Below are 55708 nucleotides of genomic sequence, written 5' to 3'. Positions count from 1 at the left end.
AGGACCTCAAGCTCGAGATCAACGGTGCCGCGCGCGCCGGCGGCTATGCCGCGCAGATGACGGGCAAGTCGCTGCTCGATAACCCGCTGACGATAACCAACCGCGCGGGCGAGCCGGTCTCGGCCATGCTGACGACGGTCGCGGCACCGGCCGATCCGCTGCCGGCCGGCGGCGACGGCTTTACCATCGAGCGCGCCTATTACACGCTCGACGGCGAGGAAGCCAACATCACGGAAGCCAGGCAGAACGAGCGCTACGTCGTGGTGCTGAAGGTGACGGAGCACAATGACTGGCCGTCGCGCATCATCATCACGGATCTCTTGCCGGCCGGCTTCGAGATCGACAATCCGAGCCTCGTCGACAGCGCGAAGCTTTCGAACTTCGACTGGCTCGGCGAGACCGAGGCGGCGCATACGGAATTCCGCTACGACCGTTTCGTGGCGGCCTTCAACCGCAGCGCGGGCGACAACCGCGACGTGATGCTCGCCTATGTCGTGCGCGCCGTGACCCCCGGCACCTACGACCTGCCGGCCGCGCAGGTGGAGGATATGTACCGTCCGCAATATTCCGCCCGCACCGCGACCGGCCGCATGCAGGTCGTCAAGGCGGAATAGGGCGGACCCGCGATGGCGCTCCGGCGCAAGCTCCTCATCGGCTCCCTGGGCGGGGCGGCGGCGATCGCCGCCCTCGCCGCCGGGCTCGACCGTGCGGACCGCGCCTTCCCGCCGCCGGTCGAGATCGCCGATACCGTCTCGAAGGAAGTGCTCGACCGCAACGGCCGCCTGCTGCGCGCTTTCGCGACGCCGGAAGGGCACTGGCGGCTGAAGACCACGGCCGCCGACGTCGACCCGCAGTTCATCCGCATGCTCATCGCCTATGAGGACCGGCGCTTCCACGAGCATTCCGGCATCGATCCCCTTGCCCTGCTGCGCGCCGCCGGCCAGTTCGTCACCAACGGCCGCATCGTCTCCGGCGCCTCCACGCTTTCCATGCAGGTCGCCCGGCTGATCGAGCCGCGCGAGAACCGCTCGATACTGGCGAAGCTGCGCCAGATGGCGCGCGCCGTCCAGCTCGAGCGGCGGCTGTCCAAGGCCGAGATCCTCGATCTCTACCTGACGCTCGCTCCCTATGGGGGCAACCTGGAAGGCGTGCGCGCGGCAAGCCTTGCCTGGTTCGGCAAGGAGCCGAAGCGCCTTACTGTCGCGGAAGCCGCACTCCTCGTCGCCCTGCCGCAGCTTCCGGAAAAGCGCCGCCCGGACCGGCACCGCGACGCGGCCGAAAAGGCCCGCGAACGCGTGCTGACCCGCATGGCCGTCTCCGACATCATCGGCGAGGGCGAGGCCGGACGCGCCGGCGCCGAGGCCGTACCCGACCGCCGCCGCCAGCTTCCTTCCTACGCCGCCCATCTTTCGGAGCTTGCGCTGCGCAAGGACCCGAAGGCGACCGAGCGCGCAACGACGCTCGACCGCACGGTGCAGGACGGCCTCGAAACCGTCGCCCGCGAGGCGGCCGAGCGTCTCGGCCCGAAGGTCTCCATTGCCATGGTGATGGCCGACGCCCGCACCGGCGAAATCCTCGGCGAGGTCGGCTCGGCGGATTATTTCGACGGCAGCCGCGCCGGCTGGATCGACATGACGCGCATCCGCCGCTCGCCGGGCTCCGCGCTGAAGCCCTTCATCTACGGCCTCGCCTTCGAGGAGGGGCTGGTCGCGCAGGAGACGATCGTCGAGGACCGGCCGGCCGACTTTTCCGGCTACCGGCCGCGCAATTTCGACATGACCTACCAGGGCGACGTCAGCGTGCGCAAGGCGCTGCAGCTGTCGCTCAACGTGCCCGCCGTACGCCTGCTCGAAGCCGTCGGCCCGACGCGGATGATGGTGCGCTTCCGCCGCGCCGACGTGCGGCCCGAGCTGCCGCCGGGCGAGACGCCGGGCCTTGCCATCGGGCTCGGCGGCGTCGGCATCACGCTGCGCGACCTCACCCAGCTCTACGCGGCGCTCGCCAACCGCGGCATGCCGGTCAGGCTCGGCAACGGCGTCACGAACGACGCGGCGGTGATCGAGGGCGATCCGCTGCTCGACCCCGTTGCCGTCTGGCACGTTTCGGACGTGCTTTCCGGCGTCATCCCGCCGGCCGGCAGCCGCCGCTTCGGCATCGCCTACAAGACCGGCACGAGCTACGGCTACCGCGATGCCTGGTCGGTGGGCTACGACGGCCGCCACGTGCTCGGCGTGTGGGTCGGCCGCGCCGACAACGGCGCCGTGCCGGGCCTGACCGGCTACGGCGCGGCCGCGCCCATCCTGTTCGAGGCGTTTTCGCGCTCCGGCGTCGCCATCACCGCATTGCCCCGGGCCCCCGCTGGCGCGGTGCGCATCGCCCAGTCCGAGCTCCCCGCAAGCCTGCGCCGGTTCTCGACCACCGCAAACGGCCTCGTCGCCACGGCGGCGCGCGAGCCGGCGCCGGAAATCGTCTATCCGCCGGAAGGCGCCCATGTGGAGCTCGGCGCCGCGTCGGGTGCGGACATCTCCCCGCTCGTCCTGAAGCTGCAGGGCGGCCGCGCGCCTTTCCGCTGGCTCGCCAACGGCAAGGTGCTGCCGGATGCCTCCCGCCGGCGCACGACCGAGTGGACGCCGGAGGGCGCCGGCTTCTCGACGCTGACGGTGATCGACGCCGCAGGCCGCGCGGCAAGCGTGCGGGTGTTCATCGAGTAGCGAACGCGGAATCACTGCCCCTCATCCGGCCTGCCGGCGACCTTCTCCTTGGCGGCGGGGCGAAGATTAGGGTGAGCGGCAAATCCTACCTGGCCGTATCCTCCACCACCCACCCCGCCTTCCGCTTTTCCAGGAAAGCCGCGATGCCCTCGGCGGCTTCCGGCGTCTCCCAGGTGTCGGCAAGGCGCGTCAGCGTCGTCTCGATGAGCTTCTCGTCGATCGGCGGCGCGAGCGCGTGGGCAAGCGCCTTCGCCGCCGCGACTGCCTTCGGAGACGTCGCGAAATAGGGGGCGATCTCCGCCTCGATCTCCTCGTCCAGCGCGTCCGCCGCAACTACGGCGCTCAGAAGGCCGATGTCGCGGGCGGCGGGCGCATCGAACAGGCGCGCGGAGGTGGCAAAGCGCAGGAAGGCCGCAGGTCCGATGCGGGCGGCGACATAGGGGCTGATCGTCGCCGGGATGAGGCCGAGGCGGGTTTCCGTCAGGCCGAAGCGGGCGCCTTCCACCGCTATCGCCGCATCGCAGACGCTGATGAGGCCGACGCCGCCGCCATAGGCCTGGCCGTTGACACGGGCGACCAGCGGCTTCGGCAGGTCGCGCAGCGCCTTCAGCATCAGGGCGAGCCGGCGGGCCTCGGCGATGCGTTCGTCGCGGGTGGCGGCGATCTGCTCCTTCATCCAGTTGAGATCGCCGCCGGCGCAAAAACTCTCGCCCTCGCCCGTCAGCACGACGAGGCGCACCGCCTTGTCCTCGCCGAGGAGGCCGGCGACGGCGGTCAGTTCGCGGATCATCAGGCCGGAGAGCGCATTGTGCTGCGCGTGACGGCGAAGCGTGAGCGCGGCCACGCCGCGCCGGTCCACGGATACGGAAATCGTCTCGAAGTTCATGACTGCACCTCCTTCTGCGCAGCGCCGGGCGCAAAACCGTCACGCACTCTTGCTGACCTCGCCCTTGCCGGCGATGCCGCGGGCGAAGGCCGCGGCTGCCGCCAGCTTCCCGCGGTCGAGCCCGGTCTCGTAGCCTGCCGCCGCCAGCATGTCGGCGAGGGCGAGCGTATCCACATTGCCCCGCGCGCCCGGTGCATAGGGGCAGCCGCCGAGGCCGCCGACCGAGGCATCGAAGACAGACAGGCCATGATCGAGCGCGACACGGATATTGTCGAGCGCCAATCCGTTCGTGTCGTGGAAATGGCCGGCAAGGTTTTCCGGGAAGGCGACGGCGAGCACGACGTCGAGCATGGCCGCCACCTCGTTCGGCCGCGCACGGCCGATCGTGTCGCCGAGGCTCACCTCGTGGCATCCGAGCCTCAGAAGCTGGTTCGTGACGCGCGCCACCGCGCAGGGCTCGACCGGGCCGTCATAAGGGCATTGCACGACGCAGCTGACATAGCCGCGCAGGGGAATGCCGTCCGCCTTCGCCGCTTCAGCGACAGGGCGGACGCGCTCGATGCTTTCGGCAATCGAGCAGTTGAGGTTGGCACGCGAGAACCCCTCGGAGGCCGATAGGAAGACGGCGACTTCGTCGGCACCGGCCGCCTTGGCTGCGTCGTAGCCCTTCATGTTGGGCACCAGAGCCGCATAGGAAATGCCGGGCCGGCGCCTGATGCCGGCCATCACCTGCGCGCCGTCCGCCAGTTGCGGCACCCATTTGGGGCTGACGAAGCTCGTCGCCTCGATGCGCGAGAAGCCGCAATCCGACAGGAGGTCGATCAGAGCGATCTTGTCGGCGGCGGGAATGATCGCCTTCTCGTTCTGCAAGCCATCGCGGGCCGCCATCTCGACGATTTCGATGCGCCGGCTCATACCGCCTCCTCGGGCTCCAGCGAAAGGAGCAGCGCGCCCTCCGCCACCTGGTCGCCCACGGCCACGGGCACGGCGGCCACCACGCCGTCGCGCGGCGCGGCCAGCACCAGTTCCATCTTCATCGCCTCCATGGTGACGAGCGCCTCGCCCTTCGCCACGCGCGCACCGGGCTCGGCCTTGACGATGCGCACGAGACCCGGCATCGGCGCCGAAAGCCGGTCCCCGCCCGCCGCCGCCTCTCCATGGTGGCCGGCCTCCCCGGTGATGGCGAAGGCATGGCTGTGGCCGCCGAAGAAGACGGTGATCGCCGCACCGTCGCGGTGCACGGACGCGGCAAGCGCATGGCCGTCGACATCCATCCGGACAGACCGGCCATCGGCCGGTTGCAGGCGCATTTCCGTCGCGATGCCATCGTGCTCGATGCGGAAGCGTTCCCCGCCGGGCACGGTCACGCGCAGCGCATGCTCCGCGCCGGCGTGATCGAGAAAGACCGTCTTCGCCGCCTCGCCCCACAGGCGGAAGCCGCGGAGCCGGTCCCAGGGATCAGGTCCGGCCGGCGCATCGAGAAAACCGAGCGCGGAAAGGGCGGCAAGCGCAAAGGCTTCTTCCGAGGGACCGGGATCGGCCAGGAGGCCCTCGCCCGCCCGGCCGATGAGGCCCGTATCGACATCACCCGCCGCGAAAGCCGGCAGGCGGCAGAGGCGGGCGAGGAAGCCGGCATTGGTCGTCAGGCCGCCGACGCGGCATCGCTCCAGCGCCCCTTCCAGCTTCGCCAGCGCGTCCGCACGGCTGCGGCCATGCGTGATCACCTTGGCGATCATCGGGTCGTAATAGGGGGTGATGGTGTCTCCGGCGCGCACGCCGGAATCGATGCGGACGCCGTCCGGCAGGTCGAAGACGCTAAGGCGGCCGGTGGCGGGCAGGAAGTCGCGCGCCGGGTTTTCCGCGTAAAGCCGTGCCTCGAAGGCCCAGCCGTCGATGGCAAGCTCCTCCTGCCGCTTCGGCAGCGGCTCGCCGGCTGCCACCCGGAGCTGCCATTCGACGAGGTCGAGGCCCGTGATCGCTTCCGTCACCGGATGCTCGACCTGCAGGCGCGTGTTCATCTCCATGAAGTAGAAGCGGTCCTGCCGCAATCCTTCCGAAACGTCGGCGATGAACTCGACGGTTCCCGCCCCGCTGTAGCCGATCGCCGCCGCCGCGCGCACCGCGGCCGCGCCCATCGCCGCCCGCATCTCCGCCGTCATGCCGGGAGCCGGCGCCTCCTCGATCACCTTCTGATGCCGGCGCTGGAGCGAGCAGTCGCGCTCGAAGAGGTGCACGACATTGCCATGCCCGTCGCCGAAGACCTGCACCTCGATATGGCGGGGCTTGGCCATGTATTTCTCGACGAGCACGCGGCCGTCGCCGAAGGCGCTTTCCGCCTCGCGCCGGGCGCTTTCCAGGGCCGCTGCAAAATCGGCGGGCCGATCCACCCGGCGCATGCCCTTGCCGCCGCCACCGGCCCGCGCCTTGATCAGCACCGGATAGCCGATGGCATCCGCCTCGCCGCCGAGGAAGGCATCGTCCTGCCTTTCGCCATGATAGCCGGGCACCACCGGCACGCCCGCCTTTTCCATCAACGCCTTGGCGGCGTCCTTGAGGCCCATGGCGCGGATGGCGTTCGCGGAGGGGCCGATGAAGACGAGGCCGGCCGCCTCCACCGCCTCGACGAAGTCCGGATTCTCCGACAGGAAGCCATAGCCGGGATGCACCGCCTCCGCGCCGCTCGCCCTGGCCGCGGCGACGATCGCCGGAATGTTCAGGTAGCTTTTCGCCGCCTCGGCGGGACCGATGCGGACCGCTTCGTCGGCCATCCCGACATGCAGCGCATCCCTGTCCGCATCGGAATGGACGGCGACCGTCGCGATACCCATGCGGCGTGCGGTGCGGACGACGCGGCAGGCGATTTCGCCGCGGTTGGCGATGAGGATCTTTCGGAACATCGAAGGCCCGGCTTTCTATTGTGCGGCGATGGCTTCGACCTCGAGCAGCCACTTGTCGTCGAAGATCGATGAGACGACGACGGTGAGCGCCGGAGCGAGCGAACCCAGATATTCGTTGCGGATCTCACGATTGGCGGTCGCGTACTGGCGGTCCGAGAGGTACATGGTGACCTTCACCAGATCGCCCTTAGACATGCCGGCGGCCTTCAACTGCGCGTCGATGTTGCGCCAGACGAGCCGGGCCTGCGCCTCGAAGCCCTCCGGCACCTTGTCATCGTTGGAAACGGGGATCTGGCCGCTGACGAACAGGATCTTCTTGAAATCCTCGATCTTCACGGCCTGCGAATAGCCGCCGTGCGGGTCGGGTGCATTCTTCGCATTGAACGATTCGCTTTTCATGACTTTCCCTCCTCTACATCCTGAAGACGCCGAAACGGGTGGGCTCGACCGGTGCGTTGAGCGCCGCCGAAAGCGAGAGCGCCAAGACGTCGCGCGTCTTGCGCGGATCGACGATGCCGTCGTCCCACAGCCGCGCCGAGGCATAGAGCGGGTGGCTCTGACGGGCGAACATGTCGATGGTCGGCTGCTTGAAGGCGGCCTCCTCCTGCGCGCTCCAGCTGCCGCCCGCCCGCTCTATGCCTTCGCGCCTGACGGTCGCGAGCACGCCTGCCGCCTGCTCGCCGCCCATCACCGCGATGCGGCTGTTCGGCCAGGTCCACAGGAAGCGCGGCGAATAGGCCCGCCCGCACATGCCGTAATTGCCGGCACCGTAGGAGCCGCCGATCAGCACCGTGATCTTCGGCACCCTGGCCGTCGCCACGGCGGTGACGAGCTTGGCACCGTGCTTGGCGATGCCCTCCGCCTCGTACTTCCGGCCGACCATGAAGCCGGTGATGTTCTGCAGGAAGACGAGAGGAATGGAACGCTGGGCGCAGAGCTCGATGAAATGCGCGCCCTTCAGCGCCGCCTCGGAGAAGAGCACGCCGTTGTTGGCGAGGATGCCGACGGGAAGGCCGTGGAGGGCCGCGAAGCCGCAGACGAGCGTGGCGCCGAAACGGGCCTTGAACTCGTCGAAGCGCGAGCCGTCGACGATGCGGGCGATCACCTCGCGCACGTCGTAGGGCGTACGCGTATCGGCGGGCACGATGCCGAGCAGTTCCTCCGGATCGTAGAGCGGCGCGTCGCCTTCTCCGATCCTCGCAACCTCCGGCTTGCGCGTATTGAGGTTGGCGGCGATCCGCCGGGCGATCTCCAGCGCGTGGCGGTCGTCGCGCGCCAGATGGTCGGCGACGCCGGAAAGGCGCGTATGGACGCCGCCGCCGCCGAGGTCCTCCGCGCTCACCACCTCGCCCGTCGCGGCCTTCACCAGCGGCGGGCCGGCAAGGAAGATGGTGCCCTGGTTCTCGACGATCACCGTCTCGTCGCTCATCGCCGGCACGTAGGCGCCGCCCGCCGTGCAGCTTCCCATGACGACGGCGACCTGCGGAATGCCGGCGGCCGACATCTGCGCCTGGTTGTAGAAGATGCGGCCGAAATGGTCGCGGTCGGGGAACACCTCGTCCTGGTTCGGCAGGTTGGCGCCGCCGGAATCGACGAGGTAGATGCATGGCAGACGGTTCTCCGCGGCGATCTCCTGCGCGCGCAGGTGCTTCTTCACGGTGATGGGGTAATAGGTGCCGCCCTTCACCGTCGCGTCGTTGCAGACGATCATGCATTCGCGGCCGGAGACGCGGCCGATGCCGGCGATCATGCCGCCCGAGGGCGAGGCGCCGTCATAAAGGCCATGGCCGGCGGTAAGCCCGATCTCGAGGAAGGGCGAACCGGGATCGAGGAGTTGCGCCACGCGCTCGCGCGGCAGCAGCTTTCCGCGGGCGACATGGCGCTCGCGCGCCTTCGGCCCGCCGCCGTCCATGGCGAGGTTCGCCGCCTCCTCCACCAGCGCCAGTGCGTCGAGCATGGCCTTGCGGTTCGCCTCGAAGGTCTCGCTGCGCGTGTTCACGGCCGAGGGGATGACCGGCATCACAGCGTCTCCTGGAAGATTTCGCGGCCGATGAGCATGCGGCGGATCTCCGAGGTGCCGGCGCCGATCTCGTAGAGTTTCGCGTCGCGCAGCAGGCGGCCTGTCGGGTAGTCGTTGATATAGCCGTTGCCGCCGAGCGCCTGGATGGCTTCGAGGGCGAGCTTCGTGGCGTTCTCGGCGGCAAAGAGGATGCAGCCGGCGGCATCCTTGCGCGCCGTCTCGCCCCGGTCGCAGGCCGCCGCGACGGCATAGACATAGGCGCGGGCCGCGTTGAAGGCGACATACATGTCGGCGACCTTGCCCTGCATGAGCTGGAACTCGCCGATCGGCTGGCCGAACTGTTTTCGCTCGTGGAGGTAGGGCACGACCGCATCCAGGCAGGCCGCCATGATGCCGAGCGGGCCGCCGGAGAGCACGACGCGCTCGTAGTCGAGGCCGGACATCAGCACGTTGACGCCGCGCCCCACCGTGCCCATCACGTTCTCCTCCGGCACCTCGCAATCGGTGAAGACCAACTCGCAGGTGTTGGAGCCGCGCATGCCGAGCTTGTCGAGCTTCTGCGCGGTCGAGAAGCCCTTGAAGCCCTTCTCGATGAGGAAGGCCGTGATGCCGCGCGGGCCGGCCTCCGGGTCGGTCTTGGCATAGACCACCAGCACGTCCGCGTCCGGCCCGTTGGTGATCCACATCTTGCTGCCGTTCAGCACATAGCGGTCGCCGCGCTTTTCCGCGCGCAGCTTCATCGAGACGACGTCGGAGCCCGCCCCCGGCTCGGACATGGCGAGCGCGCCGACATGTTCGCCGGAGATCAGCTTCGGAAGATATTTCTCCCGCTGGGCCTGGCTGGCGTTGCGGACGATCTGGTTGACGCAGAGGTTGGAATGCGCGCCATAGCTGAGGCCGATAGAGGCCGAGGCGCGGCTGATCTCCTCCATCGCCACGCAATGGGCGAGGTAGCCCATGCCCGAACCGCCATAGGATTCCGGCGCGGTGATGCCGAGCAGGCCGAGGTCGCCGAGCTCCCGCCAGAGCGGCATGGGGAAGTTGTTGCTGCGGTCGATCTCCGCCGCCTGCGGCGCGATGCGATCGGCCGCAAAACGCCGCACGCTCTCGCGCAGCGCCTCGATGTCTTCCCCGAGCCCGAAGCCCATTCCAGCATCATACATATCCGTCCTCCCCTCGCAGTCCTATGCAACTGCCTTTTCCCGCCCAGCCCTGTCGAAAGCCGCGCGCATCTCGGCCTCGCGGGCTCTTGCCCGTTTCGCCGCATCCTCCTTCACCGGCCCGTAACCGCGAATCTCGCCGTAAAGCGAAAGAAGCGCAACGGCGGCGTCGAGGCTCTCGCGGCGAAGGTCCCGAAGCACACGGTCGACCAGCGCTTCGTAATCGGCGATGAGCTGGCGCTCCATGCGGCGCTCCGCCGTGCGGCCGAACGGGTCGAAGGCGGTGCCGCGCAGGCCCTTCAGGCGGGCCAGCACCCCGAACACCGGCAGCACCCAGCGACCGAAGCGCCGCTTGCGCGGCCGGCCGTCGGCGTCCTCCCCCTTGAGGAAGGGCGGCGCGAGATTGAAGGCGATGCGGTACCTGCCTTCGAACTGCTCGGAAAGACCCGCCTTGAAGGCGGGATCGGTGAAGAGGCGCGCCACCTCGTATTCGTCCTTGTAGGCCAGGAGCTGGGCGTAGACATGCGCGACGGCGCGCGCCAGCCGGTCGTCGGGACCGAGCGCCTTTTCGGCCCTGCGCACGCGGTCCACCAATGCCTTGTAGCGGGCGGCGAGGGCGGCGTCCTGGTAGGCCGTCAGGTGTCGAATGCGATGGGCGATCAGGTCTTCGGTCGCCATCGTCTCCAACGTGGCGACCGGCTTGCCGGGGTGCAGCAACCGCTCGGCGCGGGCCGGATCGGCGGCGATCAGCCGGCCCCAGCCGAAGGCCGAGAGTGTCGCATCGACCGCAACCCCGTTCAAGGCGATCGCCTGCTCGATCGACTGGCGGGTGAGCGGGATGAGCCCCTTCTGCCAGGCAAAGCCGGTCATCAGGATGTTCGTCGCCATGGCATTGCCGGCAACCCTTTCGGCGATCGTCGTGAAGTCGAGGAAGTGCGAGGGCTCGCTGAGCGCGGCACGCACCGTGCCCTCCACATCGCGGCGGCGGAAGTCGAAGTCGCGCTTGCGCACGAAATCGGCGACCGGCGTCAGCCGCGTGTTGACCACGCCCGTCGTGCGGTGGTGGTCGCAGAGCGTCACCGCATCCCTGGAAGCGGCCACGACGTCGTCGGCGGCGATCAGGAGGTCCGCGCCGCCGGTGATGATGCGCGGCGAGGAGACGTCCTGGTCATGAAGGCCGATGCGCAGGTGGCTCATCACCGCGCCGCCCTTCTGGGCGAGGCCGGCCATGTCGAGGATCATCGGCGACTTGCCGTCGAGATGGGCGGCCATGCCGAGGATGGCGCTGATCGTCAGGATGCCCGTGCCGCCGATGCCGGCGATGGCGATGTTGTAGGCGCGGTCGCCGATCTTCACGACCTCCGGTTCCGGAATGCCCGTCATGTCCGGGTTCGAGCGCGCCGCCTTGCGCAGCCGTCCGCCCTCGACCGTCACGAAGGACGGACAGAAGCCCTTGAGGCAGGAATAGTCCTTGTTGCAGGTCGACTGGTTGATCCTGCGCTTGCGGCCGAGCTCGGTATCGAGCGGCTCGACGGAGACACAGTTCGACTGGGTGGAACAGTCGCCGCAGCCCTCGCAGACGGCCGGGTTGATCATCAGGCGGACCGGCGGGTCCTCCATCAGGCCGCGCGAGCGCCGGCGGCGCTTTTCCGCCGCGCAGGTCTGGACGTAGACGATGGCCGAACAGCCGGGCGCCTCGCGAATGTCGCGCATCACCCGGTCCATCTCGTCGCGGTGGCGCACGATGACGCCGGGCGCAAGCGTGGAGGGCGAATAGGCTTCCGGATGGTCGGAGACGAGGTAGATCGGCTCGACGCCCTCGTCGTAGAGCTGGTGCGTCACCGCCTCGGGGCTGAGCGGCCCGTCGACGGGCTGCCCGCCGGTCATCGCCACCGCGTCGTTGTAGAGAAGCTTGTAGGTGATGTTGACGCCGGCCGCGACCGACTGGCGGATCGCCAGGATGCCGGAATGGTAATAGGTGCCGTCGCCGAGATTGACGAAGATGTGCTTCTCGTCGGTGAAGGGCGCGATGCCGGACCACGGCACGCCCTCGGCGCCCATATGGGTGAAGGTCGTGGTGTTCCGGTCCATCCACTGCACCATGTAGTGGCAGCCGATGCCGGCCGTCGCGCGGCTTCCTTCGGGCACCTTGGTGGAGGTGTTGTGCGGACAGCCCGAGCAGTAATAGGGCACGCGCTCGATGGGGGCGGTGTGCGACTTGCGGATCTTCTCGCGCTCCAGGAGATAGGCGAGCTCGTCGGCGATCACCTTCTTGAGGCCTGCGTCGAACTCGAAATGCAGGAGCCGGTTGGCGATCGCGCGCGCGACCATGCCGACCGTGAGCGCCTGCGAGAGCGGCAGAAACGGATGGTCCTCGTGGTCGAACTTGCCGATGATGCGCGGCCGTTCGCCGTGGTGCCAGTTGAAGAGCTGCTGCTTGATCTGGTTCTCGATGATCTCGCGGCGCTCCTCGACGACGAGCACCTCCTCCAGCCCCTGCGAGAACCGCCGCACGCCCTCCGGCTCCAGCGGCCAGGGCATGCGGACCTTGTAGATGCGCATGCCGATCTCGGCCATCTCGGCAGGACCGAGCGAAAGCTCCTTCAGCGCCTGGAGCACGTCCTCGTAGGCTTTTCCCGAAGCGATGATGCCGAAGCGGGCGCGCGGCACGTCGTGCGTCACCTCGTCCACCCGGTTGGCGCGGGCAAACGCGATGGCCGCATAGCCCTTGTAGGTCTGCAGCCGCTCGTCCTGCGGCAGCGGCGGATCGGGCCAGCGCAGGTTCAGCCCGTCCGGCGGCAGCTCGAAATCCTCCGGGATGACGAACCGGCGCCGCTCGCCGGCAAGATCGACGGACGCGGTCGTCTCGACCGTGTCGGAAATGAACTTCATGCCGACCCAGCAGCCGGAATAGCGGGACATGGCCGTGCCGAGCAGGCCGTATTCGACGAATTCGTGGATCGACGAGGGATAGAGCACCGGGATGAGCGCCGACATGAAGGCGTGGTCGGACTGGTGCGGAATGGACGACGATTTGGCCGAATGGTCGTCGCCGGCGAAACAGAGCACGCCGCCGTGCTTCGAGGTGCCGGCGGCATTGGCATGCTTGAAGACGTCGCCGCAGCGGTCGACGCCCGGCCCCTTGCCGTACCAGTAGCCGGCGACGCCGTCATAGCGGGCGCCCGGCGAGAGATGGAGCTGCTGCGTGCCCCAGACGGCGGTGGCCGCCAGGTCCTCGTTGACGCCCGGCCGGAACACGACGTCGTGCGCCGCCAGGTGCCTGGCCGCCTTGGCAAGCTGCTGGTCGTAGCCGCCGAGCGGCGATCCGCGATAACCCGAGATGAATGCGGCGGTGTTCAGCCCCGCGGCGCGGTCGCGCCGCATCTGGACGATCGGCAGGCGCACGAGCGCCTGGATGCCGGAAAGGAAGATTCTGCCTTCCTCCGCCGTATACTTGTCCTCGAGAGAAAAGCTCTGCTTCAGCATGACTTCCTCCTCGATGGCCCTCCTCCACGAAAGCCATCCTCCTAATGTAGGAGCTTACGCAGAGATTGGGAGGAGCGCGTCCTTATTTTCGGGCTGGCGGATCATGCTTTTAGGATGGCGTCCGCAAAGAGGGCCGCCCGGCGCAAAGCCATCCTATTTCACCGTCAGAGCGGCACACGGTGCGTGTTCTTCAATTCGTCGAGCGCGAAGCTGGAATTGACGAAGCCGACGCCCGGCAGTTTCAGGAGCGCCTTCTTCAGGATCTCCTCGTACTGGCGCACGCTGCTCGTCAGCACGCGCAGCACGTAGTCGTGCTCGCCGGTCATCGAGTAACACTGCACGACTTCGGGCATGTTCTTGACCGCCCTCTCAAACTCCAGAAGGGTCTCCTCGTCGTGCTGCTTCAGCCGCACGAAGCAGAAGACCGAGACCTCGAGGCCGACGAGCTTTGGATCGATGGCGACGATGCGGCCGCGGATGATGCCCAGCCGCTCCATCTCCTTGATGCGCCGCCAGCACGGCGTGTGGCTGAGGCCGACCCGCTCGCCGATCTCGGCGACCGTCAGTTCCGGCTCGCTTTGCAGGAGCCGCAGGATCTTGCGGCTCGTCTCGTCCATCGCGCCCTCGCCCATGGCTTCATAGAAGCCCGCGGGAGGAGAGGTTGCGCATCAGCGCGGCGATGCCGAAGGTCCAGGGCGGGCATTCGGTGGAGAGGCGGACGATGTTGGCGAGCGCGCCCAGTTCCGCATTCGAGATCGTCACCCGGTCGCCGGTCTTGTGGGTAAAGCCCTGCCCCGGCGCGTCGCGGTCCTCGACGGGCGCGAAGAGCGTGCCCATGAACAGCATGAAGCCGTCGGGATATTGATGGTGCCGGCCGATCGTCTGGGAGACGAGGTCGAGCGGGTCGCGGCTGATCTCGCGCATGGTGCTGCGGCCCTTGAGCACGAATCCGTCCTCGCCCTCGATCAGGAGGTCGAGGTCGGCCCTGCGCACGTCGTCGATCGAATAGGTCTCGTCGAACAGGCGGATGAACGGGCCGATGGCGGAGGAGGCGTTATTGTCCTTCGCCTTGCCGAGCAGCAGGGCCGAGCGGCCCTCGACGTCGCGCAGGTTCACGTCGTTGCCGAGCGTCGCCCCCTTGACGCGCCCACCGCTGTCGACGGCGAGCACGATTTCCGGCTCCGGGTTGTTCCACTTCGAGACCGGATGCAGCCCGACCGAGGCGCCCCAGCCGACGGAAGAGAGCACCGGCGCCTTGGTGAAGACCTCCGCGTCCGGCCCGATGCCGACCTCCAGATACTGCGACCAGACGCCTTCCTCGATCAGCGCCGCCTTGACCCTCGCCGCCGCGTCCGAACCGGCCTTGAGGTCGCGCAGGCTGTCGCCGATGATGGCCGTGACGCGGCCGCGCACCTTTTCCGCCAGCGCCGGATTGCCCGCCGCCTTCTCCTCGATCACGCGCTCGATCATCGAGCGGGCGAAGGTGACGCCGCAGGCCTTCACCGCCTGGAGATCGCAGGGCGCCAGCAGATGCATCCGGGAAAAATTGCCGGCGCCTTCGACGGAGGCCTCCAGCACGGCATCGAGCGTGCCGAGCGCTTCGCAGGGCGCGGCGCGGGCGATCGCAACCGGGTCGTCCGCCTCCAGCAGGTCCCGCATGGTGGGTATGGTCTTGGACGTGATGTCACAGAGCTTGCCGTCCCGCAGCACCACGACCGCCGGCCCCTGCACATCCGGCCGCCAGACGCGCCCGACAAAGGTTCCCCGCGAAAAATCTCCTGCCGTCATCGTCACGCGCAGCTCCTCCCGAATTGCTCGCCTGGAGTTCTAGACCGAAAATGGCGGCCGCGAACAGGGCGAAGAAGAGGACTTGCGGTGAAATGCAGGATGAAAGGGACGGCGGGCCGGTGCACCGCCGTCCGACGCATGGTTCATGCCGGGCGGGTGCGCACCGCCGAGACGATGGTGAGCGCGGCAAGGAAGAGCACGGCGCCGCTGGCGACGAAGACGCTCGTCACGCCGCTGGTATCGAACATCGCCCCGCCTGCTGCCGCGCCCGTTGCGATGGCGAAGTTGATCGCCGCCACGAAGAGGCCGCCGGCGCTTTCGGCCTCGTCCGGCACCGCGCGGGTGATCCATGTGGACCACGCGACCGGCACGGCGCCGAAGGCCAGGCCCCAGAGCGCGACCATGGCCGCGTCGCCGGCGAGGTTGCCGCCGAAGGCGGAGAGCGAGAGCGCCAGCGCGCCCATCACCACCGGCATGATCGAGAGCGTGAAGCGCATGGAGCGTTCGAGCAGCACCGCGCCGAGATAGTTGCCGAAGAAGGTGGCGACGCCGAAGCCGAGCAGCACGCCCGAGACGCCTTCGACGCCGACGCCCGTCACCGTCTCGAGGAAGGGGCGGATATAGGTGAAGAAGGCGAAATGGCCGGTGAAGACGAGCAGGATCGCGAACATGGCGAACCCGACGCCCGGCCGGGCCAGCACCTCGACCAGCGTGCCGAAGCGGGAATGGCCGTGCGGCGGGAGCGAGGGAAGCGTCGCGAGCTGCACGAGAAGCGCCAGCGCGCCGAGCACGGCCGCCCCGAGGAAGACGTTCCGCCAGCCGATGATGTCGCCGACATAGCTTCCCACCGGCGCGGCGAAGACCGTGGCGGCGGAAACCCCGAGGAACATCACCGAGAGGGCCTTGGCCACATAGGCTTCCGGCACCAGCCGCATCATGGTCGCCGCCGACAGCGTCCAGAAGCCGCCGAGGGCTATGCCGAGCAGCACGCGGCCGACGAGCAGCATGGCAAGGTTCGAGGCCATGGCGACCAGGAGGTTCGAAAAGATCAGGAGGACCGACAACCCGAGCAACACCAGCCGCCGGTCGAGCCTGCGCGTCGCCACCGTGACCACGAGGCTGGTCACCAGCGCGACCGCCGCGGTCGCGGTCACCGCCTGGCCGGCCATGCCTTCGGAAATCCTCAAGTCCGCCGCCATCGGCGTCAAAAGGCTCGCGGGCAGGAACTCCGCACCCACGAGCCCGAACACGCCGAACGTCATCGAGAGCACGGCCCCCCAGGCCGGGCGCGCGTCCGCTTCGCTTTCCGGCGCCGCGATTGTTGCATCCGTCATCTGCCATCCCTTTCCTATTGCAGTGCGTGCTCCAACAGGTGGGTTGCAACTTGAGACGCACAATGCCATTTTATCCGCAATGTTTGATCAATCGTCCGACCCTTCGAAAAATGCCCACGATCCCGTCAGCGAGCTGCTGATGGGCATGCGCCTGCGCGGGGCGAGCTACGGCCGGCTCCAGCTCACGCCCCCCTTCGGCATCCGTTTTCCGGCGGGGCCGGAAGCCCGCTTCCACTTCGTCGCGCGCGGCAATGTCCTCCTGCGCGCGCCGGGCGAGGCGACGCGCGAGCTCGGCTGTGGCGATGCCGTGCTCCTGCCGAGCGGCGAGGTGCACGAGATCGTCACCGGCCCGAATGTCCAGATCCGCGAATACGAGAGCTACGCGCGAAAGCCGCTCTGCTCGGAGGTGGCGGCGGTGGAGGCCTGCATCAAGTCCGCGGACCGGGAGAACGACGCGCTGATCTTCACCGGCCGCATGGAATTCGAGCTCGACACGCTGCATCCTTTGGTCGGCCTCATGCCGCAGGTCATGTCGGTCGGCGCGCTGATCGGCCGCCAGCCGGAGCTGATGCCGCTGCTCGACGCGATGGAGCGGGAGATGGCGCAGGAGCGCGTCGGCTCGGCCGGCATCCTCGCGCGCCTTGCCGACGTGATCGCCGCCTCCATCGTGCGCGGCTGGGTGGAATGCGGCTGCGGCGATGCGACGGGCTGGATCGAGGCGCTGCGCGATCCGCGCCTCGGCCGCGTCATCGCCGCCCTCCACCGCGAGCCCGGCCGCAATTGGACGCTCGCCGACATGGCGCGCGAGATGGGCAGTTCCCGCTCGGTCTTCGCCAAGCGCTTCGTCGAGGTGACGGGCGTGACGCCGCAGCGCTACGTGCTGGCGCTGCGCATGCGCCTTGCGGAACAATGGTTCCGCCGCGACAAGCTCGCCATCGACACCGCCGCCCGCCGCCTCGGCTTCGGCTCCCAGGCCGCCTTCGCCCGTGCCTTCAAGCGCGTCGTCGGCGAGCCGCCGGGAAGGACGCGCAAGAAGGCGGCTGCCAACGACGCGCAAAACGGAACGATAGGGGGAAGGAATGGTGCTGCTAGAGAGATTTGAACTCTCGGCCTCTCCCTTACCAAGGGAGTGACAAAACCGCGAACGCCTGAAAACCAGCACGTTCCGCAAGGGATCGAGACAGAAACTTCACGATATGTTCTCACGTATCTGTCAGGTTTCTGTCAGGCTCCGGCCTTGTCGTTTGCCAACTTGGCGCAAGGTTCGAATGGCATTCTTCCACCCGTGGCTTGGGGAGAAAGAGGTAAACGTGAATGCTGACTACGCTATCTTTTCGTCATCGGCGGAACGCGCTGCATGGCGAATCGCAACCCGTAATCTTTCCCGCGGACAGCGCGATCCAGTCAGGATGATAGCCGAAGCGATAGAGGAAGAACGGGCGCGTTGCATGGACCTTATCGAGGCCGCCGGCTTTTCCAGTGACGACCTTTCGCCCTTCATCGCCGATCCCAATGCCGACTGGTAGGAACCTTCGCGTATGAGGGGCGTTGTGCGCATGTGATCGCAACCTCCTCCAGCGATCGCGCAGGGACCCGGTCGAGCGAACGAGGGCGCTCCCGGGTCCTTTTCTTTGAACAAGCAGGCCGACCGGCATCTGACTGCTCCGGGCCAAAACGCTCGCAGGAGCCGTCAGCGCCCCGCAGCCGCGCTGCTTCCGTTCATGGCGGAGCCCCTGCCGGGTTCTGCCGTTGGGTTGCAGGAGCCTTATAGTCCAGCGTTGAATTCACAGACGTTTCCGCACAGAATTAGCCTCAACAAATGGGCATACCCACGGGCGTCGTCGATTGCACGATGGCTATGGTCATGGCCTCCGAACCAGGCCGCCGGATAGTTTTGTCGGTTGCAATGCTGATACCCCCAACCGGTTTTTGCCATTATGAGAGACGGGATATCTACGCCTGCACCATAAGTCAGGCCCGGGACACGAGGGCGGTAGAAGAGACGACGTCCCGTAAACTTTTGCAGGTACCAGTCGACCCAGGCCCCGTCAAATGAGAGAGGATGAGCCGCAAATACGGGGGTGCCGGGTCTTTTCGCGACCCAATCTGCCCAGGCGTGGATGGCGGCTTCCGGTCGCAGTTGGTCCCTCGTTGCCTCGTGCCAGGCAGATGGATGCGTTCGCCACCACCTCATTGTGTCGGCATCCTGCACGGCTTCCGGTAGAGGCTTGAGATTGACGGTGAACTCTCCCTGATCCTCACCGCTCTCACTTTGGGCGACCGAAGCAAGGCTCAGCATGGAATGGCGCCCTGGATCAGGGCCATCCGCTTCGATGTCCGTCACGATAAAACTAAGTCCCTGCTTCATTGTGTTACCTGCTCGTTTGACGCCGAGCCTCCGATACGGACAAGAACATCTGCAAGCAAGCCTCTTACGGGAACACCGGCAATCCGCTTGGGCGTAGCAAGCGCTGTCGGCCGAGGTTGCTGGATGGGAGCCTGTGTCGAGCGCATTCGCCTCGAACTTGTCCGTCGTCGATATTGACTCTGACCAGATCGAGAACATATTGAGAACAAGCCGGCGATGCGGACGCCAAATCTGAAACCAAGGGGATGATGCCTGCTGTGGCATGAGACACAGGAGAACGATGACGTGCGCCCGCTTGAAAAACACGATGAGAACCGAACCGAGATCGATGACGCGCTGGCCTGGCACGACGGGAACGCGCGGGCAGCGATCGCCACGCTGCTCGCGGACTGCGCCTATCTGCGCTGGCAGCTGGAGCTTGCAGGGCGGGCGATGAGCACCGGGTTCACCCGAGGCTGGCGACCCAAGGCAGACCGTGAATGACGCCGTCGACCGAGATAGGCGCATGCAATACGCTCCAACACCACGGCCTCCCGCCAAGGGGCTCGACGGCGAAGACAACTATCAGATACTGGTCTTCGACCGCGAGGGCGGAAACTTCCTGGGCTGCGCGCTCAAGACGGCCATGAATGGGATCACCGCCCAGGGATGGAAGGACGCCATCCAGAAATATCCCGGACGCTATCTGATCGAGGTGAACGGTCCGTACGTGCTGCGAGCCGCGACGGCACCCGTCGAAGCCCCGGATGGCCGTCTTAACGGAGCTGGCCAAATCTGCCTTTCGGACCTACCGCAATGGTACGGCCTCAGAGGGGAATGCGCCTGCGGCAAGCGCGCGGAAATCGACCGATATCACCCTAAAATCCAGAAATGGAAGGGCTACCCGCTCGACAAGATCGGCGAAAAGCTGAACTGCACAGCATGCGAAAATGCGGGCCGACCGAGAGGACAAATCAAAATCGAACCCTACAAGCTGCCGAGGTGACACGATGTCGAGACTCGCCTACACGGACCACATGGCTACAGACGATAAAGCAGACACCAACCAGCACGTCCCCGAAGAGCACTATTGCGAAGAGCCCGGCTGCGCCGAATGGGGCGGCTTCGGGCTCGCGCGCAGCAAGGGCGAGCCGGTGCGATGGTGGTGCTGGGAGCACTACCCGTACAAGGAACCCGGGTCGACGCGCTCGAGCGGCACCTTGCAGGCTTAGCAGACCCGCCCTATCTTCCGGTCCGCGACCATGAGGAGACAGCCTTGATGCCTGACCTTGCATTCATCGTTACGACTGGCCTTGTCGCGTTATCGGCCGCAGCCAGCGTTGTCATCTCCATTGCCCGTCCGTTCGTCGATCTCTGAGCCATGTCCGAATATCCAGACCTTATCGAGGCATTCAGGCGAGCGCCCGTCACCTACCTCGCCTCTGCCGCGTCGCGCGACGGAACGCCGATCGCCGCCAAGGATGATGATGGTGAGGTCCATCTGGTGCGGTGGAAAACCGGCGCGGACCTCGAGGAGGGTGAAGAGCCCTATTGGGCTATCTACGAGACCGACGAGCCGATAGAGATCGTGGAATGGATTCCGTCCCCGTTGACCGTGGACGAGATATTGAAACTCTATGGATAAGCCGTAGGGTGTGCCATGGACAACGGAAGATGGGAAGAGCCGATCACGTTTGAAACCCAGCGGCTCGGGCAGTACCGCACCATCGTGGGCGCGGCCGAGGCGGCACGGGCGCTGATGGAGGATTGGCCGGTCGAGACCGGCGATGCTCTCGCCAGAGCGAAGGAAACATGCCTTGCCGTTCTGGAAGGCAGGGAGCCGACAGCGGCCGCGAGAGAGGCGTTTCTTGCGGCAGCGGCAGAAGCCGGCGTGTTCGTGCGGCCATGACTTGTGTGGCTCCTGTTTCCCGGTATCGTACGGGAAACCTCAGGGGGCCGGGGCAATGTCAGAGAAGTACAAGCATCATCTCCGCTACAGCATGCGCGAGGACGGCACGGGCATGTGGGCCGTCTACGATATCTTCACGGGGCTCACCGCCGAACTTAACGGCGAGGTGCTGGACGGCTTGACGCTCGATGAGGCCGACATAACCGTCGACCTGCTGAACGAGGACTACATCGCCAGGCGGAAGGGGACGACGCATTGAGGTCGCTCGGTGCTGTCTCTATCTATCTCGAGTAAGCTATTGAACCTCATCTCTGGGTAGCAAGCGGTCTCGGATGCGGCAAAAGAGGAGAACGAAATGGACGTGCCAGGCATCATAATCGGCGCCGCCGTTGGCGTCAGCATGGCTGCCGCCATGTCGACCTCGTTGGGCGCGTTGATCGGCATTCCCGTTGGCATTGGAATAGGTATTGCAATGGCAATTGCAATGAACGCGACGTTCAAGCGCCGATAGCGCTCTGATCCGTCGGCCTTTTGCTATCCCGTTCATCTGCTGTTCATTTCCGCCGGAGCAGATTTCCTTCGCCGCGGTGCATGCGGCCGGAGAGGCCCGCTCGACAAGGCCCCCAGCCATTCTGGGCGGGCCTCTTTGCCAATAACCTGAGGCGCTCCGTTACGCCGGGGAGCGTTGCTCGTCAGGCAGCGGCTGGATGCGCTCCGACCGGCAGGTTTTCCACGCCGAATACAACTTTACGTAATGCAGAAACCGAATGGAAACGCCCGTCGGTTAACCTGCCAGCATGAGCAACTTCACCTATCTCGTCATCGGCGCCTCGGTCGCCAGCTTCCTGGCAACGGGCGGCTATGCCCTTGTTCCGCGAGAGGTTTACGACCCCAGCTGCAATATCAAGGGCAACGTCTCTTACAACGGCGGCCAGCGCATCTATCACGTGCCGGGGCAATACTACTACCACGACACCCGCATCAGCTTCAGCCGAGGCGAACGGTGGTTCTGTTCGGAAGAAGAGGCGCGGGCAGCCGGCTGGCGGCGTGCCGGCTATTGATGAAAGGAGGCCGCCGTTGCGGCCTCCCGTCTCGGGCTAGAGGGACACGCGTCCGCTTGCGGAAGACGGCTTTATCATCCATGGCTGCACTGCGGGCTCCTTGACGAGAACACCCTTCTTCTTGGCAAAAGCGCGAATTGCGTCACGAGCAACCCGCAGCGGCTTATGTCCGTCGTGCGCCATATGGCAGGTCTTCAAGGTCGCGTCATGCGTGACGTCGCGTTCCCGCTCCGGCCAATTCTCAAGATAGTCTATAGCATCATCGACGCTCGATATCTCTCGCACCAGGCTCCTCCCCTCCTTCAGGTAAACGGGACGATCGAACATTTTCGAGATCATTTCTGCCTCATCTGATTACGTTGGCGATCAACAAGGAGGGCGCCAGATGACAGCGCCCATTATCCATCTGAGAACGCGCGCGGAAGGATTCAAGGCCCAACCGGAGAACATGTCGGCAGGATCACTGCCGACGGTGATCGAAGGCGGTAATAGCATTTTTTGTAGCGCTTTCCTTGCTGCAGTTGGAATCAATTTCATTCAACCGGTTAACGTGACCGCAAGCCCGCGCGCGCTAAGTTTCCTTTTCAAGCACAAGGAACCTGCTGTGAACGCAATCGCTTTCCGATCCCGAACCAGTGCGCGCGCCATCACCCATCCCCTAGCGGCTGCCTTGATTGTTGCCATTGTGGTGTATCTCGCTTCACTGTTTGGGATTTTAACAAGGCCCGTAGGGTTTCTCGCCGCGCTTTGGCCAGCCAATGCAATCCTCCTGGGGTTGATGGTCAGAAAGCCGGACCTCGCCACCTTCTGGGGATGGCTCGGCGCCTTCGCAGGCTACCTCGCCGCAGATCTCTCCACAGGCGGAGATTTGAAGCTCACGCTATGGCTTACGGTGGCGAATATGTCCGGGGCGATAACCGGATACCTGCTGTTCGGACTCATCCCCGCAACCGACAGGGGAATGCAACGTCCTCTTTCCGTATTGAAGATTCTAGGAATATGCATCGTTGCAGCTTCGGTTGCATCCCTCGTGGGGGGAGGCGCGGCGCGATTGGCGTTTGGCCGCGATTTCCTGTCCGGCTTGGAATTCTGGTTTGTCACCGAATTCGTCAATGCCCTTATCATCCTGCCCGTTATGCTTACACTTCCGTTGAGTGCGAGCGGCTGGCGCACCTGGTGTTTGTCAATCGCAACCTGTAGCCGAGCGAAAGTTGCACCGCTGCTGGTCCTTTTTTGTACGGTAGCGGCCGGCGTCTGGATCGGGGGGCCGGGGGCCGTCGCATTCGTTGTTCCAGCCTTGCTTTTCTGTGCGTTGACATATTCGATCTTTAACGTCGCGTTGCTGACCATGCTTACCTGTAGCTGGCTGCTCGTCGCCATATCCGCCGGCATAATCCAGATCGATGTCCAGGGCGACCCTCTGGCAACGACATCGTCATTGAGGCTTGGCATCGCCCTGATCGCATTGGCTCCGCTAACAGCCGCCAGCATCGATACGGCGCGCCGTGAGCTTCTCGAGCAGTTGGCCTACGCGGCGAGCCGGGACGGCCTGACAGGTGCTTTAAACCGAAAGACTTTCCTGGACATGGCAAGCAAGCTGCTGGGCGACCCATCTCGGACTGCGCGCTCGATCGCCATACTCATGGTCGACATCGATCATTTCAAGCAGATCAACGACAACCATGGTCATGCGATGGGCGATGCGGTGCTTAAGGCATTTGCCAGATTTGTGTCCGATATCCTTCGGCCTGGCGACCTGTTCGGACGAATGGGCGGTGAAGAGTTCGCGATCGCGCTCCCGGGTACCGACATGGATAAAGCCGCCGAAATCTCAGAGCGGATTCGCAAAGCAACCGAGGACGCGGCGGAGGAGTTTTCCGGGCTGTCCGTCACCGTCAGCATCGGTGTTACAACGTCGGAGAGTCATCCTAGTGAAAACATCGAGGCGCTGCTCGCGACCGCCGATCAAGCACTCTACCGCGCAAAAGCTGCCGGTCGAAACCGAGTTCGTCGCGGTTGACCGCTCCGTTTCACTTCCCCGACCGCCGCGCCATCTCCAGGATCATCGCGTTGATCGCCGCCGTCTGCGCCTCCACCGCGTCCGTCAACGCCTCGATGCGCCGGCAGAGCATATGCGTGTGATCGTCGCCGCGCTTGACGCAGAGCCGCAGCGCTTCCGCCAGGGCTTCGCCAGCCGCGGACGCCCGGTTGAGCGCGGACGGATCGACGATGACGGCCGCGACCTGTGCATTGTCGGCAGCCGGCGCGGCTCTCTGCCCTTGCCAAAGGCCGAAGCGCTGGACCGCGAAGATGATCGCCAGCGTCACGCCGAAGGTGATCAGCGCGGCCGGCGGCAGATCAGCCAGTTTTTCCATGGATGCTCTCTCCCTGGTCGCGAGCGGCGCGGTGGATGTTGACGAGTTCGCCGACCGCGAAGAGCGGATAGATGGCGAGCCAGGTGCTCACGATATTGGAAGATGCGTATCCGTATGTGATGCCGACCCAGATCATGCAGCCAACCCCGGCGGAAACCTGCCGGATGTGCGGGGTGACGTCCTTGCGGGCGCCGTTGACGACGAGACCGATGAGTCGCAGGACGCCGAGCGCGACCATGATCCAGCCGAGCACGTCCTCGTCGCGGAAAATCTGGCGAAACCCCGCCCATGCCGGCTGGTCGAAGACGCGGTCCGGCAAGAGCAGCACCCATCCCCATACCGCCGTGTGCGCGGCCATGAACCACTCCATCATGCGGGGGCCGAACCGATGCTGGATGCGGATCCAGAGGCCCGGCGAGCCAGCTGCGGGGCCGCTCATCTCAGGGCTTCGCCATGGCGGCCGCATTCGTCAACTCGCCACACGCCGCCCGCACAAAGCCGCACGACCGTCCGGTCGATCTTTCGTTGATCGGCATCCGTCGCGCCGCGGGCGCCGATCAGGTCAACGCCCACGACCCGACGCAGCCCCGAGGCATCGGCCGGCGCGGAAGTCCCACATCCGGTCAGCATCCCGGCAGCCGTCATAATCGAGAGCGGCATCATCAGCCTTGCGAGCAGCTTCATTGTTCTGCCTTTCGATGGAGTTGCGGACGCTTTCCGCGCCCTGGTCACGGATTTCGGCGTAGAGCCAGATGAGGACGCCGGCGAGCGCGGCACCCAGGATGATCTTCGACCAAGGGATCATCGGCGGGCGCCCTCCTGAAACGCCTCGACGCCCTTTTTCTCGCCGTGGCTGGCAATCAGGTAGGTGCCGCCAGCGATGACCAAGACACTCGCGAACCACACCCAGCCAGGAATATCCGAAAAGCTTTCCTTGAGCGGGTCGATATAGCTCTTCGCAACGCCGAGGTTGCCGAGGATGCCGTCGAAGAACGTCCCCAGCGCCGCCGGGATTCCGACCAGGTAGGCACCGACCTTCATCAGCCAGTTGGATTTCACCTCCGGCACGCTCTGTCGCACTTGGTCGGCCGGCGCATCACTGCGCGGGAGGTTTCGCTTCGGCGCCTTGTCGAGCGCTTCGAGCATTTCGCGGTCGATCACATCGGCGACGGGCAGGCCGTTGTCATTGCGGAAGGCGAGAATCGCCGCCTTCGTCATGTCCCCGATCTTGCCGTCAAAAGAGCCGTCGGCCCGGCGGCTGCCGACCTCGGTATAGCCCAGCTCGTAGAGCCGGCGCTGGACGATCTCGACCATCGTCCTGTCGGTGTAGAGATCGGTGGCGGCGCGTTCCGCCGGCGACGGCTTCGGTTTGGCCGACGCGCTTTGTCCGGCGGCGTAGCCGGCAGCGACAAGCGCGCGCTCGAAGGCCCGCGCATGTCCGGCGATCTTCGTCGCCTTGTCCGTGCCATTGATGATCCGGCGCGCGCCTTCGTAATCGGCGCGGCCATCGCCGATGTAGTCGGAAAGCGCTTTGCCGGTGAAGCTGCCGAGCTCCATCCCGACAAACAGGATTTTGACAGCCGTGGAAAGCTCCAGCGCCTTCGACGGGTCCTTGACCAGATCGACGCCGATCAGCAGCCCGAGTTTCGAATAGTTCGCCTTGTGGGTGATCTGGACAAGGCCGCGGCCGAACCACGCCTTTCCGTCCGCGTCCTTGCGCCAGTACGGCGTCTTGACGCTCCCGAGCTTACCGGCCTTCCATGCCGTTCCCAGACGCTTGATGACCGTCTCGTCCGATGGATTGCGGTCCTTGCTGGATGCATAAACGGTTTCCTTCACCGGCTGCATCTGGCCGCCCGTCTCGTGATAGGCCGTTGCGAGAATGTAGGCGAGATGACGAAGTGGCGTCCCTCGCGTTTCCGCCTCGTCAAGAATGGCTTCGGTGCCCTGCACCTGGGCCTGGGATAGAGAGGTGCCGAAAATGCCGGACGTGCGAGAGCGCACGCTGGCGTAAAACGCTGCGCGGTTCATGGTGGAGTCCTTTCTTGAAATGGCTCGACTTTAAAGCGAGTTGGTGGAATCCTTCCTAAAAGAGGAAGGATTTCATGAGTGTTTTTTGCGTTTCTATTTCTATCGCCGACAAGAACATTGACGGCAGGACGTGTGAAGAACGGCGCCAGTCGGTGTTCGATGCCTTCCACACGGACGGAAGAGGATTATGGCAGGAGATGACGTCGTTCTTTTTGGTCGAATCCGAATTGAGCGCTGTCGACCTCGCGAAAAAGGTTTCGTCCAGACTAAGCAGAACGGACGACTTTTTGCTGGTTTTTGATCCGTTCGACATGACGGTCGGCTACTTCGGGCCGTTTACATCGCCAGAAGTGCTGGAGTCATACTTCACCCATACGACCAGGGTGTAGGAATTGAAAAGGCGGAGAGGAACCGCGACAATGGCGTATGGGCAAATGTCCCTTTCAGGTTCCGATACGCCAGCCATCGTCCGATGCAAGAACTTATAAACCCGTGTCCACAACGATTTTAGCGGTAGTGTCCGACGCCGCGGTCAAGGTCCCGGGCATGCCAACGATGGCGTCATCAACAGCGATGACCATACCGGCCGTCTTACGGCCGATCCGTGAGAACGACATCGAGCCGAAGATTCCCACCGATGGGGCGGGCACAACCTTAAATGATCCGCTAGACGTAATGGTCGGCTTTCGAATTTTCTCAGAATAGTGAAGTGTTCCGCGGACCTCAGTCGAGGTTTGCGCGAATACCGCGCCGAATTCCGTGTTGCCGTCGTCGGCAGCAGAGATGACTTCGCGGAAAACCTTACAACGCGCCAATTCGGCGGAGTAGCCGCCTCGCTCGCTCAATGTCTCGAATGGCGTCGATACTGGACCATACTCGACTTGGATGGAAGCAAATCCAATCTCTTCCGTCTCATTGGCAGGACTAACGATAAAAACTTCGAGACAATGGTCCCCATCGGCTCCGAGTATCTTTCCCGAGATCGATGGGAGACGGAACGTCTTGCTAAAGCGCACCCAGTCACCTAACGAAACAACATCAATCGACTTGATCTGGCTGACGACGGGCTTCGATCCGCCTTCGCCAAAGTGCTGCCGGACGAAGACATTTAGTGCGCCGCCGCGAGCCTTGTAAACGGAACCCGAGATCGTGACGGTACGAGAACTGAAATGCGTAACGTCGTGGATGCGATGGATGATGCCGGAATTGTCGCCGGGGATAGTCGTGACAAGCTTGGCAAAGTACCGTGGGTTGCCAGGAACATCCGTTTGGCCGAGCGTGAATTCCTCGCGCGTCAGAGTGCCTTTTGCACCGGAAAGATTAAGCCACCATCTGTCGGCCGCCTGAGTGACGTTCAGCGAGAAGCTGGTCCCGTTTTGCCAGACATCAAATCCGCCATTGATGGCGAGGTTTCGCAGACTAGATGGATGCCCAGCCTCATTTGCTAGGACGAAGGCACGATCAATGATACCTTGTTGATCGATCGAATAGTCTGGTCCTGCGTTGGCATCTAGTTGGACACGGTTGCCGTAGTATACCAACTCTTTCACGCGGCCCATCTGGCGATAGAAGAAGTCCCAATCGGCTGCTGAGGTGGTGTCGCGCGCAAAATTGTTCGTGATGATCACATTGTCGACGTCAACGGTTTGCACCGCAACGTTGCCGACTGCAGTGCCGTGTGTGTTGACCATCGAGTTTTCGGTGAAGACAAGTTGGCCGGAGGGAACGCCGCTATTGTCAATATCGACGTCCGGCAGCAACTCGCCGCTTCGATTATTCCCCTCGAAAAAACACCCCTTAACGATGAGGGAATTCACGAGGTATCCTTTAATAGCCTGCTTTTGGGAGTTCTGAATCGCAGCGCCTTGAATCGTCAATGCTGTGGTGACGCCGTTCGCGCCGGGGCCGGTCGGCTCCATCAATATGCTGGCCTCACCGGAAAACTCGTACCTACCCCCCACCAACTGCGACGATGTTCCGTCAAGGATATGCACATTGTGGGTACGGGCGCCCATGACGTAACAATCGTAGAGGCCCCAGGCAAACCCGGTGATTTTGACATTCGTGTCGCAAGACCAGACCGTCACACGCCGCAGTTCGCACAGCCGGACGCCACGCTCCATGGATACGCCAATTTGGCCGGGCGTGGCGTCGTGCGCCGTCCAGGTTGTGCCATCTCCAACTATTGCAATATCTCTGAGCGCAACGCCGGCGTGCCATCGCTCATTGCTACCAAGCGTAACGATAGTGCCGGAACCGGATGCACTCAGTACAGTCAGGAGAATCCCAGCGCCGCGAAGTTCCACGCCGGTCGGCACCTCAATGACGCCCGTACTGACCTTATAAATTCCCGGCGGGATATCGACGGGATAACTAGCTATATCCACATTATCAGCAAGCAATGTCGCAATTTTCCTTGCCGCATAATCAATAGCAGATTGGATTGCCGGTGCTGCGTCCGTCCTATTGTCGGCAACAGCGCCCCAGTGCTGCGGCGTTGGAACACCCGCCGGAGACCACCTCGCGCCATCAGCGGTCTTCAAAGCCGTACCCGCGGCGTCGCGAACATAATCCAGCGCCATTCCTGCGTGAGTAACAGAAATACGCGCGACAAAGGCCGGAACGTGCTGCGCGGTAGCATTCGTCCGAGCACCTAGGTCGTGGACATTTGCTGCAAGGTGAAGAGTCGTACTCGTCGTCTTTTCGGCGGCAACGCGAAGATCATCAGTGATGACCTGGCGCCCCAGCGTTGCCATGACACTCCCACCAATGAACGCGCGACGGTCCATTAGATCGTGAAGCCCTTTGATGAAATCACAAAAATCAACCCGCACCCTTCCGCCAACACCAGTTCCACCAATAAAGCCACTTCAAAAACCAAAAAGAAAGAGAAAGAAGAATCGCCCTTGGGCATTGAGGGTCGCGGATAACTCTGGCGATTTGCGGTTGCAGCTTTATGGGCTAGACTCCCCGGTCCGCCGATGCTTTCCTTCTCCTAGGCACGGTCAGCATCGCGATCACAACGATGCCGCGCTTGGTTCTGCTTTTGCAGAGTAGCTCTTTTGCGCGGCCTCCCCTCCTGGAGGCGAGGTGTCATTCCTGCCAGTCGGTTGCGTAGGCAGGACGAAAATGCTTAGTGAGAAGCCTCACGAATGCGGGTGCAGGAGTATTCCTATGGCTAAAGAAAAACTATTGTTTGTCGGAAATTGCCAGAAAACGCTCATAGCGAGAATGGCAGAAATTCTCGCACTGGACGCTGATGTGCAAGTCGTTCACTCGTCCCATATCATTAAGTTCGGAGCGAAGGAATACCGCTCGTTGCTGGATGACGCAGATGTGGTTTTCACTCAGCCACTAATAGGAGAAAAATTTGAATTCTTCCAGGATTCTGATGTTTCCGCATCACATCGAAAAGTTATCAAATTCCCTTCTTTGTCATTCAATGGATATCACCCTGACTGTGTTTATCTAGGATCCGGAAAATATAAGTCGCCAATCGGAGACTACCATTCATCAATCGCAGCCTTAGCATTCAACTTTAAATACAGCACCGATGACGCTATAAGGCTTTATTGCAATGAAGTATACGAAGGGATAGGTTATTATTCGTTATTTGAGAGTGAGGTAGCGCGCCTATCAAATAGCTTAAAGCGGTTTGGGATAGAAATCTCACGAGACATAGGGGAGTTGATGGCGTCAAGCCGTATGATGCATACCATCAACCATCCCACTGCGCAGTTGTTATCCCTATTCACCACGGCTCTGTTGAAAAAAGCGGGGGTCCCGTGCCGAGATACCGACGCTGACCACTATGTAGTCGATACCTTTCCTGAAAGCACTGTTTTCCCCGTGTTTCCGGAGGTCGCAGCTAGGCTCGGCCTTCGCGGAGGATATGTCTTCAAGGCCGACTTAAAAGCAGCTTCGAACGGTCGCCAGTTCTACGAACTTACCGACTTCGTTGAAGGCTCAATGGCAAAATACGCAGGGATGGGAGAGGAGGTGCTTGCCAACCCTCGATTCACACCGAAGTATGTGGAGATGGCTAAAAACATCTTCGAGCGCGTACTCGAAAAGCAAGCCAAAGTAGAGAAGCCTGCGCGGAGACATCCCTATGCCGGACTACCAAGCTATCAAAATTGGATGAAAAGCTTCAAGAACGTCCAGGCACAAGACGTAGACCTTGCTGTTGATTGCTTTCCCTTTATTAAGCCTAGCGATAAAATCGCGACTGCTGGGAGCTGCTTCGCCCAGCACATAGCTAAGTCCCTTTCATCGAGCGGCTACAACTATTTTATTGCGGAAAGCCCCGCTGTCCCTATGTCGCGGGCGGAGGCGTTCAACAATGGATACGGTGTATTCTCGGCGCGTTATGGGAACGTTTACACTGCAAAACAACTCCTCCAACTCTTTGATCGAGCTTTCGATGCATTCGACCCAATTTTGCCAGATTGGTTTAGAGACGATGGCCGGGTGGTGGATCCGTTTCGTCCGCAGGTGGCTGCGGAAGGCTTTGCCGACAACGGAGAGATGCTTTCTGATCGAAAAAGGCACCTGCTATCGGTCAAGCGAATGTTTAAGGAACTGGATATATTTATTTTTACGCTCGGCCTTACGGAAGCATGGCGGCATAAATCCACCGGCGCCATCCTACCCATAGCTCCAGGGGTTGTTGCAGGCACCATGAGCGAGGATGAGTACGAGCCGGTTAACTTTAGATATGACGAGGTATACTCGGATATGGCCGAGTTTCTCGATAAGTTGAAGGCAGTGAACCCGAGGGCTGAGGTATTGCTCACCGTTTCTCCTGTCCCGCTCATGGCAACGTTCGAGCCTCGCCATGTCCTTGTTTCTACCACTGTGAGCAAGTCAATTCTACGGTCTGCCGCGGATCAATTGGTAAGAAGGTACGGCTTTACTCATTACTTTCCATCATATGAAATCATCACTGGAAACTACACCCGCGGAGAATATTTCGCCGAAGACCTTCGGGAAGTTAAGCCCGAAGGGGTTTCCCACGTCATGACTACATTCCTTAAACATTGCGTCCATCCCATTACAAAATCCATTGAGGCGCGTGACGAGCTTGAGCAACTAGACCAGATAATATGTGACGAAGAAGCTCTAAACGTATAAATGTAATATTAACAGCTTGGATTCACATCATGAATAATCCTGAAGTAACTATTGTTGTCCCGTCGTATAATTCAGGTCATTTTCTAGAATGGACGCTGGACTCCATCGCGGCTCAAACATTCGAAAATTTCGAATGCGTTGTTGTTGATGATTGCTCAACTGATGATTCATTTAAACGAGCAAGGAAACATTTCGCAGACCCGCGTTTTCGACTCATAACTCATAAAATGAATGTCGGCCTTTCGGGGGCCAGAAACACCGGCATTCGCGCCGCTCGCGGGGAATTCGTTGCCTTCCTCGATTCCGACGACCTGATGATGAAAAACAGTATCGAGGTTCGCTTAAACACCTGCCGGTGGGGAAGGCGAACCAGTGATCGTTTTGCTGGTTCGTATTGCGGAAGCGTTCAAATCGACGAACCGACAAGAACGGCTCCGGACAGCCAACCAATGGGGCTACCATTCGTAACATTTGCATCATCTCACGGTCATTGCCCATTCAACGCCAATCAGCCAATGATCCGCAAGGACGTCTTGCGCCGAGCGGGCGGATTCAACCACGGTCTTAAGCAAGCCGAAGACTTCGACCTATGGCTCCGAATTCTGCGCGCCGGGTTCATTTTTGCGCCGGCCAAATTTGCTTCAGTCACTTATCGGCGGCGTGCCGGCAGTATGGTACGCGCGCAACCGCTTGCTCACCTTGACCTATCGCTTTCGATTATCAACAGCGCCGAGCGACCGTTGAGTGTGGACCAACTTGACTGGTCTCCGCAGTATAGAATGAGTAAGCCGCTTAGCAGCTACGCAGCGCAAGAAAAGAAAATACAACGAACTCTTGAGTTTGTCGGAATGAATTTTGCCAGCTCTGATCCAGAGAGCCCAGAGGAGCTCGCAAAATTAGTCAAGCGTGAAATTCCAGATTTACACCTGCTCACCCATAGCGAAAAAGCAATAGAAGGAATAATTCAGAACGGAGTTCGTCGTCAGAAGTCAATTGCAGGCCCTCTGCCCGATGCGGATCGTGAAAGCGCCGAAAATCTAGCTGCCCTAATAGTATCTTCGGTTCGTAAATCTTACGATGGTTCGGCTTCGGTTGTAGATAGAACACCTATATACCCGAACCCCTCTCAAGACAGGCCTTGGTTTTCTAACCTTCAAAGCAAGTATCAAATCGTCTTTATTCCTCACTCAGCTTATCATGTGTGGACTATCTCTCTCATCGGAAAAAGCCTGAATGAAATAGGGATTGAATTCATCACCGTTGACATTTCAGCAGAGTGGAGGGACGGCAAGGTTCGCTCGGCCGCGGCTGAACATGGCATTGAACTCATCGCACTGAGCGAGTTTGTGTTAGGGCGATATAAACCTCGGGCAATTGTGACTTTTAACGACTGGGACCCGGTGACGAGACCGATCTTGGTTGCTGCTAAGGCAGCCGGCATTCGAACGGTCGCTATTGTCGAAGGAATACAAGACTATGATGACGCTGATGTACACTGGCGGCGTTTTGCGTATAAAACTAGCGATGTCGTACTCTTGCCAGGAGACTTCGACAAAAAATACTTTGAAGGCCATAACGCGATCGTCGAATCTGTGGGCGTACCTCGCATTGAATCCCTTCGCACAAAAGAGAAGAGGGTGTGGCAAAAGGACAAAACACCGAGCGTATTGATCAACTGCAACTTTTCTTACGGTGTTCTGGTCGAACATAGGGACCAGTGGCTATCTGATTGCGTCGAGGCAATCCAAGAGCTTGGGATGAAGCCGATAATCTCTAGGCATCCCGCCGATACCGGAAAGCTCTTTCCTGAACTCGTTACATCTAGGAGTTTCTACGATGAAATCGAGGACTGCGATGTTTCGATCCAGCGTTTTGCGTCCGGTGTTCTAGAGGCGCTGGCTCGCGACGTTGGCGTAATCTATTATAATCCGCACAATGAGAAAGTTGATAAGTTTCAACTCGATCCGATGGGAGCGTACACGCTCGCCTATGACAAGGAGGCACTAAGGTCCCAACTGCGTTCATGGTGGGATCTCCATGAAATGGCCCGTGAGAATGGAGGGCCTTTCCTTGATCATCATTCGGGGCCATTGGGAGATGGAGCCATTCACCGTTGTGCATCTGCACTAAGACGTCATATGGGAACGGAGCCGTCCGAAAGCGCGCTTTCGGCTTTCCGAAAAAATCTCGCTGTCATCGATAATGTGACATCCGCATTTTCTCAGGTTCGGTTCAACAATGAACCGCTGTTCCCCGATCCAAACACGGCTGAGGAGGCGCTTTTGCGACTTGGCGGCGAAAAGTATCGGAATGCCCTCGATATGGACTTGAAGCCAATTCCGAATATCTCAGATAACCGGCAAGAAAGTAACACCCCTCGAACATTGGCTGACCGCCTACGATCTATCCAGTTGGTGGGGGAGAAAAACAACTTACTTCTTCCTTTAGTATCTTCAGCATTGCTGATTGACAGTGAGGACGCCCTAGATGTTCTGGAAACATGTGAGGATATCCGCACCGCCGTGAATCGGGAGCTGGATCGCAGGCAGGATAACGATGGATTTCGCGGTCATTACGAGAAGGCGGTCTTGTTTGCAAAATCAAGGCGAGCCGCCACCAAATTATAGTCGATCTATCATCCGCCCTGCGGTGACAAAAAGATGCTCGATTGTGTGGCGGACTTTCGCCACCATATCGGGCTTGCCCGCAAGGATCGTCTCTCCCTCATCGACATGACGACTGACCGATTCGAACATCATTTTTAGAAACTCGTTCGGATCATCGGGTTGTGAAGCCGCTGACACGAAGATCAGTTGCAGCAGAACATAGCGACTTGCCATGTCCTGCGCCTCTAGGTCCGCTATACGTCGTTCGAATGCGGCCAGCTTCGCTTCATCCATACCTGTCATTTCAGTCTCCTTACCGAGGCTAGCCATCATCCAGATACGCGACGAAGTTTCAACTGGCCTTTACATCGCCGTGCGATACCGCCGCACGCAGTATTCGTGCAGCAAGGCCACGACGGCTGCATTCGCGTTGACATCCTCGTCCAGGATGGCGAGATGGCCGATATAACCGTTGTAGCGGTTGGTCGTGACGGCATCGTTCCACGCGCCGACATTGCCGGAGCCGGACGGACGAGAGTAGGTCAGAGCGCCGGACGAAGGAGCAGAGAGCCCCGAACGGACGGTCACCTGATCGGTCACGTCGTTGACCGTGGCAAGGTAGTGCTTGATGGCCGTCTTGATGCCGGAAACCGCCTGCGATGCGTTTGCACCCATCGCTATGAAGTGTGACTGGTTCGTGTAGAAATTTGCATTGGCGGCATCCCCGTCGCCGAGGAAGATGCGGCTGGTGCCGTCCGCGCCCGTCGCGTAGAGCGTGGCCGATACGGTGAGGCGCATCGAACCGGAAAACAGGCTGGCGTTGGTGAGCTTGTTCGACCCGTTGAACTGTACCGCCGGCACGCTGTTCATGGCGCCTTCCGCATAGGTCGGGGGGTCACCAGACGATGCGGTGAGGTGCAACGCGTTGGGGCCGAGGTCGAGCACCTGGCCAACCAGATTGCTGCCGTCCTTCGTGATCTTGGTGGGATCGCTGAAATCGTAGAACGCGCGCAGCGACGGCAAGGCGAGGATCTGGTCAAGGATTCGGCGATAATCGTAGTTGATGAGGATGGGCAGGTCCGCGCTGAACGTCTGCCCGGTGCGAATGATGCGTCCGACCATTGATTGTGCTCCTTAAAAGATGTGCTGGAAGGCGACGAGCCAATTGCGCATCGGCGTGCCGGTATAGGTGGATAGCTCGGGGTCACTGTCCCGAATGCAGCCCCGGCATCCGGTTGTCGGCCCGGAGTTGCTGCCGGCCGAGGTGGCGCCGTTGTGGAAGGCATAGGACAGCCGCCAGCCGGCCTGCGGCGGCGCCGAGAGAGTGACGGTGATCTGCATGGGGCCGGTCACGGCGACACCTGTGATGGTCGCACCGCCAGCATCGAGCAGGTTGAAACCAAGATTGCCGGGATCGGTGACAGCCGTCGTATCGATGACAATGGGCGCGACCGGCACGTGGCAGTCGATGATGACATCCGATCCGCTGACAGCGATCGTCGCCGGGCTCAGCGGCCGCCAGTCCTCGCCGTGGATGACGACGCGGCGGTAGACTTTGGCGTAGTATTCGCCCCACAGGCGCGTCGATGCTGCATCGATGTGCGAATGGTCGAGATAGGCAAGATGATACTTCGGCCCGACGAGAAAGATGTCATCGTTCTCCTCCGACGCCTTCAATTGGAGAAACGGCGTCGTGAAAGTGTCGCGGACGCCGATCGAGCGATAGCCGGCCGCGCTCGACGTCTGGCAAGTGAGCATGACGATGCGGTCGGACTGATCCAGGGCGGCCCTGATGTCCTCGTTGAGATCGTCAAGCCACTCGCGCAAGTCGGCGTCATAGTTGGCATTGGAGATCAGTCCATCGGCCTCGCCGTGGATGATGTTCACCGCACGGCAATGAGCGCCGCCGGGCAGCCCAGCCAGATAGACAGCCTGCGCGATCACCTTTTCGTAAACGCCGTCCGCCGCGCCCTTCTTCAATTCGGCATAGGTCTTTCCGCCCCACGCCTGACCGGCCATGACGAGCGTGCGATCCAACTCGTCGGCTAGAATGTTACGGGCCATCCCGGTTGAGATCGTCTCGTTAACCTCCTCGGCCAGTGGGACGAGCGGACCAGTCAGGACCTCCGACTGTTTGCCGACTGGACCGTTCGTGAGCTTGAGCGCGTTGCTCGGGAACGGTGGAGTCGTGGTAATCGCAGCAGCTCCGCCCTCCGCGAGCGACTGACCGATCGTGAAACTGACCTCGTTGGCCTTGCGGGACGCATAGAAGACCTCCAGATCACCCGGATTGTTGTAGGCGAGCCGGTAGGTCATCGACACGCCTCGGCGGCGGGTGCTGCGGAAATGCACGTGCTCGTTCACGACGCGGGGCAGATCGTCCTTGCCGGTCGCGGTCAATTGCACCTCCTCTGTGCCGAGCAGGCCGTAGAGATTGCCGCCGGCCTCCCACACGACCGCGCCGACGTCCTGGAGCGCCAGCGCACCGATCAGCGACCCATCGGACCTCACGCCCAGCGGCACCTTGCCATCACTTCCGACGATACCCCAGATCAGGTCCAGGTTGTTGCTTCCGACCGGTTCGGAATACTGTCCCCCGATCCACTCGCCGCCCCAACGGTCGACACCCCAGAGCAATCGCCCGCCCGCACCCACCAGACCGTCGACGAGGCCGAGATTGTTGCCTGCGTAGTTGATCTCGGTGAGGAGCGCTCCCGCATAATAGGACCCGTCCGGCAGCACGCCCCAAGGCATCTTGCCGTCGTCGGCGGAAATGGCAAAGGTCACACCGAGGTTGTTGCCGCTGAGCGGCCAGATTCCCGCCTCGCCGGCAACGATCGAGGCGCCCCCGGCGGTCGCGGCTGCTTCGTCGGCGGTCAATTGCGCCGAGTTGGCCGTAGCCTGCGCATCCGCGATGTCGGCATTCAGTGCAGACTGGTCGGAAATCTCCTGAAACACCAGATCGGTGGTACCAACGGTGATGGGCGCGCGTGTCGTACAAAGGTACTGCTTACCGCCGTTAGCCGTGCCCTCTCTGACGAAGACAGCCAGCGCAACCAACTCGTCGGCCTCATTCGCATCGCTGGCTCTGGCAGCAGCGCCGGATGCGGGAACCACATAGATGCCGTTCTGGCTCGCCGTCGTCTGCCCGAAGAGAAGCACGCGGTCCCCGGTCGATAGCGTCACGCCGTCTAAGGTGTCGCCGTTCTCAAGCGCGTTGGAGATGTTGACGTTGGTGCCGGATGCTGCGCGGACGGGCTGTTTCCACTGTGCGCCGGATGATGCGAGCGCTCTAGCGTTGGAGATGTCGCGCTCGACTTCCGTGCCCCAGACCTGAGCCTCCTGATTGAAGACCGATCGGGCCGCGCCGTCTGCATCCATGGGCGCAAAGACGTCGTTTGCCCGCTTCGTGTAAAGCGACATTGGGACTTCCTTCTATTTCGCTGATGTTCAGTCGTTCGGGATATTGACGGTGATGGTCGCCGACGGCGGGCCGAGCGTGCCGTCGGAGGTGCGGGTAATCAGTTGCCACTGCACGGAACGTCCCGTGGAGCCCGGGACCCCGGGCGGGACATGCGCATCAATGAAGACAAGGTTCTCCTCGGGCCGGGCGTTCTGCATGGAGATGTACTCCCATGGTCCATACGATCCCGATCCGGACTTTGAGCGCCGCTCCAGTTGCACGGCTGCCGCCCGAAGCTCGCTGACGGAGACCGTCACGTTGAGCTGGGCGACGTTGAAGCCGCCGGCCGAGCCGCCTCCGGAGACAAGCGTTGGAGCGCCGCATGCGGTGTTGTCGACGCCGACGATGGTATTCAGCACCGCCGAATACGGGCTGCCGTCGTCGCCGTAGAAGATGCGCACGCGGCTGTCGACCTGATCTCCCTCGACGTCCGCAGCCGCATAGGCAAAGGTCCACTTCTCGGTCATGGAAGCCCATGGCCCGGGAAGCGCGCCGGAATAGCTGCGGTAGGTCGCCTCGATCTCGTCGATTGATCCCGGCCCGCCCGGGAGGCTGTAGGCGATGCGAAGCTCTTTGCCGCCGCCCGGATAGGTGATCTGCAAGGCGGCCGACGGCGGGTCCGGTTGAGGAAGTCCGCCCTCATAGGCAAGATCGGGTATCGGATCCGGCGCGGCCGCCTCGTCGGTCTCCGGGTTCCACGCCGGCAGGTCGGGCCAGATCGCGAACGGGATCTCCACCGTCCCCCGGGCATCGTCCACGCGCGGCGGCGCGAAGCGCACCTTCTCCACGTCGCCGAGGTCGGGCAGCTCCACCGTGCCGTAGTATTTGCCCCATGCCGCCAGGCCCGCCATGTTGGTGACGGCAACGCCGCTTTCACCGCGCGCAAGCAGGAAGAGACGCCGTCCGATCCGTTGCGCCTGGCTGGCGGAAGGGCAGAAGGGCAGCTCGACGTCGAAATATTTGGGGCCGTAGCGCGTCACCTCGTCCTCGATGCGTGACCACGCGATGCCCGTCAGGTCGATGTCGGCCATCTCGTAGTTGCGCTCGGGCGAATAGTATTTGATGCGGCAGATGTTCGGCCGTTCCACCGCCTCGGGTCCGCACACCCAATCGAAGTCCAGGAAGTCCCGCGGCGTGAAGGCGATTTCCGGCGCGGGATCGTCGTCGATCAGTTCGAACCAGATCTTGCCCTCGGCCGTCAGGCGGATTTCCGCGCCGATCGAGCGCAGTATGTCCTCCATCGTATCCTTGCGCGCGCCTTCCCACGCCCACATGCCGGAGCAGCGCGCGCGCTTCTCCGTCCCGGTCTTCGTGGCGACGAGTGCGTCGGCCGCGTCCGCCTGCGCGGCGATCAGGCTCCAGTCGAAGCGATCGTAGACGAAGGCCGGATCGCGACGCAGCACGTGGGCGGCGCAGATGATGCCGTTGTCGCTCCAGGCGGTGAGCCCGATGCGCGGGTCGTAGATCAGTGAGGCGCGCACCAACCGTTCGGTGTCCGGTACGCCGCTTTGGTAGAGGGTCAGGTACTTCGGCTCCGTAAGGCCCGGATTGAAGTAGGTCACGAGGGACTGCGCGATGCCGCGCACCCGGTGGTCCACGCTCCAGAGCGTCGGAAAGGCGGCGATCAGCTCTCCCCAGGCCGTCTCCGCTCCATCGCCGATCTTGTCCTGGATCCTCATCCACGATCCGCCCGGCACGGCCCAGGGCGGCGAGGAGACATCGCCGTTCGGTTCGACGGTGACAGCCCGCCCTCCGACAAAGTATTCCTCGACGGCGTCGATCGGTCCTTGCAGCCAGCACACCAGGCGCCAGCGCGTGGAGCCATCGGTGTTCCCGAAGGCCTTCATGCCCCCGACGCGCACGCGCCCGAGGCCTTCGATCACGGAGCTTTCGCTGCTCTCGAACGTATTCTTGGCGTCCGAAGGGTTGACGGCGCCCGTCTGACGCTGGCGCCCGAGCAATGACAGGCCGAGCAGAGCGCCGCCGACGATGACGTTCGCCGCCACGGTCGCGATGACGCCCGTCGCCGTCGCGGCAATGGCCGTGCTCGAAAGCAGGAAGCCATGAATCGCCGTCGCGATCAGCGAGACGGGATCCGCAAAGGCATGCGTCGCCGTCGCGACGTAGGATGCGCCGCTGGCAAAGCAGATCTTCAGGAATGTCATCGGATGGACCAGACCCTTACGATATCGCGGGGCATGAGGAAGAGAACGCCGGCAGGCTCGGCCCGCCAGGCGAAATAGCCGCCATGCAGGAAGATGCCGCCGACCTGGCCGAAGCGTCCGGTTTCGACGATCCCGACATCGCCGTAATCGGGTACGCCCGCTTCGCGGACGCCGTGGAAAGGCAGAAGAGCTTCGGCCCAGAGGGCATCGAGCGATCCCGCCTTGCGGATGAGCGCATGCGCCTCCTCCCGGCTCGACCATTTCGGAAGGGAGATGGGACGGCCGTGCACGCTCTCCACCCATCCTGCCGGCCACATGCTGCAATCGGAAACGCCCCACACCATGGGCGCATCCTGCGCCGCCTCGATGTAGGCGCGCAGCGGCTCGACGAGATCGTCACGCACGAATGATCTCCTGCACCTTGACCCCGACATAGTCGAGGCCCTTGTCCCCCGGGAAGCGTGCCCGCTGGTCGGCCGGCGTCCACTTTCCTCCGAAGGGGTAGTTCTGCGAATGCCAGAGGCTTTCGATCGTCAGCAAGACCGTCCGCGAACCGATGCCGCTCCAGCTGATCTTCGGCGAGGAAAGGAACCCGGGGAACATTGTCTTGAGCCCCGAGGGCCACACCTCCTGCGTCTCCTGGTCGAAGGCGCACCAGTAGACGTCGGCAAGCCTGCCCTCGATCTGCCGGCCCTGATCCTTCACGGAGCGCAGGAATGCGACGTTGACGCCGGCAAGCACGATATCGATCTTCGCCGCCTGCCCGAACCTCGGGTCCTCTACCGCGCCGATTGAAACGAGCTGCCCGCCGCCGGGATCGGAAACACCGCGCCATTCTTGGCCGCCGACCGTCTTGCGCCCGACGCCGTTGTGCAGGCGCCAGCGCCCGGAGGGAAGGTCTATATCGGCGAACCACGCCCTGGCGATGTGCGGCCGGCGAAGGAATTCCAGCTCAGCCTCGGAAAACTGTGTGGCCATCGTCAGTCCGTAAAATAATCGCGCACGTCATAGTCGAAGACCTCGACGAGCGTGACGGAAGCCGCATCGGCGACGTCGACGCCGCGGGAGGCGCTTGCCGCCTCCTCGATTTCCAGCCTCATCGCCATGACGGGATAGAGCGTCGCGAAGTCGTCCGTCGTGAAGGCCTTCCGCAGCGGCGGCCATACGCGATAGAGCCCGGCTTCGCGAACCTCCGTTACCATGTGCATCCCGAAATAGAACGGGAAGAAGCCGATGTAATCGCCGATATCGAGGCGATGCCCCCAGGCGACGTCGGAAAGCCGAACGATCGTTGTGTCGAAGGCGGCCGGAGCTGCGAGCGCCACGTTCGGCGCGGTGATGCTCCAGTTCATGCCGTTGCTCCACGGCATGCCATTCCCCCAGGGAACGCCGAACCGTTCCTGTGCCGGCGTTGCATTCAGGCCAGCCTCGCGCAGCGTCATCATATCGGGATCGCCGAACGGCACGCGCGTCGCGTTGGCTCCCGCGTGCAGGCCGGTCACCCATCCACGGTAGCGGCGGAACTCCGCATCCGCCCGTGGCGGAAAGGTAAGCCGCCAGCGCCATGCGCCGAAGGGGGAAGCAACCGTCTGCGTGAACCCGCCGATGGCTGTGCTGGAGGATGAGCCGATCGCACGCGGGCCCGAGAGAGGTTCCATCGCGGAAGGATAGAGGCCGGCGGGCATGGAAAGGAGACGGCTCACGCCCTTACACCCCTCGCCTGGCGCAGGTGCTGATATCCGGCAATGCGCTTGCTTTCCGTGCGGTCGCGTTCTGCCAAGCCACGCTCCAGCCTGGCGATGGCGACCTGGTCCGCTCCTCGGGCATCGATATTGTAAGTGGGGGCATAGGTGGCGCGGCCGGCGCGCTGTCCCGGCTTCGTGATGTCGACCTGCTCGTTCGGCGATTTCCGGAACATGACGAGCTGGCTGTCGATGCCGCCCGTTCCGCCGGGAAGGATCGTCCCGCCGCTCGAAAAGCCGACGAGTCCGCCGAACAGACCGGACAGGAATCCGCTGAACCCTCCGCCGAAGGAACCGCCGAACATCGCCTTCAGGCCGTTCTGCAATGCGCTGCTGGCGAACTGCGCGACGACGTCGGCCAGAACCTCGCGCAGGCTTTTCGTGCCTTTGATGAGGGCGGCAACTGACGAACCGAAGCCGGAGAACATGGAGCCGAGGGAGCTTCCGGTTTCGTCCGCCTGCTTCTTGACGTTGCTGAGGCCGCTCCACGCATCCGCTGTCTGCTTCGCGGCGGCCGGCGCCTTCCCGGCCGTGTCGGCAAGCGCGTTCGCAACCTCCTCGGCGACGCCGATCACAGCGGCGCTGCCGGCCTTCATCCCGTTCGTCAGGCCCTGCATGATGTCGAGACCGATCTCGTGCATCACACGCGAAGGCGAGTGCGTATCGGTCTCCTCGCGCGCCATGCCCGGGATCATGGAGAAGATGTTGCGTACGCTGCCTTTGACCTGATCCCACCTGGCATTGATGCCGTTCCATAGTCCGTCGATGATCTCGCGCCCGATGCGCAGCATCTCGCCCGGGATCGCCTTGAACGCCTCGATGATCTGGAGGGCGATGCCCTTTATCTTCTCGACCGCATCCGGGAAGACGACGGTCGCGACATCGAGGAAGGTCTGGCCGACATTGACGAACATCTGCCTGAGCGTCTCGAGCGCGCCGGCGAAGTCGCCCTGCAGCACCTGGACGATCAGCGTGACGGCGAGCCTGATCTGCTCCCAGAGCCCTGTCAGGTAGGCCTTGATCGCCGTCACGGTCGTTTCCACGGCTGAGCCGAACTCCGGAAGCGCCGCCTTGATCTCGTCCCAGTAAAGCCAGGCCGCCGCGATGCCTGCGAACGCGGCGACGACGAGCCCGATCGGGCTGACGAGCGCGGCGAGCGCCACGCCGATCGGCGCAAGCAGCGGAAGCAGCGCCGCAAAGCCGGACACGGCAAGGCCGAGGCCGGCAGCAAGCGGCCCGATGGCCGCCGCAACTGCCGCAACGATCGTGCCCCATTTGAGGATTTCCGGATTCGTCTGCGCCAGCCATTCCACCCATTCGGCAAGGTTGGCGACGAAAGTCGTCATCGCCGCCAGAAGCCCGCTTTTGGCTATGGCGATCTGCAGTTCCTCGAACGCGCCGGACAGCTTTTCCATCTCGCCGTTGAAGCCGCGCATCCGGGCTTCGGCCTGCTCCTGGGCGATGCCGGCCTTGTTGATCTGCTCCGTCGCGGCCTGGATGCCGGCGGCCCCCTGCTTTGCCATTGCCACGGCGGTACGCATCGCGTCCTGCCCGAAGATGCTTTGCAGCGCCTGCGTGCGCGCCTCGTCGCTGAGGCCGGCAAGACTGTCCTGCAGCTCCTGCGCGACGTCCGCCATGCTCTTCATGTTTCCCTGCGCATCGAAGAATTCGAGCCCGAGCTCTTCCATCGCGGCTGCCGCCGGCTTGCTCTGGGGAACCAGCCGCGTCAGGAAGGTCTTGAAGGACGTCCCCGCATCCGAGCCGGAGTTGAACACGTCCGATGTCGATGCCATCACGGCGTTGAAATCCGTCAGGGTTACGCCGAGCGCGCCGGCGACACCACCGGCCTGTCCGAGCGCGAGGGCGTAGTCGTCGAAGCCGAATTGCGAGGCCAGCGTGACGCCGGTGATCTGGTCGACCACGTGCGCCATGTCCTTTGCCTGGAGACCGAACTGCGCCATGACGTTCGTCGCGACGTCGGCCGACCGGGACAGGTCGCCCCCGGTCGCTTCCGAAAGCCTGATCGCCGCCTCGGCCGCGCCGCCGAGGATCTGTTCGGCGTCGAGACCGTTCTTGGCGAGCATCTCCAGCATGTCGGCGCTCTCGGACGCCGACTTCGACGTGCTGGACCCGAGGTCGCGCGCAAGGGTTTCGAGCGCGCGCAGCTCGGCGCCGGTCGCGCCCGTGGCGGCGCCGACCCGGTTCATCGAGGCTTCGAAGTCGCCGGCGGTCTTCAGCGTGAGGGCACCGAAGGCGGCGATCGGCGCCGTCAGGCCGACTGACATGCTTTTGCCGAGCGACTGCATGGACTGGCCGACGCCGCGGAGCGTCTTTTGCGCATCCGCCAGACCCTTGTCGAACAGGGCCGTATCGATGCCGAGCACGACGCGGAGCGCGCCGATGACCGCTGATGCCATGGATAATCACCTGCTGGGGGTTGCGAGCACCGACGGTGCTCAGGTCTTCTTGAATGACGAAACCCACGACGACATGGCGGCGAACTTGTCCCGCCAGGTGTCGATTTTCCGCTTCTGAGGCTTGTCGCGCCACAGAAGCGACTTGAGGCGCCAGAAGTCTTTCGACTTCGACGGCGCATATGCCGACATGAACGCCGTGTGCCAGGCGAACTTGGCGGCGCGGTCGTGCTCCAGCCTCAGCCGGTCGGCCTCGCCGTCGAGCACGATATGGACTTCGCGAAGCGTAAGACGCCAGAACTGGTCCGCATCCCGGCCGGTCGAAGCCCAGGATTTCAGGAGCGAAAGCGGATCTAGCTTTCCGCTTTCGCCCGGCGAGGGTTTTGCTTTCCGTTCGCCTCCGCGCCGGCGCCAGCTTCGGGAAACGCGAGGCGGAACGCCTCGCCCACTTTCGCCATGGCGGCCTTCATGCCGAGATCCGAGACGATCTGCCCAGCCTCTTTCAGGTCGATCTCTTCATGATGGTCGCGAAGCGATGCCCAGAACAGGGCGCGAACCATGTTCATGCGCATCTTCTCCGGCGTCTGGATGGCGGTGACGATCTCCATCATGGGCTTGTCGAGCAGGTCCTCCAGCTCGCAAAGCGCATTGACGGAAAAGGAAAGCGTGTAGTTGCCGAGCGCGACCTGCCCGCGGTGAGGATTGGCCATGGTCTGTTCCCTACGCGATGACGGCCGCAGTGCCTGCGGTCTCGGCGGCCGTGGTGAAACTGTCGTTGGCAGCGGTCACGACGCAGGTGATGACATCGCCGATGTTGCCGGCGACGGGAACGAAGCTTTCGCCCGTCGCGCCGGATACCGCCGCGCCGTCCGCCTCCCACTGGTAGGAGATATCGGTCGCCCCGGCCCAGTCGCCGGGCTTGACCGTCAGCGGCACGCCCACCTTGGCGACGCCCTCGATAACGGGGGTGATGAGATTTCGCGGCGCCGTGACCTCCGTCATGTACGGCTCGCCGGACACCTTGAGCGTCAGCGTCGCGGTCTTCCGGTCGTCGACGGGTACGGCGGTCTCGTAGGACTGGCGCAGCGCGTTGTAGACGATGGAGACCCCGTTGGCGAACGTGTCGCGCACGATCAGCTTCTTGCCCCGGATCGAGCGCAGGAAACGGTCGGTCTCGGAACCCGGAACATAATTCATCTCGTAGGACGCCTCGCCCGAGTCCGTCAGGCCCGCGATATACTCGCGCCGGCGCCCCGGAGACTGCATGTGCGTCGCCTCGACGGTGTCGTCGCTGTCGGCCGGCGGCGTCACGTCGAAGACTTCCCGGATATAGGTGAAGGCCGACGGCCCCGAGGCGAGCGCGATTTCCAGTACATGGCCGTAGCCGATGGCGGTTTCGGTGTCCGACATGGGACCCTCCTATTCGTGATGGTGGATGATGAGGTCGACGGACGTTCTGAACAGGTAAGTGACGTCTCCCGCGTCCGCTGCCGGAAGGTCTCTTTCGGAATCGATGAAAATGCCCTGGATGACGCCGCCTCGACGCCCCGACAGCGCAGCCGTCATTGCCCGGGCGATCGTCTTGCTGCTGGTGTAGGTGTCGGCATAGACGTCCGCCTGCACCCGGCTCTGCACGTACCCGCTCGCCCCGCGCATCGTGTAGTTCCGCGGGCCGCTGATTCGCTGCAGCACGATGTATCTTGGGCTGGCATCCCTCTGCGGCTTGCGCATCCAGTAGATGCTGTCGGCAACAAGGGAGCGCACCGCCCCCGAACGAAGCAGCAGCCCGATCAGCGCCTCTTCCATCTCTATCTGCCTTTCGCGGCCTTCTTCGCCAGGCGCCTGGCCGCCTGCTCGATCTCCCACCACGTGCGGTTGGCGATCGTGTCGAGCACGCCCATCTTGTGCTGATCCCATGCCGGCCGCATGAAGGGCTGAGCAGGCATGGACCCGAGATTGCGCCCGTCCTCGGTGATGCGATCGCCCGTGCCGAATTCGTCGAGATGCGCAGCCGGATCGGGTCCGGGACCGATATACATTTCGACTGGGCTTTCCTTTTTGTTGAGCCGGCGCTGGCGCGGGGATAGCTTCGTGGTAACGTCGATGCCCTCGGACAGGTGCAGCTTGTCCTTTGGCGCCAGCGCGCGCGCCGTTCTGGCGACGGGCTCGCCCGCCTCTTTCAGCGTCTTCGTCAGCACGCGCTTGGCGTTCGCCTTCGGCAGGTCGCCGAGCGCCTTTTCGAGGTCCCTCAGACCTTCGACCTTTACCGAAAAACCGCGACGCGCCATCAGAGGCTTCCTCCGTTGTTCTTTGTCGCCGCGGTGATCTCGATGAAGCGGCTGCGACCTTCGGACGTCTCCTTCGTCCCCTTGATTTCCCAGATCCTGCCATCGTGGCCGATCCGGTCCCGGGGAGAGACTTTGCGGGCATCCGGCGTCGACCGGATCACGAAACGCGCAAGCAGGTACGAACCGACCTTCTCGGCGGCGAGCACCTCGGTCTTGACGACGTCGGACGTATCCCTGCGCTGCGCCCACACGGTGATGAACGGCGCCCACGCCTCCACGTCCTCGTTGAATTCGTTCTTAGTCCAGGTGAACCGTTCGACGGTTATGCGGCGGTCGAGCTTTCCGGCGGCCGGCATGATGTCACCGATAGATCCGATAAGGGTTCAGCAAGGCCTCGACGCCGAATGGCATCGCCTGGGGCGTCAGGCTTTCGGCAACCGCATCGCGATTGTAGTACCATTGCGATGCGAGCATGAGGATCGCGACCTTGATGGGCGCGGGAGGTTCGTTGATCCACTTCGACGCCTCGCCGGGATCGCGGTGACCGTAGCCGGCCCAATACCGGATGCGATGATCCGGCTGCGTGACCCATGCAGCGCCGGAGGCGACGACGAGGATATCGCCGTCGAGACGGTAGGTCGAAGGATCGACCGCCTCGCGGACGCCGCCCGGCCCCTCGATCGTGATGTCCTCGATTTCGAGGACGGGCGGGAATTCGAGGCGCAACCGTTCGCAGGAAAGCCAGCCGCGCGCCTCCAGAAGCTGCACTCCTATGGAGCGGCCGAGCCATCCCGCCGGTCCGTCGAGCCATTGCGTCGCCGAGGCGACATAGGACTCGATGAGGCCGTCCTCCAGATCGCCGCCGTCGACCCGGATGTGCATCTTCGCCTCTTCGAGCGAGACGACGGGTTCCGGCGGCGTGATGACGGTGACGGCCATGGTCAGGACCTGGCTCCGCTCTTGTTGGAGGCCTCGGGCGCCTTCTTGTTCTCCGACGGATCGGCCTTCTTTGTCCCTCCGGTCTCCTCGACCAGGCCGTTCGCCTTCAGCTCCGCGAACCTGTTGCGTGAGACGGTGAACGGTTTGCTGCGCGCGTCCTTGTAGCCTTCCTCGCCCTCGAACGGCCGGAGGGCCTTTACTTCCACCTTGTCGGTCATGGATACGTCCTCTTGGGTTGTTGTCGGGGCCGCCGGTCTGGCGGCCCCTTGCGGCTGGCCGCCGTGTTACTCCGGCGTGATCTCGCCGGTGACGAACGCCTCCGGGCGATAGACGGCGAGCGCCAGGCGCTCCTCGGCCCGGATGGTCACCATGTTCTTGATGAAGTCGTCCTCGTTCTCGGTCGAAAGAAGGACTTCGATCTCCATGCGATCGAAGATCTGCGCCGCCATGTTGAAGGCGCCGGTCAGGAACGTGTTCTGCGCGATCGCCGGGGTCTCGACCACCGGCAGGCGCCACAGCCGCGGCGTCGCCCCCTCCTGCGGATTGCCAAGGATGTAGCGGTTCTGGCTGTCCTTCGTCAGTTCGATCGTCGCCCAGTCGATCGGGTTGAGGACGAAGCCGGAGGAGGGATACTCGGCAAGCACCACCTGGAGGATGGCGATACGCAGGCGGTCGATGGCGGTGACGCCGGTTACCGGGGGCATGCCGGCGGGCACGGCAAAGGGCGTCGCCTGCGGCAGGATGCCGAGGATGTTGGCGCCCGTGCCGTCGCCGGAGAGGAACTGCTGCTCCTCCTTGAGCAGGAGCCCGTACTCGGCGCGGCCGTCGATATAGGAGCGCAGGCCCGGTGCATCGTCGAGGATCTGGCGCGAAGCCTTGAAGTAGTGCGCGATCGTGCGGACCGGCGCGTTCTTCAGGTCGAACGTGATGTCCGACTTCGGCTTGGCCGCGGTCTCCGCGACTGCGGCGGCATTGTTGGTGAAGCCGGTCTCCTGCGTGTATTCGACGCTCCCCTGGGAGGTTTCGCCGGGCATCAGGAGGCTGCGGATCGTCATCGTGCGCATCGGCGGCGCCACGATGCCGGGCCGGCGGTCGGACGGGTTGAGCGAGGTGCCGGGGCTGCGGCCCGTGCCGACCGTGCCGTTGGCGTTGGTGATGTCCTTGCGGCTCATCTTGACGCGGAGGGACTTGCGCGCGGAACTGTCCATCCCGCCGTTCTTGAAGGCCTCGCTCTCGATGAGCAGTTCGCCCAGCGTCTTGCCGCCCTCGTCGCCCTGCTCGTCGCGGCCGCGGCGGGCCGCCTTCTGCTCGAGCTCGGTCAGGCGCTCCTTCATCTCGTTCATGCCGGAGAGAGCTTCGTCGACCTGCTCCTTGACGCCGGCGGAAAGCTGCTCGCCCTTCTCGAACTTGCCCTTCGCCTCCTCGGCGAAAGCCTTGACCTTGTCGGTGACTTCGGCGAGCGACTTGCGGATGGCCGAAAGATCGGCTTCCTCGCCGCCGCCGGAACCGGCTTCCTTGCGGCCGTACTCATAGGCACGGCCGTCGTATACGGCCGCGAATGCGGCCGTGTTCTTCAGGTATTTCATGGGATTGCTCCTAGAGTTTCGGGAGGGTGAAGCCGTCGAGGATGGTCTTCATCTGCTCGATCTCGGCCCGTTTTTCGCCAGCGCTCCCGGACTCGCTCCGGAGCAGGTGCGCAAGACCGCGGTTGGCGACGACCGCGGCCTTGGTTTTCGAGAAGCCTGCCTCGCGCAGGAACCGCTCGAATTCGGTAATGGTGGGCAGCTCGCCGTGCGCGAGCTTCATCTTGATAGCGTCGATCCGCGCTTCGTCGTTTGCCGGGAACGTCACGATGCTGACCTCGACCAGGTCGAGCCTGGTCAACGTGCGGATGCCGGTCTTCTCGTCGTAGCTGCTTTCGCGGACCCAGTATCCGATGGAAAGGCCCGTGACGGCGCGCGCCTTCATGAGCGCCTGCGCCTCGCGGGCGAGGGCGACGTGCTCGACGAGCAGCGTTCCCGTCCCGTGCAGGCCTTTCTCGTCCTCTTCCAGCGTGTCCCATACGCCGATGGGGGCCGAGCCCTGGTGCTGCCAGAGCACCGGGATCGGGCGCCCCTTGGCCGCAAGTTCCGCCAGGCTTTCGCTGAACGCTCCCGGTGCGACGACCTCCTTGTAGCTGTCGACGACGCCGAAGACCGAGCCGTATCCCGAGAAGGAGCCGTCGTCCCCGACCGCCTTGACCTCGAGGTCAAAGTCGCGGACCTTCAATGTGCCATGCTTCCGCTTCATTGTTCGTTCTCCAGTGGCGGGCCGCCGTTGTGCCCGATGAGTGCGCTTTTCACGGCGCTGGTGACGATTTCCTCGAGGCCCAGCCATGACAGGAATGCGGAACGGGCCTGCTGATCGGACGATGCGGCGCTGCCGAGCCGGTCGAGAGGAACGAGGTTCGATTGCACCGTAAGCATGTCGCCGCCGTCCGCCCGGGGCAGGTTTTCCCGCGCCCGGATTTCGTTGCGCGTCGATATCCCGTTCTGCGCGAACGTCGCGTAGAGCGCCGCGCGGCCGGCGCTGTCGGCACGCAGCAGCCCTTCGAGGTTGAATTCGGCGTAGATGGTCTTCCGGTCGTTGACCGGAACCAGCTGCTTGCGGATCGCCTGCTCGATGCGCGTCAGATAAGGCCTGAGCGCGTAGGTCAGGAACGCGATCGTCTGCTGTTCGAGCCCGGTTCCCCAGGACGTGGACTTTTCCGTGTGGCCGACCATGAACGGAGGCACCCGGAACCATCGGCAGATCGTCTCGACGTTGAAAGCGCGGCCCTGCAGAAGCTGGAGGTCCTCGGGCGGCATGCCCCTTACGTCCTTCCAGTCCATCCCCTGTTCGAGAATTCCTGCGCGCGCCGTGCCCGCCGGCCCGGTGATGGGCTCGATGAAAGTCTCGCGCAGGTCCTTCTTTTGCTCGGCGGAAGGCTTTCCGGGCACGACCAGGAAACCGGCGGGCCGGATGCCGCTGCGCATGGCGCTGGAAACGGCGTTGTCCGTATCGATCGCAAGCGACAGGCTCTTGCGCGCGTAGCCGATCGGGGAGAGGCCCACATCCCCGCCCACGCCGAAGCCGCGGATGTGGAACATGCGCTCTTCGCGGATCGTGCGGCGCTCGGTTCCGTCGCTGAACTGGTAGACGCGCGCGCCGGACTGATCGCGCTTGACCTTCACCTTGTCCGGCGGCAGGAAATCGAGCGCGACGATCTCCTTCGACGCGTTCCGCGTGATCTCCGCATAGAAGTTGCCCCACAGGCAAAGGCACGCGACGGCCGCTTCCCAGAACTCCGCCGCGGTCATGTCGGCGTTCGGGCTGTCGTGCACCAGCCCGTAGAGCCAGTGATCGGTAGCCGTCGACCGGCCGCCCGCACCATCCTTGGCGTAGACCGGAAGCGGCAGGGTGCCGATGGTCTCGGAGATCAGGCGCACGCACGACCATACCGTGTCGATCTGGAGCGCGGCGTCGATCCCGACGGAGCGGTCGGGATCGCTCGACGTGCGGGCCGGCTCCGCCTGGTTGCTGCGGCGCGGGCGCCAGAAGCTCCCGAACCACTCGCTCAAAAGCCATGCCATCAGAGCACCACCGCGTTTTTGATGAGGTCGTCGAAGTCGACGGCCGGATGCCGTGCCTCGGGATTCCGGCTCATCAGCGTGACCGCGTTGAACCCGGCGATAAGAGGGTCGATCTTTGCCTTGCCCGACGCCTTCTTGGTGATGAGAATGGCGTTGCCGGCCTGTTCGACCTTGGCGTTGCCGACGCACCAGTCGAGCATTTTCGATGCGGCGTGCTTCAAGGTGCCGTTTTTCAGCTTCCGCTCCGCGCCCCACACGGCGCCCGACAGGCGGAAGCCCTGCGAAACGGCCGCAAGCGCCTCATCCGGAATGCCGCGGGAGGTGATCTCGTCCACCATCGCCGCCACGCCCTGCGGGTCGATCCCGACCGCGGCCTTCTCCGGGAAGAGGCCAGCGAGCCATACCTTCTCCAGGATGTCGGCGATCTCGCGAATGTCCTGGGTCGCGTCGGAGCAGATCACCAGATCGCCGGCTCTCGCGAAGTCGCGCAGCCGCTCGGCGATCTCCTTGCGCGCCTTCAGCACGTCCTCCTGCGCCCACGCCCTGCCCCACCACAGCCATTCGCGCGTGATCTTATGCCGCCCGAGGAGGCAGAGCCCGAGCAGGTCGTCCAGCCCGCCGCCGTCGATGCCGGCGACGATCACGTCGCATTCGGAAAACAGATATTCGAACGTGATGCGCCGGTCGCTCGCGCCGGGCCAATAGAGCGATCCGATCCAGCGGCCGCCGTGGGTCGCGATGCCGACCTGGATGTTGAGATGCTGCGACGCCCATATCTGAAGCGCCTCCTCGCCCTTTTCGCGCTCTGCCTCGAAATCGTCGATCATGCTCTGCAGGTGCAGCGAGCGACCGAGGTTCGGCATCACGGCCGGCCAGAGGCGCGGATCCTGCCATGGCTTGTCTTCGTCGGTCTGGATCGATTCCGGAAATTCGTAGAGGATCGGCAGCATGCGGACATTGCCGCCGATCCTGCCGTCCCGCACGCCTCGGGCATATTCCAGCTCCGCCTTGAACGCGCCGGCAGGCTCCTCGTCGCTCTGCGTCGTGATGATCACGAACAGGCTGTCGCGCCGGCGTACGAGCGCGCCCCGGATCTGCCGGATGACGCGCGTGGCGTAGCTGATGCTGCCCATGATGTGCAACTCGTCGAGGAGCACGATCACGGGCTTCGAGCCGGTCATCACCTTCATGTCGAAAGTCTTGATCTTGATGAACGCCTTCGTGACGCGATCGCGAATGACCTTGACGTGGTCCTTGATGTGGAACCGCTTCTGAAGGTAACCCTCCTCGTCTTCTTCGATCATGCCGACGACCTGCTGGAACGCCGCGTCGGCGATTTCCTGCGTCGGCCCGACGAAAAGCATCTCCGCCCGCGGCGTCTTGTTGGCGAGCAGAAGCGCAAGGATCATGCCGCCCGAATACGTCGTCTTCGAATTCTTCTTGCCGACGAGGGCGAAGATCTCGGGAACATGGCGGACGCCCTCGTCATCGACGGAGCCGAACACGGTCCGGACGATATCCTTGAACCACGGTCCGCAGGCCTCGCCGAGCGTCGGCTTGTTGTCGATGTCGGGAACCCGCAGCTTCTCGAAGATGCGCAGCCCCTTCTCGGCCCTGTCGGCATCGAGCGGAAGCTCCGGAATGAGGGAGCGACCATCCTGCAGGCGCTCCCACCAGTCTGGGCACGCGAACGTCCAGCGCGGCGCGAGGTCGCTGTCGCGAACGGCGAGGCTCATTGCAGAAGGTTACCCCATTCGTTGTTTTCGTGGCCGGAGCGGGCATCGACGTCGGCCTGCTCCTTCTTGCCCAGCCTGACGGGTTTTTCGGCCGGCTGGCGGCGCTGCGGCAGCGCCATCTGGGCCTTGTCGGCAAGGTCGAGGATGCGGCCGGTCGCGACGGAATTGCCCTGGCGCATCTTCCGGTATGTCACCATGAGCGCCTCCGCCTCGACGATGTCGGCACCCGCATCCAGCTCCCGGGAAAAATATTTGCGAAGCGTCTTCACGTCGCAGCCGAGCTGGCGCGCAATGCGCTCCTGGTTCCATCCGGCGGTACGAAGGACGGTAACAAGCTCCTGATTTTCCTTGCTTTTCGCATAGGAAGGCCGCCCACGCCGGTCCTTGATCGGCAGCATCGGCAAGCCGAACATGTCGTACGTGACGGCGTCGTCGTCGTCCGAGGCTGAAAAATCGGTCATGAGCGGAAATAAAATCTCTGCGTGAGGGGGGCGCGGGTCAGGGAGGATGAGGCCTTGCGAACTTTTGACCCGCCCCCCCTTGCCCGGAGAGTGGCCTAAGCCCGTCTGGAGGTTTGAAAATCCTATGGCTAATCTCGAATTTGATTTCTAATCTTCGATTTCGCGCACAATTTGCGATTTCCGATCGTAGGAGCCGAGGTTACGGCTCATAACTTTTCCATACTTCCTGCTACCAGTTAGGCCTGACCAGGTCCTGCTTCTGCTTCTCGCTGTCGTGATAGGCCTTGCTCACCGTCTGAAGGTTCGACGGATCCCAGAACAATGTCTCGTCCCCACGATGCGGTTTGATGTGGTCGACGACCGGGCTATCGTCGGCGGGATACTTGCCGATGCAAAGCACACCGGTCTGCTGGCAAACGAAGTTGTCTCTCAGAAGGACCGCTTGGCGGAGCTTCCGCCAACGCTCGGTCTTGTACCAGCTGCGCCACGTGACGACCTGGTCCCGCTCCCGAAGCCTTGCGGCCTCGTCGCCGGGTGCCCGACCAATCCGAGGAGGTAGTGCAGGTATGCGCGGCCGGATGGTTCTCAACCTTCCCATACCAATTGAACGTCAAAAGCCGGCACAATGGCCGGCTTCGAACATGTTCTGAGGAATAGGCACAGCTTACGCACTGGCCCTGAATCGATGCCTCTTCATCGAGGCAGTCAGGGCGGGGCCGGGGGAGAACAAGTCAATCCCGAAGGAGCATCAGACGCCCCGGTCATCCCGATGGCCGAGACTCGGTCACGACCATGGAACGAATCGATATGCTCAGGCCTCGATGGAGTCAATATCGATCTCCAGCAACGTCATCCGGCTGAAGAGACTGACCTCCGCCTCCATCTTCCACCGCTCAGGAATGAGGCGACGGACCGTCGCGAGGAAGTCGGCGAACGGTCCCGAGCGGATGCAGACACGCTGCCCGATGCGGAAGGGCAGTTTCGGCCTATCCTCCTGATCCTTCTCATCCTTTCGGGCCGCAAGGATCAGCGCATCCATGATCTTCGGCGGCATGAGAAAAGGACGCCCGTCCTTGCCCATCAAACCCTGAAGACGGGAGGCGGCAAGCACACCGGCAAAGGCCTCCTGCGTTGGGATGAGCCGCACAAACAGGTAACCGCGGAAATAGGGGCGGAAGATATCCACAGCCTTTCGCCCGCGCCGAGGTGGCCGGCGATGCCGTTCCGTCGGGCACCACGCCTCGATGCCGACGGCCGCCAGCTCCGCGACGATCGCCTGCTCGCTACCCGACCGGCATGTCGCCACGATCCATCGCGCCATCTTCTCAAAGTCCTGCCGATGCCTGGAAGCGGCATGAACCAGGCTGTCGTGGCCAGCGCGCAGGCGATCGGCACGATGGCAGGCCTCCTCGATACGCATACGCTCGCGCGGCGAGAGCTCAGCTTCCGCCACAGGGCGATATGGAAGCTTCTTTCCGTCGACATGTCCCACCGTCATCATCCTCGTCACCATTGCCCATCATTCCGCCGCATCGGAGCGGCCAGCCTCAAGAAGTTCCCGCGCAGCCGCATCGAACGCCGGCAGCGCTTCCGGCCCGCCCTTCGGAAACCAGACGACGCTCATGCGTCCGGGGTCGGGCAGCCTCGGCCACCCCACACGTTCGTCATGGGCGAGCCATTGCGCGAATGTGACGCTCTCCACCGGGACGGGCTCGCAGAGGTCCTTCAACGGGAGAAAGCGCGAGGCGACAGCCGCCGGCTGATGGATCTTCGCTTTCTCGTGAAGCGCGTTGACCTCAGGAAAGCCGCTCTCGGAGAGCCGCCGCCGCCGCTCCTCCGCATCGAAGCCGTCGGGAAAGACGAACTCGCCCGCGGCGGTCAGCGATATTCCCCTGCGGCTGAGGTAGCTCCTCGCGAGCGGATGAAGGCCCTGCTGTGCCAGCCCGTGGAAATGGCGGATCACGGGGTCGCGGACATCGAGCGGCACCCGGCTGTCGTCCGGCCCCTGGAGGCAGAGCCAGGCGCGCACGGCGCCGAACACCGGCCCGAACGGCGGCGCGGGGACCTTCTCGGTCGGCGACGCAGCCGACGCGGCAGCCTTGGTGATGGCAGCCTCATCGAGCATTTCGAGCATCTGCCAAGCACGGTCGCGGAAGTAGTTTCCGGGCGGCATCGGCACGGCGCCCCGGGCCCGTTCGAGAAAGCGATCACGCCACGCACACGCCCGATCCTGCTCCTCGGGGGAAAGGGCTGCAAACTGCTGGACGATGTAGTTGATCGTCGATGCGCTCCAGCCCTTCCATTCTCCCTGCTCGTAGCCGACGCCGGCGAGGAACTTCTGCACGCGCTTCACGAGCGCCGCCCGCGTCTCGACCTTTCGCCCCTGCCCAGATCGCGCGCCCGCGCCCTCTCTCTCCTTACCGGTTTCTCTTACTGGTTCCCTTACTGGTTCTATTGAGGACTCAGGAGTCCGGTTCAAACCGTCGGATTTGTCCGGTTCAACATGGCACTCCTGTCCGGTTGACGCTTCCGGTGAACCGGACAATTTGTCCGGTTGAGCTTCACCGTCTTCCGGCCCTTCGTGGCGCCGGAAACCGTCTTCGAAAGCAAGGCTGTAGCGGTTCGCCTTGCGGTTCCTACCCTCGCGGTGCTCCGTCCAGTTGATCAGCCCCTTGGCGCGCAGCGAATCGAGCGCCCGACGGATCGATCGCACGTCGATCTCGCACGCATCGGCGAGATAATCCTGTTTCGGATAGCACCCGAACACCGGATTGTGGCAGTCGGCAAGGTGCCAAAGCACCCGCGCCTCGGTGCACGAGATGCCGCGCACCTTCACCGCCCAATTGGTGGCATCATGACTCACGACTTCATTTCCCCTCTATCGCAGGCTTCAGCGCCGCACGGTCGAGGAAGGCGGCGAACCGCTTCTCGACCGCCTGCCGCGCCTCATCCTGCGTCTTCGCCTTGCCCTCTTCCGGCGAGAGCCGCCCGTCGACAAGCATGCGCCAGCGCCATTTGCCGCCCGGGCAGGCCGGCGGGAACACGGCGCCGACGCTGACCGTGCCGCACACGTAGACAAGCCGGGACGGCTGCCAGACCCATTCGAACATCACGGACCTCCAAGATCGATGACGACGCCGACGCA

At 63.3% G+C, this 55708-nt stretch carries 58 protein-coding genes (2 of these 58 only partly in view); 16 read left to right on the top strand and 42 right to left on the bottom strand.

Annotation, left to right across the window (positions count from 1 at the left end):
- Positions 1-614 carry the 3' portion of an alpha-2-macroglobulin family protein gene (locus ACIIOY_RS06820; protein WP_411033987.1) on the top strand. The gene continues 4837 nt to the left of window position 1, outside the view, so the window shows 614 of its 5451 coding nt (coding positions 4838-5451); its start codon lies beyond the left edge, outside the window; it ends in the stop codon at positions 612-614.
- A 12-nt stretch (positions 615-626) separates the two neighbouring features.
- Positions 627-2711: a penicillin-binding protein 1C gene (gene pbpC / locus ACIIOY_RS06815; RefSeq protein WP_411033880.1), complete on the top strand. Its 2085-nt coding sequence runs from the start codon at positions 627-629 to the stop codon at positions 2709-2711.
- Positions 2712-2796: 85 nt separating this feature from the next.
- On the opposite strand, the gene ACIIOY_RS06810 is transcribed toward pbpC, so the two are convergent.
- From ACIIOY_RS06810 to ACIIOY_RS06765, 10 genes are all read right to left on the bottom strand, one after another.
- Positions 2797-3597: a crotonase/enoyl-CoA hydratase family protein gene (locus ACIIOY_RS06810; RefSeq protein ID WP_411033879.1), complete on the bottom strand. Its 801-nt coding sequence runs from the start codon at positions 3595-3597 to the stop codon at positions 2797-2799.
- Between the two features lie 39 nt (positions 3598-3636).
- Entirely contained in the window at positions 3637-4512 is an 876-nt protein-coding gene (locus tag ACIIOY_RS06805; protein ID WP_411033878.1) for a hydroxymethylglutaryl-CoA lyase, read from the bottom strand.
- Positions 4509-6494, bottom strand: coding sequence for an acetyl-CoA carboxylase biotin carboxylase subunit (locus tag ACIIOY_RS06800; protein WP_411033877.1), 1986 nt, complete (start codon positions 6492-6494; stop codon positions 4509-4511). Before ACIIOY_RS06800 ends, ACIIOY_RS06805 begins: the two co-directional genes overlap by 4 nt.
- A 15-nt stretch (positions 6495-6509) precedes the next feature.
- Positions 6510-6893 (bottom strand): RidA family protein, encoded by a 384-nt coding sequence (locus ACIIOY_RS06795; RefSeq protein ID WP_411033876.1) that lies wholly within the window; start codon positions 6891-6893, stop codon positions 6510-6512.
- Between the two features lie 13 nt (positions 6894-6906).
- The gene (locus ACIIOY_RS06790) at positions 6907-8514 is read right to left on the bottom strand and encodes a carboxyl transferase domain-containing protein (protein ID WP_411033875.1); all 1608 of its coding nucleotides are present in this window, start codon (positions 8512-8514) and stop codon (positions 6907-6909) included.
- Positions 8514-9662 (bottom strand): isovaleryl-CoA dehydrogenase, encoded by a 1149-nt coding sequence (locus tag ACIIOY_RS06785; RefSeq protein ID WP_411033986.1) that lies wholly within the window; start codon positions 9660-9662, stop codon positions 8514-8516. The genes ACIIOY_RS06790 and ACIIOY_RS06785 overlap by 1 nt, the downstream gene beginning before the upstream one ends.
- A gap of 36 nt (positions 9663-9698) precedes the next feature.
- Positions 9699-13160 (bottom strand): indolepyruvate ferredoxin oxidoreductase family protein, encoded by a 3462-nt coding sequence (locus ACIIOY_RS06780; RefSeq protein WP_411033874.1) that lies wholly within the window; start codon positions 13158-13160, stop codon positions 9699-9701.
- 164 nt (positions 13161-13324) lie between these two features.
- Entirely contained in the window at positions 13325-13777 is a 453-nt protein-coding gene (locus tag ACIIOY_RS06775; RefSeq protein ID WP_411033873.1) for an Lrp/AsnC family transcriptional regulator, read from the bottom strand.
- 19 nt (positions 13778-13796) lie between these two features.
- A complete protein-coding gene (locus tag ACIIOY_RS06770) occupies positions 13797-14948 on the bottom strand; it encodes a fumarylacetoacetate hydrolase family protein (RefSeq protein WP_411033985.1) in 1152 nt (383 codons plus the stop codon).
- A 143-nt stretch (positions 14949-15091) separates the two neighbouring features.
- A complete protein-coding gene (locus tag ACIIOY_RS06765; RefSeq protein ID WP_411033872.1) occupies positions 15092-16282 on the bottom strand; it encodes an MFS transporter in 1191 nt (396 codons plus the stop codon).
- Between the two features lie 79 nt (positions 16283-16361).
- On the opposite strand from ACIIOY_RS06765, the gene ACIIOY_RS06760 reads away from it, so the two are divergent.
- Positions 16362-17384 carry an AraC family transcriptional regulator gene (locus ACIIOY_RS06760; RefSeq protein WP_411033871.1) on the top strand — a complete coding sequence of 341 codons (1023 nt, stop codon included), beginning with the start codon at positions 16362-16364 and terminating at the stop codon, positions 17382-17384.
- 166 nt (positions 17385-17550) lie between these two features.
- Positions 17551-17808 carry a hypothetical protein gene (locus ACIIOY_RS06755; RefSeq protein WP_411033870.1) on the top strand — a complete coding sequence of 86 codons (258 nt, stop codon included), beginning with the start codon at positions 17551-17553 and terminating at the stop codon, positions 17806-17808.
- Positions 17809-18047: 239 nt separating this feature from the next.
- Here ACIIOY_RS06755 and ACIIOY_RS06750 read toward each other — a convergent pair whose 3' ends face one another.
- The gene (locus ACIIOY_RS06750; protein ID WP_411033869.1) at positions 18048-18650 is read right to left on the bottom strand and encodes a DNA polymerase III subunit epsilon; all 603 of its coding nucleotides are present in this window, start codon (positions 18648-18650) and stop codon (positions 18048-18050) included.
- Positions 18651-18935: 285 nt separating this feature from the next.
- On the opposite strand from ACIIOY_RS06750, the gene ACIIOY_RS06745 reads away from it, so the two are divergent.
- The 8 genes from ACIIOY_RS06745 to ACIIOY_RS06710 all read left to right on the top strand — a co-directional run bounded on the left by ACIIOY_RS06745 (position 18936) and on the right by ACIIOY_RS06710 (position 21599).
- Positions 18936-19133, top strand: coding sequence for a dehydrogenase (locus tag ACIIOY_RS06745; RefSeq protein ID WP_411033868.1), 198 nt, complete (start codon positions 18936-18938; stop codon positions 19131-19133).
- Between the two features lie 22 nt (positions 19134-19155).
- Positions 19156-19635 carry a hypothetical protein gene (locus tag ACIIOY_RS06740; protein WP_411033867.1) on the top strand — a complete coding sequence of 160 codons (480 nt, stop codon included), beginning with the start codon at positions 19156-19158 and terminating at the stop codon, positions 19633-19635.
- Between the two features lie 4 nt (positions 19636-19639).
- Entirely contained in the window at positions 19640-19861 is a 222-nt protein-coding gene (locus ACIIOY_RS06735) for a hypothetical protein (protein WP_411033866.1), read from the top strand.
- 149 nt (positions 19862-20010) lie between these two features.
- On the top strand, positions 20011-20274 hold the full coding sequence (locus ACIIOY_RS06730; protein WP_411033865.1) for a hypothetical protein: 264 nt from the start codon (positions 20011-20013) through the stop codon (positions 20272-20274).
- A 15-nt stretch (positions 20275-20289) separates the two neighbouring features.
- Complete coding sequence (locus ACIIOY_RS06725) at positions 20290-20538, top strand: DUF982 domain-containing protein (RefSeq protein WP_411033864.1); 249 nt, start codon at positions 20290-20292, stop codon at positions 20536-20538.
- 55 nt (positions 20539-20593) lie between these two features.
- Positions 20594-20797, top strand: coding sequence for a hypothetical protein (locus tag ACIIOY_RS06720; protein ID WP_411033863.1), 204 nt, complete (start codon positions 20594-20596; stop codon positions 20795-20797).
- Between the two features lie 96 nt (positions 20798-20893).
- Positions 20894-21049, top strand: a complete 156-nt coding sequence (locus ACIIOY_RS06715; protein WP_411033862.1) for a hypothetical protein — start codon at positions 20894-20896, stop codon at positions 21047-21049.
- Positions 21050-21335: 286 nt separating this feature from the next.
- Entirely contained in the window at positions 21336-21599 is a 264-nt protein-coding gene (locus ACIIOY_RS06710; protein ID WP_411033861.1) for a sunset domain-containing protein, read from the top strand.
- A 36-nt stretch (positions 21600-21635) separates the two neighbouring features.
- Here the strand turns inward: ACIIOY_RS06710 and ACIIOY_RS06705 are convergent, their stop codons facing one another.
- Entirely contained in the window at positions 21636-21938 is a 303-nt protein-coding gene (locus ACIIOY_RS06705) for a DUF982 domain-containing protein (RefSeq protein WP_411033860.1), read from the bottom strand.
- A gap of 46 nt (positions 21939-21984) precedes the next feature.
- Here ACIIOY_RS06705 and ACIIOY_RS06700 point away from each other — a divergent pair, with 46 nt between their 5' ends.
- Positions 21985-23619 carry a GGDEF domain-containing protein gene (locus ACIIOY_RS06700; RefSeq protein WP_411033859.1) on the top strand — a complete coding sequence of 545 codons (1635 nt, stop codon included), beginning with the start codon at positions 21985-21987 and terminating at the stop codon, positions 23617-23619.
- A gap of 10 nt (positions 23620-23629) precedes the next feature.
- Here the strand turns inward: ACIIOY_RS06700 and ACIIOY_RS06695 are convergent, their stop codons facing one another.
- The 4 genes from ACIIOY_RS06695 to ACIIOY_RS06680 all read right to left on the bottom strand — a co-directional run bounded on the left by ACIIOY_RS06695 (position 23630) and on the right by ACIIOY_RS06680 (position 26005).
- Positions 23630-23974 carry a hypothetical protein gene (locus ACIIOY_RS06695; RefSeq protein WP_411033858.1) on the bottom strand — a complete coding sequence of 115 codons (345 nt, stop codon included), beginning with the start codon at positions 23972-23974 and terminating at the stop codon, positions 23630-23632.
- A complete protein-coding gene (locus ACIIOY_RS06690; RefSeq protein ID WP_411033857.1) occupies positions 23958-24413 on the bottom strand; it encodes a hypothetical protein in 456 nt (151 codons plus the stop codon). Before ACIIOY_RS06690 ends, ACIIOY_RS06695 begins: the two co-directional genes overlap by 17 nt.
- Positions 24410-24658, bottom strand: a complete 249-nt coding sequence (locus ACIIOY_RS06685; protein ID WP_411033856.1) for a hypothetical protein — start codon at positions 24656-24658, stop codon at positions 24410-24412. The genes ACIIOY_RS06690 and ACIIOY_RS06685 overlap by 4 nt, the downstream gene beginning before the upstream one ends.
- Before the next feature lie 117 nt (positions 24659-24775).
- On the bottom strand, positions 24776-26005 hold the full coding sequence (locus ACIIOY_RS06680; RefSeq protein WP_411033855.1) for a peptidoglycan-binding protein: 1230 nt from the start codon (positions 26003-26005) through the stop codon (positions 24776-24778).
- A 74-nt stretch (positions 26006-26079) separates the two neighbouring features.
- Here ACIIOY_RS06680 and ACIIOY_RS06675 point away from each other — a divergent pair, with 74 nt between their 5' ends.
- Positions 26080-26394, top strand: coding sequence for a hypothetical protein (locus tag ACIIOY_RS06675; protein ID WP_411033854.1), 315 nt, complete (start codon positions 26080-26082; stop codon positions 26392-26394).
- Positions 26395-26487: 93 nt separating this feature from the next.
- Here ACIIOY_RS06675 and ACIIOY_RS06670 read toward each other — a convergent pair whose 3' ends face one another.
- Positions 26488-28761: a right-handed parallel beta-helix repeat-containing protein gene (locus ACIIOY_RS06670; RefSeq protein WP_411033853.1), complete on the bottom strand. Its 2274-nt coding sequence runs from the start codon at positions 28759-28761 to the stop codon at positions 26488-26490.
- Between the two features lie 418 nt (positions 28762-29179).
- On the opposite strand from ACIIOY_RS06670, the gene ACIIOY_RS06665 reads away from it, so the two are divergent.
- Together ACIIOY_RS06665 and ACIIOY_RS06660 are read left to right on the top strand one after the other, a co-directional pair.
- Positions 29180-31138, top strand: coding sequence for a GSCFA domain-containing protein (locus tag ACIIOY_RS06665; RefSeq protein WP_411033852.1), 1959 nt, complete (start codon positions 29180-29182; stop codon positions 31136-31138).
- Between the two features lie 29 nt (positions 31139-31167).
- On the top strand, positions 31168-33765 hold the full coding sequence (locus ACIIOY_RS06660) for a glycosyltransferase family 2 protein (protein ID WP_411033851.1): 2598 nt from the start codon (positions 31168-31170) through the stop codon (positions 33763-33765).
- Here the strand turns inward: ACIIOY_RS06660 and ACIIOY_RS06655 are convergent.
- From ACIIOY_RS06655 to ACIIOY_RS06535, 25 genes are all read right to left on the bottom strand, one after another.
- Positions 33760-34047, bottom strand: coding sequence for a hypothetical protein (locus tag ACIIOY_RS06655; RefSeq protein WP_411033850.1), 288 nt, complete (start codon positions 34045-34047; stop codon positions 33760-33762). The genes ACIIOY_RS06660 and ACIIOY_RS06655 overlap by 6 nt on opposite strands.
- Positions 34048-34107: 60 nt before the next feature.
- Complete coding sequence (locus ACIIOY_RS06650; RefSeq protein ID WP_411033849.1) at positions 34108-34866, bottom strand: hypothetical protein; 759 nt, start codon at positions 34864-34866, stop codon at positions 34108-34110.
- Between the two features lie 12 nt (positions 34867-34878).
- Complete coding sequence (locus ACIIOY_RS06645) at positions 34879-37167, bottom strand: hypothetical protein (protein WP_411033848.1); 2289 nt, start codon at positions 37165-37167, stop codon at positions 34879-34881.
- A 27-nt stretch (positions 37168-37194) separates the two neighbouring features.
- Positions 37195-39372 carry a phage tail protein gene (locus ACIIOY_RS06640; protein ID WP_411033847.1) on the bottom strand — a complete coding sequence of 726 codons (2178 nt, stop codon included), beginning with the start codon at positions 39370-39372 and terminating at the stop codon, positions 37195-37197.
- Positions 39369-39776, bottom strand: coding sequence for a DUF6950 family protein (locus ACIIOY_RS06635; protein ID WP_411033846.1), 408 nt, complete (start codon positions 39774-39776; stop codon positions 39369-39371). The genes ACIIOY_RS06640 and ACIIOY_RS06635 overlap by 4 nt, the downstream gene beginning before the upstream one ends.
- Positions 39769-40350, bottom strand: a complete 582-nt coding sequence (locus ACIIOY_RS06630; protein ID WP_411033845.1) for a transcriptional regulator — start codon at positions 40348-40350, stop codon at positions 39769-39771. The genes ACIIOY_RS06635 and ACIIOY_RS06630 overlap by 8 nt, the downstream gene beginning before the upstream one ends.
- A 2-nt stretch (positions 40351-40352) precedes the next feature.
- Positions 40353-41075: a hypothetical protein gene (locus ACIIOY_RS06625; protein ID WP_411033844.1), complete on the bottom strand. Its 723-nt coding sequence runs from the start codon at positions 41073-41075 to the stop codon at positions 40353-40355.
- Entirely contained in the window at positions 41072-43531 is a 2460-nt protein-coding gene (locus ACIIOY_RS06620; protein ID WP_411033843.1) for a phage tail tape measure protein, read from the bottom strand. Before ACIIOY_RS06620 ends, ACIIOY_RS06625 begins: the two co-directional genes overlap by 4 nt.
- A 39-nt stretch (positions 43532-43570) precedes the next feature.
- On the bottom strand, positions 43571-43795 hold the full coding sequence (locus tag ACIIOY_RS06615; RefSeq protein WP_411033842.1) for a hypothetical protein: 225 nt from the start codon (positions 43793-43795) through the stop codon (positions 43571-43573).
- A gap of 86 nt (positions 43796-43881) precedes the next feature.
- On the bottom strand, positions 43882-44238 hold the full coding sequence (locus tag ACIIOY_RS06610) for a hypothetical protein (RefSeq protein WP_411033841.1): 357 nt from the start codon (positions 44236-44238) through the stop codon (positions 43882-43884).
- A gap of 10 nt (positions 44239-44248) precedes the next feature.
- Positions 44249-44938, bottom strand: coding sequence for a phage tail tube protein (locus ACIIOY_RS06605; RefSeq protein ID WP_411033840.1), 690 nt, complete (start codon positions 44936-44938; stop codon positions 44249-44251).
- A gap of 9 nt (positions 44939-44947) precedes the next feature.
- Positions 44948-45334, bottom strand: a complete 387-nt coding sequence (gp17, locus tag ACIIOY_RS06600) for a tail completion protein gp17 (RefSeq protein WP_411033839.1) — start codon at positions 45332-45334, stop codon at positions 44948-44950.
- Between the two features lie 2 nt (positions 45335-45336).
- Positions 45337-45816 carry an HK97-gp10 family putative phage morphogenesis protein gene (locus tag ACIIOY_RS06595; RefSeq protein ID WP_411033838.1) on the bottom strand — a complete coding sequence of 160 codons (480 nt, stop codon included), beginning with the start codon at positions 45814-45816 and terminating at the stop codon, positions 45337-45339.
- Entirely contained in the window at positions 45816-46172 is a 357-nt protein-coding gene (locus ACIIOY_RS06590) for a head-tail adaptor protein (RefSeq protein ID WP_411033837.1), read from the bottom strand. Before ACIIOY_RS06590 ends, ACIIOY_RS06595 begins: the two co-directional genes overlap by 1 nt.
- Positions 46173-46176: 4 nt before the next feature.
- Positions 46177-46755: a head-tail connector protein gene (locus tag ACIIOY_RS06585; protein ID WP_411033836.1), complete on the bottom strand. Its 579-nt coding sequence runs from the start codon at positions 46753-46755 to the stop codon at positions 46177-46179.
- Positions 46756-46757: 2 nt separating this feature from the next.
- Entirely contained in the window at positions 46758-46973 is a 216-nt protein-coding gene (locus ACIIOY_RS06580; protein WP_411033835.1) for a hypothetical protein, read from the bottom strand.
- Positions 46974-47039: 66 nt separating this feature from the next.
- Positions 47040-48341, bottom strand: coding sequence for a phage major capsid protein (locus ACIIOY_RS06575; RefSeq protein ID WP_411033834.1), 1302 nt, complete (start codon positions 48339-48341; stop codon positions 47040-47042).
- Between the two features lie 10 nt (positions 48342-48351).
- Entirely contained in the window at positions 48352-49044 is a 693-nt protein-coding gene (locus tag ACIIOY_RS06570; protein WP_411033833.1) for an HK97 family phage prohead protease, read from the bottom strand.
- Positions 49041-50366: a phage portal protein gene (locus ACIIOY_RS06565; protein WP_411033832.1), complete on the bottom strand. Its 1326-nt coding sequence runs from the start codon at positions 50364-50366 to the stop codon at positions 49041-49043. The genes ACIIOY_RS06570 and ACIIOY_RS06565 overlap by 4 nt, the downstream gene beginning before the upstream one ends.
- Positions 50366-52102 (bottom strand): terminase TerL endonuclease subunit, encoded by a 1737-nt coding sequence (locus tag ACIIOY_RS06560; RefSeq protein ID WP_411033831.1) that lies wholly within the window; start codon positions 52100-52102, stop codon positions 50366-50368. The genes ACIIOY_RS06565 and ACIIOY_RS06560 overlap by 1 nt, the downstream gene beginning before the upstream one ends.
- Positions 52099-52563, bottom strand: coding sequence for a hypothetical protein (locus tag ACIIOY_RS06555; protein ID WP_411033830.1), 465 nt, complete (start codon positions 52561-52563; stop codon positions 52099-52101). The genes ACIIOY_RS06560 and ACIIOY_RS06555 overlap by 4 nt, the downstream gene beginning before the upstream one ends.
- Before the next feature lie 811 nt (positions 52564-53374).
- Positions 53375-54076 (bottom strand): transcription termination/antitermination protein NusG, encoded by a 702-nt coding sequence (gene nusG / locus ACIIOY_RS06550; protein ID WP_411033829.1) that lies wholly within the window; start codon positions 54074-54076, stop codon positions 53375-53377.
- A 6-nt stretch (positions 54077-54082) separates the two neighbouring features.
- On the bottom strand, positions 54083-55426 hold the full coding sequence (locus tag ACIIOY_RS06545; RefSeq protein WP_411033828.1) for a helix-turn-helix domain-containing protein: 1344 nt from the start codon (positions 55424-55426) through the stop codon (positions 54083-54085).
- A gap of 4 nt (positions 55427-55430) precedes the next feature.
- A complete protein-coding gene (locus tag ACIIOY_RS06540; protein WP_411033827.1) occupies positions 55431-55673 on the bottom strand; it encodes a hypothetical protein in 243 nt (80 codons plus the stop codon).
- Positions 55673-55708, bottom strand: partial view of a hypothetical protein gene (locus ACIIOY_RS06535; RefSeq protein ID WP_411033826.1) — the final stretch only. 93 nt of this gene lie beyond the right edge of the window; 36 of the gene's 129 nt are visible here — the last part of the coding sequence; the start codon falls outside the window, past its right edge; its stop codon occupies positions 55673-55675. Before ACIIOY_RS06535 ends, ACIIOY_RS06540 begins: the two co-directional genes overlap by 1 nt.

It is taken from the genome of Shinella agrisoli, from assembly GCF_046557955.1.
Taxonomy (GTDB): Bacteria; Pseudomonadota; Alphaproteobacteria; order Rhizobiales; family Rhizobiaceae; genus Shinella.
Note: the sequence above shows the minus strand (reverse complement) of the source record. Positions and strands in the feature narration are given on the sequence as shown.

Excerpts from the sequence above, each read along its gene's own strand:
- ACIIOY_RS06610 (WP_411033841.1), bottom strand. The coding sequence starts at position 44,238 with ATGGCCAATCCTCACCGCGGGCAGGTCGCGCTCGGCAACTACACGCTT.
- ACIIOY_RS06585 (WP_411033836.1), bottom strand. The coding sequence starts at position 46,755 with ATGGCCGTCACCGTCATCACGCCGCCGGAACCCGTCGTCTCGCTCGAA.
- ACIIOY_RS06765 (WP_411033872.1), bottom strand. The coding sequence starts at position 16,282 with ATGACGGATGCAACAATCGCGGCGCCGGAAAGCGAAGCGGACGCGCGC.
- ACIIOY_RS06670 (WP_411033853.1), bottom strand. The coding sequence starts at position 28,761 with ATGGCAACGCTGGGGCGCCAGGTCATCACTGATGATCTTCGCGTTGCC.
- ACIIOY_RS06800 (WP_411033877.1), bottom strand. The coding sequence starts at position 6,494 with ATGTTCCGAAAGATCCTCATCGCCAACCGCGGCGAAATCGCCTGCCGC.
- ACIIOY_RS06750 (WP_411033869.1), bottom strand. The coding sequence starts at position 18,650 with ATGAAGCAGGGACTTAGTTTTATCGTGACGGACATCGAAGCGGATGGC.
- ACIIOY_RS06785 (WP_411033986.1), bottom strand. The coding sequence starts at position 9,662 with ATGGGCTTCGGGCTCGGGGAAGACATCGAGGCGCTGCGCGAGAGCGTG.
- ACIIOY_RS06630 (WP_411033845.1), bottom strand. The coding sequence starts at position 40,350 with ATGGCCACACAGTTTTCCGAGGCTGAGCTGGAATTCCTTCGCCGGCCG.
- pbpC (WP_411033880.1), top strand. The coding sequence starts at position 627 with ATGGCGCTCCGGCGCAAGCTCCTCATCGGCTCCCTGGGCGGGGCGGCG.
- ACIIOY_RS06695 (WP_411033858.1), bottom strand. The coding sequence starts at position 23,974 with ATGGAAAAACTGGCTGATCTGCCGCCGGCCGCGCTGATCACCTTCGGC.
- ACIIOY_RS06575 (WP_411033834.1), bottom strand. The coding sequence starts at position 48,341 with ATGAAATACCTGAAGAACACGGCCGCATTCGCGGCCGTATACGACGGC.
- ACIIOY_RS06590 (WP_411033837.1), bottom strand. The coding sequence starts at position 46,172 with ATGCCGGCCGCCGGAAAGCTCGACCGCCGCATAACCGTCGAACGGTTC.
- ACIIOY_RS06570 (WP_411033833.1), bottom strand. The coding sequence starts at position 49,044 with ATGAAGCGGAAGCATGGCACATTGAAGGTCCGCGACTTTGACCTCGAG.
- ACIIOY_RS06685 (WP_411033856.1), bottom strand. The coding sequence starts at position 24,658 with ATGAAGCTGCTCGCAAGGCTGATGATGCCGCTCTCGATTATGACGGCT.
- ACIIOY_RS06675 (WP_411033854.1), top strand. The coding sequence starts at position 26,080 with ATGAGTGTTTTTTGCGTTTCTATTTCTATCGCCGACAAGAACATTGAC.
- ACIIOY_RS06730 (WP_411033865.1), top strand. The coding sequence starts at position 20,011 with ATGTCCGAATATCCAGACCTTATCGAGGCATTCAGGCGAGCGCCCGTC.
- ACIIOY_RS06770 (WP_411033985.1), bottom strand. The coding sequence starts at position 14,948 with ATGACGGCAGGAGATTTTTCGCGGGGAACCTTTGTCGGGCGCGTCTGG.
- ACIIOY_RS06715 (WP_411033862.1), top strand. The coding sequence starts at position 20,894 with ATGGACGTGCCAGGCATCATAATCGGCGCCGCCGTTGGCGTCAGCATG.
- ACIIOY_RS06580 (WP_411033835.1), bottom strand. The coding sequence starts at position 46,973 with ATGACCGACAAGGTGGAAGTAAAGGCCCTCCGGCCGTTCGAGGGCGAG.
- nusG (WP_411033829.1), bottom strand. The coding sequence starts at position 54,076 with ATGGTGACGAGGATGATGACGGTGGGACATGTCGACGGAAAGAAGCTT.
- ACIIOY_RS06640 (WP_411033847.1), bottom strand. The coding sequence starts at position 39,372 with ATGACATTCCTGAAGATCTGCTTTGCCAGCGGCGCATCCTACGTCGCG.
- ACIIOY_RS06650 (WP_411033849.1), bottom strand. The coding sequence starts at position 34,866 with ATGGTCGGACGCATCATTCGCACCGGGCAGACGTTCAGCGCGGACCTG.
- ACIIOY_RS06605 (WP_411033840.1), bottom strand. The coding sequence starts at position 44,938 with ATGTCGGACACCGAAACCGCCATCGGCTACGGCCATGTACTGGAAATC.
- ACIIOY_RS06540 (WP_411033827.1), bottom strand. The coding sequence starts at position 55,673 with ATGTTCGAATGGGTCTGGCAGCCGTCCCGGCTTGTCTACGTGTGCGGC.
- ACIIOY_RS06775 (WP_411033873.1), bottom strand. The coding sequence starts at position 13,777 with ATGGACGAGACGAGCCGCAAGATCCTGCGGCTCCTGCAAAGCGAGCCG.
- ACIIOY_RS06660 (WP_411033851.1), top strand. The coding sequence starts at position 31,168 with ATGAATAATCCTGAAGTAACTATTGTTGTCCCGTCGTATAATTCAGGT.
- ACIIOY_RS06665 (WP_411033852.1), top strand. The coding sequence starts at position 29,180 with ATGGCTAAAGAAAAACTATTGTTTGTCGGAAATTGCCAGAAAACGCTC.
- ACIIOY_RS06740 (WP_411033867.1), top strand. The coding sequence starts at position 19,156 with ATGCAATACGCTCCAACACCACGGCCTCCCGCCAAGGGGCTCGACGGC.
- ACIIOY_RS06760 (WP_411033871.1), top strand. The coding sequence starts at position 16,362 with ATGTTTGATCAATCGTCCGACCCTTCGAAAAATGCCCACGATCCCGTC.
- ACIIOY_RS06620 (WP_411033843.1), bottom strand. The coding sequence starts at position 43,531 with ATGGCATCAGCGGTCATCGGCGCGCTCCGCGTCGTGCTCGGCATCGAT.
- ACIIOY_RS06700 (WP_411033859.1), top strand. The coding sequence starts at position 21,985 with ATGACAGCGCCCATTATCCATCTGAGAACGCGCGCGGAAGGATTCAAG.
- ACIIOY_RS06720 (WP_411033863.1), top strand. The coding sequence starts at position 20,594 with ATGTCAGAGAAGTACAAGCATCATCTCCGCTACAGCATGCGCGAGGAC.
- ACIIOY_RS06795 (WP_411033876.1), bottom strand. The coding sequence starts at position 6,893 with ATGAAAAGCGAATCGTTCAATGCGAAGAATGCACCCGACCCGCACGGC.
- ACIIOY_RS06725 (WP_411033864.1), top strand. The coding sequence starts at position 20,290 with ATGGACAACGGAAGATGGGAAGAGCCGATCACGTTTGAAACCCAGCGG.
- ACIIOY_RS06810 (WP_411033879.1), bottom strand. The coding sequence starts at position 3,597 with ATGAACTTCGAGACGATTTCCGTATCCGTGGACCGGCGCGGCGTGGCC.
- ACIIOY_RS06565 (WP_411033832.1), bottom strand. The coding sequence starts at position 50,366 with ATGGCATGGCTTTTGAGCGAGTGGTTCGGGAGCTTCTGGCGCCCGCGC.
- ACIIOY_RS06790 (WP_411033875.1), bottom strand. The coding sequence starts at position 8,514 with ATGCCGGTCATCCCCTCGGCCGTGAACACGCGCAGCGAGACCTTCGAG.
- ACIIOY_RS06555 (WP_411033830.1), bottom strand. The coding sequence starts at position 52,563 with ATGACCGATTTTTCAGCCTCGGACGACGACGACGCCGTCACGTACGAC.
- ACIIOY_RS06735 (WP_411033866.1), top strand. The coding sequence starts at position 19,640 with ATGTCGAGACTCGCCTACACGGACCACATGGCTACAGACGATAAAGCA.
- ACIIOY_RS06645 (WP_411033848.1), bottom strand. The coding sequence starts at position 37,167 with ATGTCGCTTTACACGAAGCGGGCAAACGACGTCTTTGCGCCCATGGAT.
- gp17 (WP_411033839.1), bottom strand. The coding sequence starts at position 45,334 with ATGGAAGAGGCGCTGATCGGGCTGCTGCTTCGTTCGGGGGCGGTGCGC.
- ACIIOY_RS06755 (WP_411033870.1), top strand. The coding sequence starts at position 17,551 with ATGGCATTCTTCCACCCGTGGCTTGGGGAGAAAGAGGTAAACGTGAAT.
- ACIIOY_RS06780 (WP_411033874.1), bottom strand. The coding sequence starts at position 13,160 with ATGCTGAAGCAGAGCTTTTCTCTCGAGGACAAGTATACGGCGGAGGAA.
- ACIIOY_RS06680 (WP_411033855.1), bottom strand. The coding sequence starts at position 26,005 with ATGAACCGCGCAGCGTTTTACGCCAGCGTGCGCTCTCGCACGTCCGGC.
- ACIIOY_RS06595 (WP_411033838.1), bottom strand. The coding sequence starts at position 45,816 with ATGGCGCGTCGCGGTTTTTCGGTAAAGGTCGAAGGTCTGAGGGACCTC.
- ACIIOY_RS06690 (WP_411033857.1), bottom strand. The coding sequence starts at position 24,413 with ATGAGCGGCCCCGCAGCTGGCTCGCCGGGCCTCTGGATCCGCATCCAG.
- ACIIOY_RS06705 (WP_411033860.1), bottom strand. The coding sequence starts at position 21,938 with ATGATCTCGAAAATGTTCGATCGTCCCGTTTACCTGAAGGAGGGGAGG.
- ACIIOY_RS06710 (WP_411033861.1), top strand. The coding sequence starts at position 21,336 with ATGAGCAACTTCACCTATCTCGTCATCGGCGCCTCGGTCGCCAGCTTC.
- ACIIOY_RS06805 (WP_411033878.1), bottom strand. The coding sequence starts at position 4,512 with ATGAGCCGGCGCATCGAAATCGTCGAGATGGCGGCCCGCGATGGCTTG.
- ACIIOY_RS06655 (WP_411033850.1), bottom strand. The coding sequence starts at position 34,047 with ATGACAGGTATGGATGAAGCGAAGCTGGCCGCATTCGAACGACGTATA.
- ACIIOY_RS06560 (WP_411033831.1), bottom strand. The coding sequence starts at position 52,102 with ATGAGCCTCGCCGTTCGCGACAGCGACCTCGCGCCGCGCTGGACGTTC.